The sequence below is a fragment of the Chryseobacterium sp. JV274 genome (assembly GCF_903969135.1).
Taxonomy (GTDB): Bacteria; Bacteroidota; Bacteroidia; order Flavobacteriales; family Weeksellaceae; genus Chryseobacterium.
In genome coordinates this window covers 2017712-2074201 of sequence record NZ_LR824569.1, presented here as the reverse complement: position 1 = coordinate 2074201, position 56490 = coordinate 2017712, and the positions used below count along the sequence as shown (strand labels likewise).

Below are 56490 nucleotides of genomic sequence, written 5' to 3'. Positions count from 1 at the left end.
AATGGGAATAAAAAATATAGAATCCCGTATCAAATCAATGAACGCAACACACAAATGGAAAAAAACTTTTTTAAATAAAGGAAGTCGTTTAATCATAAAAATTCCAAAATATCATGAGTTCCCAAATCAAACTAGCACTGATTGATGATGAACAGCTGATCCTCGAAGGGGTAAAAATGTTGCTGTCTAATGAAAAAAATATATCGGTATGCCTTACCGCAGATAACGGGCCCGATTTTATAGATGACCTCGGAAAACTTTCAAAAGATGAATTTCCTGATATTGCTCTTGTAGATGTTCAGATGAAACCTATGAACGGTTTTGAACTGGTAGAAATCCTGAAGGAAAAATATCCTGACCTCAAAATCATTATCCTTTCATCCCATTATAAAACCTCTATCTTAGGATATATGGTCAAGCTGGGAGTATCGGCATTTCTTCCCAAAAATTCAAATAAAAAAACATTTATTGATGCCATCACGATGGTTGATAAAAATGGAGTTTTCTTTACGGCAGAAGACCATCAGATGCTTTTTACTTATATGAATGGTTCTGCAAAGAAAAATTCTCTTTTTGAAACAGAAGATGAGCTGTCTGAAAGAGAAAAGGATGTAGTAAAACTGATCTGTCAGGAGTTTACCAATAATGAAATAGGAGAAAAGCTCTTTATCAGCCCCAGAACCGTAGAAAGCCACAGGCAGCGTATTTTGGAGAAGATAGGAGCCAAAAATACTGTAGGAATAGTGATTTATGCTATTATTAACAATATTTATTCCCTTGAAAAAATGTAATCTGATTCCGTAGAAATACGGAATTTTTTATTTAGTACTTTTCACTCTACCTAACCTTGTTTTTCTTCTGTTATTTTGAAATGTCTCTTTTAGGGATTTTATTCAAAAAAACACAAACAAGATCTGTAATAAAAAATTAAAGTAAAAACATGAATGGCAGTAGAGTGATTTCCGTCGGGATTTTCTTTGACGGTACAGGAAATAATGGAGTAAATATTCTTTCACCGGATAAACCGCTGAACAACAATGAGAGTTATTATGGTACTTTCACCAATATCTATAAATTATACAGCTTATTTATTGGTGATGAAAAAATATATATCGAAGGAATTGGAACCGTAACGGGCAGTGAAGATAATAATTTTGCTATGGCAACATGTGCAAATCCACCCTATGGCAACGGATATTCTTCTGATGATAAACTTCAGAAAGCAGGAGATTTTGCACAGCAGATGATCCATGATCAGACAATAGAATACCATTTTTATATATATGGATTCGGGAGAGGAGGAATGCTGGCAAGAACTTTTTGTAATCAGCTTTTGACTCATTATTCTCTGGGAAACTGCAGAATAAAATTTTTAGGAGCTTTTGATACGGTAGAATCCAAACCTTTCAATACTTATAATCTGAATATCCCTGCTCAGGTAGAGAATGCTCTGCATATTTGCGCAGTAAATGAGAGCCGCTTTTTCTTTCCACTTACCGGTTTTTTTGAGAACTCAAAAATAATGGAAGATCAGAAATCAGAAAATGTGTCTTCCGTTTGGAAAGAAATCTTTGTGCCGGGTGATCACGCCGATATCGGAGGAGGATATCTTGAAGGTCCGCAGTCTGTTTATATTTCTACAGACTTCATTCATATTGATGATCTGCATCATTATGTTTCAGATATCAGGAATGAAAAAACCAATGCTGAAGGCAATAAAATCTGGGATGCTCTGCTTTCCGGATATGAAATTGAGACTGCCAATGGTCTTTCACAGGCATATATATGCCGGGATAAGGTATACAATGACCTTTCAAAAGTATATGGGAAATTGATGCTGGAAGAAACCAATGCTAAAGTATCCGTTTTCAGTACAGAAAACGATGCCTATTTTGGAACAGATTATAATAAGCATCCCTTTCTCAGTCGTTTTTATATCAAAATAAAAGAATATATAAAAGATCTTTCTGTGGGTAAAAAGCCAATCTATGATTTCGGAAAATTTGCAGACTACACCCATATTTCAGCAAATTTCGGGTTATATAGTAACAGCTTTTTGAAAAGATCCCAGCGGGAAATTACTATTGAATTGATTAATAACGGATTAAATGTTTCCAGCTGTACTTCCGTTGATCAAACCAGCCGGACAAGGCTTTCCGCTGAGCTTCATCTGCCAGAAGACAGTTTTGTTGCAGATTTTCTGTATGGGACCAGTGTTCCCAATAATGATGTCTGGGATCGTTCTATTTTAAAAACACCGGCAGCCATTACATTAAATGAAATTAAGAATTAGTGCCAACGCTTCTCAGTTTTAAATTTAGGTTAGGGGGACATCATGTTAGATGTTCCCTTTTTTATAAGTTAATGATTATCAGTGAGTACAATTACTGAATTTTAAATTTGGTATTTTATACGGTATTTTTTGGATGTTAAATCTCGTTACTTTGAATTGTTCATTTCGCGAAGCTTCAAAATATAATAGGAACAAAGGCGTATTCTGAAAAGCCTAATATCAAAAGAGTAAGAACACCAAAGATTAAAACAATGGAAAAGACACTCATTCAAAGAGCAGGTACTAGAATATTCTCAATTAACTTTGATTTTACCTCAGGGGAACAGAACGAAATTTTACAATATCTGCAGGCAAATGCTTATAGATTAATGGGATACAAAGGGGCAACGGGTACGAACCAGATTACTTCAGGAGTGCCGGCTTGGTTTGCTATTGATTATAGCAATATGTTTGGCATGGTGGATATTGATTATGAACCGGAATATAAAGTATATGTTTTCAATAAATCAATGATTGCTCCCAATACGACAATTCAAATGCAGGCATTATCACAGGAAATACCTTTAGGAACAGCTGTAAGTTTCCATCCAAATGGCTCATTTTCTATTAGGGGGACAGCCCCCGAAGGAGTAATTACGGTAAGAAATGAAAGACCTTTGGGTACTCCAGATCTCACAATAGGACTTGCAGCAAGAGTAGATGGACAATTTTTACCCTTTTGTGCATTTACTTCTAATGCCCAGGGACAGGTGAGTGTGGAGCCTAATGAAAATATAGTTTTATTTGCTGCTCAAACAAATATGAGAGAAGGTACTGTTACAAGTAATGCACTAGCACCAGGATGTGAATTTATGTTCAGTGATAAAAATACAGATTATGATTTACAGATGATTCAGGGAATATATGGTATTACAAATGCACCAGGAGGAGCTTTCGTGGACAAAGTATCTTCAGGACAATCTTTGAGAGAGCTTCTCAATAGATAAAATAATTTTATATCAATCACCAAAAACAAAATAATTATGAAAGTTTCAGAATGGCTTAAAAAAGCAAATAAACTTCTAGATACTTGTGAATATCAAATCAGTATTAAAAATGGGAGTAAACCCATTACAATGTCAGAAGCTAAGACTTTGAATGAATTGCAAGTTGCAATAGGGTCCAACCACGGGATCAAACAGGTAAAATATAAAGAAGCTGAAGCAACCCTTGTAGAAATGATTGCTATGGTAGAAGCAGGGCAGAAAACCCCACCGCTTACTCCGGGATAAGACCTTATAAAATCAATTCATATCCAAAAGAAAGCTGTCCGTTTTGGATAGCTTTTTTTATTTCTGGGCTATTCAGTTCTTTTTCCGTATTTTTGCACCCGAAAATTCATTATTCATTACTAATTATCAATTAAAATGCTTTCGGTTCAAAGTTTAGGATTACATCATTCAGGAAATTATTTATTTCAAAATGTCAATTTTACCATCAAAAAAGATGATAAAGTTGGCCTCGTAGGAAAAAATGGAGCGGGAAAATCCACTTTATTGAAAATGCTGTCCAAAGAAATTAATTTCTACGAAGGAGAAGTGGTCACTGAAGGAAGTGTTACCATTGGTTTCCTGAAACAGGATCTTGATTTTGTAAAAGGAAGAACTGTTTGGAACGAAACAATGCAGGCTTTCGAGCAGATTAATGCCTGGAAAAATGAGCTTGAAGAAGTGAATCACCAAATGGCTGTCAGAACAAATTACGAAAGTGATTCCTATACGGATTTGATTAATAAAATGACCGAGCTGAATGACCTTTTAATGAACCACGATGCCTACAATCTTGAAGGTGATATGGAAAAAGTGTTATTTGGTTTAGGATTTAAAGCAGATGATTTCCAAAAGGTTACTGATGAGTTTTCAGGAGGATGGAGAATGAGAATCGAACTGGCAAAATTACTTCTTCAGAAGAATGATATTATGCTTCTCGATGAGCCTACCAACCACCTGGATATGGAATCTATCATCTGGCTTGAAAACTTCCTGAGAGATTATCCGGGAGCTATTGTTCTTGTAAGTCACGATAAGCAGTTTATGACCGCTGTTTGTAACCGTACTTTTGATATTAATAATAAAAAAGTTGACGACTATAAAGCCAATTATACCAAATATCTTGTCATGAGAGAAGATCGCCGTGAAAAGCTGATTCAGGCTAAAAAGAATCAGGATGCGGAGATCAAACAGATGGAAGACAATATTAATAAGTTCCGTGCAAGTGCTACAAAAGCATCTTTTGCGCAGTCACTTATTAAGAAATTAGATAAAATAGAACGTATCGAAGTTGATAATGAAGACGTTTCAAAATTCAATATCCGTTTCGTACAGTCTATGGTTCCGGGGAAAGTGATCTTCGAAGCAATGAATCTTGGAAAATCTTATGGACAGAAACAGATCTTTGATGATGTAGATTTCATCGTTCAGAGAGGAGACAGAATTGCTCTGTTAGGACAAAACGGACAGGGAAAAACAACTTTGGCTAAAATTCTGGCAGGAGATATCAAAGATTATTCAGGAGCATGGAATCTTGGGCATAACGTTAATATCGGATACTTCGCACAGAATCAGGAAGAGGTTTTAACTCCTAATAAAACGGTTCTTGAAGAAGCAGAGGATGCAGCAACGGAAGAAACAAGACCTAGAGTAAGAGATTTACTAGGATCTTTCCTTTTCCAGGGAGATGCTGTTTCAAAGAAGACAAAAGTACTTTCCGGAGGGGAGAGAAACCGTCTGGCACTTTGTAAACTGTTGCTTCGTCCTTTCAACACGTTGATCATGGATGAACCTACCAACCACCTGGATATTCAGTCTAAGGAAATTATCAAGCTTGCACTGCAGAATTTTGAAGGGACTTTAATTGTGATCTCGCACGACAGGGAATTCCTTCAGGGACTTTGTGATAAGATCTATGAATTCCGTGACGGGAAAATGAAAGAATTCCTTGGAGACATCAATGAATATCTTGAATACAGACAAAAGGAAACAATCAGAGAGATTTCTGCAGAAAAAGCCAAACTTCATCAGGAAGTAAAGGTAGAACCTAAGAAAGTGGAAGAAAAACCGGCTGTTAGCACCCCATCTTCAAATATCGTTAGTAAAGAGCAGAAAAATATTCAGAATAAAATCAAGAAAGTAGAAGAGAGAATTTCCGAACTCGAAACAAAAATAGAGGAAATGGAAGCTTCTTTTGCCAAAGAAAATCCTTCAGATGAAACCTTAGAAAAATACAATAAAACTAAGGAAGACCTGGATACAGCTCTACAGGAGTGGGAATATCTTGGTACACAGCTTGATTAAAAAAATAGAAATGCTTCATAAACTAAAAATTATGAAGCATTTTTTTTGTAACAAAATACTTTTCATTTCTACCTATTATCAATAAGTCATAAGTAATTTAATAAAAGTTTAAGGAAACAATTGAATTATTTTCATAATTTTGAACCATGATTTTTAAAGAAAGCAGAAACCTAAAGAGTTTTATCTCCAAGCTATTGTTTGGAGTATATTTCCTCGCGCTGCTTTCTCAGAGCTTTCACCATCACGATGCTGTAGATTATTTTAAGGTTTTCAATCTTAAAAAAACAGAGAATACGGTGACGAAAGCAGTTACTAAAGAGAAAGCTGGCGACTGTCTGGCCTGCCACTTTTTGGTTACCGGACATACATTAGCTCCTGAAGAATTCAGTTTTACTGTTGAGCATTACAGCCATGAGGTAAAACAAATCATCGCCATTCAGGAGAAAATCTGGTCACAGACCAAATTCAATTTCCAGCTTCGGGGACCTCCCACAATTTCATAATTCATAGATTCTATAGGGTTTAAAGTTTAATACTTTAAGTTCAATGTTTAATGCTTAAAAATTTAAAGTTTTAGGTTTAAAGTTTTAAGTTGTTGGAAAATAACTGATAGTTTGTAATTAATATTAAATAATGTCCAGTTACTAGCTTCTAATTTCTAACCTCTAACTTCTCATCATTAATACATTTTACAATTAAATTAACCCTTCCCACAAATTTTAACGAAAATGTACCCTATTGAAAAGGGTACGCAATCAATCTATTTACAATGAAATTGATATATTGCCTGCTGCTGATCTTTTGCGGATCAGTATTTATAAGTGCACAAAAAACCTATACTGTTGAAGGAACCGTTCAGGATTTTCATGATAAAACCATGTTGGAAAATGCTGTGATTAAAATCGGAAACCTTACAGCTAAAACAAACAAGAAAGGTCAATTTTCTTTTGACAAAATTCCTGCAGGAAAGTATACACTCATTGCACAACATCCTGATTGCAATGATTATACTGAAAATATAGGAGTTGATCAGAATGTTCAGCTGGTTATTACACTGGAACATCACGTCAAAGACATCGAAACTGTTACAGTTCACGGAAGTCACAAGAACAATGGAAGCATGGTTGTGAAAACTATTGATAAATCAATGATTTCAAGAAATGTTACCGAAAACCTAGGGAATTTATTAACCAATATTTCTGGTGTTAACGTTCTGAAAACGGGGAACAATATTGCAAAACCTATTATTCATGGGCTTTATGGAAGTAGAGTTTCCATTCTGAATGATGGAGTAAAACTTGCCGAACAGGAATGGGGAGTAGAACATGCTCCCAATGTAGATGTTAATAATTTTGAACATATTGATGTAATAAAAGGAGCATCTGCTTTGAAATATGGAAGTGGAGCCATAGGTGGAGTTGTTGTTTTACAGCCTCAGATCTTGCCTAAAAAAGATACCATCATGGGAAATGTTTCTCTTTCCGGGATTTCTAACGGAAGAGGGGCTGACCTTAATGTAAAACTTGCAAAAACCTGGGAAAATGGCTGGGCAATAAAAACTAATGGGAGCTATAAAAAACTGGGAGATCTTGAAGCGCCGGATTATGGCTTGATGAATACAGGGCTTGAAAGTTCCGGATTTAATTTTGGAGTTCAGAAGATGACATTTGAAAAAGGGTTCTCTTTTGATTATTATCTGACAAAAAGCACTGTTGGAATTCTTAGAAGCTCTCATGTTGGAAATTCAGAAGATCTGCGTAATGCTCTTACTGAATCAGAGCCAATTTACCAAAGAGATTTTAGTTATGATATTGATAATCCTAAACAGGAAATTGAACATCATATTGCCAAAGTATCAGCTTACAAAAGGTTTGAAAATTTCGGAAAAATAACGGCTACTTATAGTTTTCAGTACAATCATAGAAAAGAATATGATATCAGACGTACGGAACAGCTTAGTAAAAAACCGGCATTGGATCTTGAGCTGATAACCAATGATCTGAACGTGAATCACCTGATAGAAAGAGGAAAATGGAATCTTGAAACAGGAATTAATGCAGGATATCAAAACAACTATTCCAATACTCAGACGGAGGCAAGACGCCTTGTTCCAAACTATGACAGATATTATGCAGGAATTTATTCTGTACTAAAATATAAAATTACTCCTCAATTGGATTTTGAATTGGGAGGCCGATACGATTATGATCATTATGATGTAACAAAATGGTATGATCTGAGCGATTGGAATAAACAATATGCTGCAGATTATTCAGACTTTGTTGTAAGAATTAACCAAAACAGAATTCTTACAAAGCCATCTTTAAGTTATAATAATATTTCAGTGAACGGAGGAATTGTCTATCATCCATCTGAATATTTTGATTTGAAATTCAATTATGCAAGAGTTTCAAGGTCTCCAAATATTGCAGAACTTTTTGCAGACGGACTTCACCATTCAGCAGCCATTATTGAAAGAGGAGATATGAGAATGAAAAGTGAAACAGGACATCAGTTTAATTTAGTGGCAGATGTAAAAGCAAATGTCTTGAAAGGATTAAACATTTCGGTAAACCCTTACTTCTTTTATACTCAGAATTTTATCAATCAAATTCCTACAGGATATCAGAATACACAGTGGGGAGGAGCTTTTGTAGTGTATAACTATCAGCAGATCAATGCAAGAATGTATGGGTTAGATATTGATGCCCAGCTTAAAATTACAGATAATCTGACTTATAAAGGAAGCGGATCTTATGTTTATGGCCAGGATACAACTCACAATGTCCCGCTTATTCTCATGATGCCTCCGAATTTTAATAATTCACTGGAATTCAATAAAAAAGAATGGAAAGGTTTTTATTTTACAGTAAGTAATAATACTTATTTAAAGCAAACAAGATTTCCAACTTATAACGTTCCAATCAGATTATTTGATTCCGACGGAAATGCTTACAACCAGGAAGTAGATATTTCTACACCTCCAAACGGATATTCGCTTTGGAACATTCAGACAGGGGTAAATCTGTCTAAAAATTTCGGAATTGATTTTTCAGTTCGAAATGTATTCGATAAGTCTTACAGAGATTACCTGAACAGACTTCGTTTCTTTTCCAACGAAATGGGAAGAAACTTTATTTTAACTTTTAAATATCAATTTTAATTACTTAAAATCAAAAAAATGAAAAATATTTTTAAAAATACAACACTTGTCTTAGGACTTTTATTCTTAGCTGTTTCTTTAAGCTTAACTTCATGCAACAGAAGTGATGATGAAGCAGATGATCTTCCTCAGGAAGAACTTTCAGATGTTCTCTTAAAAGTTACAGATGTTGCTACAGGAACTCCCGTTGTATATGACTACCAGGTGAATAGTACAACCAATCCTAATGTTAAATTAATAAATGGCCATACTTATAATGTAGAAGTTATTTTTAAGAATGGTGACGAAGATGCTACTCAGGAAATTAAAGATGCAAAAGACGAACATTTCTTGGTATATAACTTTCCCAACTCTGATATCACTTTAACCCGTACAGACGATGCCAGCTCTACAAGAGGTGATGGTAGCCGTGTTGGATTAAAAACAAAATGGGTGGTAAATACTGCCGTAAAAAATACATCTGTACCTAGTCAGCTGGTTCTTACATTATTCCATGAGCCTGTAACCGTTTCTGAAGCTTCTGCTGTAAGTGGAAACGGAGTGATTTACGGAACTCATACAGGAGGTGAAACTGATGCACAAGCCAACTATAATATTATTAATTAATATACCTTTAATCTTGTTTGAACCACCGGAATTCTCCGGTGGTTTTTTATTTAACAATATTTGGCGTTATAAGTTGATTTTAAATGGGTGATTTTCATAAAAAATTCATATTTTTGCAACCTAAAATTTTAATCAATAATGAAGGTTACCGCACAAAACCATGATGACGTAAGTGCATTGCTTACAGTAACATTGGAAAAATCTGACTACAAAGAAAAAGTAGAGAAGCAGTTGATTAATTATGCTAAAAATGCGCAAGTTCCTGGATTCAGAAAAGGGAAAGTGCCTTTGAGTATGGTTAAAAAACAATATGAAGCAGGTATTGCATTCGAAGAAATCAACAGACAAGTTTCTGATGCTTTAAACAACTATGTTAATGAAAACAAATTAAGATTAGTTGGTCAGCCTGTTCCTCAGCCAGTAAACGAATTAGATTACAATGCTGATCAATTAGAAGTTGCTTTCGAAGTTGGATATGAGCCTGAATTCACTATAGATTTAGCTAAGTATGAAGCTCCTCACTACAAAGTAGAAGCTTCTGACAAAGAAATCAGCAAGAGTATTGAAAACATGCAGAAGCGTTTCGCTGAGCAGGTTCCTCAAGATAAAATCACTAAAGATTCTTACATTGCTTTAGAAGTTTCTCAGGTTGTGGAAGAAGATGCTGAAGGAGAGCACCACCACCACCCAAAAAACCTTACCATTACTGCTGAAAACAAAGAAGCTTTCAAATTGGTAAAAGGTTTGAAAATGGAAGGTTCTGTAAAAGTAACGAAAGAAACTCTTGCAGGTGACGAAGAATTAGCTAAAGAATTAGGATTCAGCAAAGAAGAAGTTGAGCACTTACACCACAATGAATTAGAAGTAAAAGTAAAAGACTTCTATACATTAAATTTAGCTGAGCTTAACCAGGACTTATTCGACAAAGTATACGGAGAAGGAAACATCAAGACTGAAGAGGAGCTTAAAGATAAAGTGAAAACTGAATTAGACGAGTACTTCCAGCAAAATGCTGATGTTCACTTTGTGAATAAAGTATTAGAGCAGGTAACTGATAAAGAAGAAGTAAAACTTCCTGAGACGTTCCTTGTGAAGTGGTTATTATTCTCTAACCAGAACATCCAGTCTGAAGCACAGGCTCAGGAAATTCTTGAAGCTGAGAAAAACCAATTGAGATATCAGATCATCGAAGGTAAATTGATGACTGAAAACGAAATCAACCTTGACTATGCTGATGTATTGGCTCAGGCTGAGCAGTTAGTTAAAAATCAATTGGCAATCTATGGAATTCACCACCTTGGTGATGAAGAAATCCAAAAATATGCTGTTGAAATGTTGAAAGACCAGGAGCAGGTAAGACAAATTTCTTCTGAAGTAGCTATGGCTAAATTGAAAGATGTAATTCTTGAAAAAGCGAGCAAAAAAGAAACTAAAATTTCTCACGACGAATTTTTAGAAGAACTTAAGAAATAATTATACTCAGATATAAATATTTGAAAACCGTCAATTTTTTTTGACGGTTTTTTGTTATAAATCTATGTATAGGAATTACACCAAATGTACCATGATTATTGGTGAGATGATCTTTCTTGTTTTTGTTTCATGTGTTCTTATTGATCATTCATCAACGCTCATGTATTATTTATTTCTGCTCCGGTATGTATGTCCGCCAATATTCCTATATTTACCCTTTAAACTTTATTATAAATATGAAAAAGATCATCATTCCATTTTTCTGTGCTGTACTTTTTTCAGTACCGGCAGCGGCTCAGAAGAAAGGGGCTGCATCTGCTAAAACAGAAGCTGTAAAATCCAAACTTACCTCTAAAGAAGTTGTTGACAATTATTTCAAAGCATTAGGAGGAAAAGATAAATTGGAAGCTATAAAATCTACCATTACTGATAACACGGTTTCTGTGCAGGGAATGGAAATTCAAATGACGACTAAAAAATTAGGAAATAAATTCAAGTCTGTACAATCGCTGATGGGGAAAGAAATGATTCAGCTTTTTGACGGTGAGAAAGGGTACTTTGATCAGATGGGAAATAAAACAGATATTCCTGCTGATAAGATTGCTGAGCTGAAAAAAGGAAAGCCAATTGATGCTTTAGCTTTTGATGCTTCTAATTTTCCAAACGTATCCACAGAAAAATTAGACGGAAAAGATTATAATGTATTGTCTTCAGACAAAGGCAAGTTTTATTTTGATGCTGGAACAGGACTTCTGTATAAAACCAATGCAGGAGAAGGAAATGCTACAATCAAAAGCTATATGACAGTAGATGGAATACAGTTCCCTGCCGAAGTAGATGCTGAAGGTGGAGGTCAGAAAATGACAATTAAAACTACCAAAATTGTGATCAACTCCGGAGTTACGGATGCTGATTTTAAATAGAAAATTGCTTTTTAAGATATTAAAACCGGGTATTTCCCGGTTTTTTTAGTATATAAATAAATTTAACTCAAATTTAACTATAAAATAGAATCTGTAATTTCCTCACATTGTGAATAAGTGGTAGTTTTAAGCTGTAAATAAAATCAAATACCATGAAAAAAGTCTTATCTTCATTTGCGGTCATCTTTTTGATGTCGGCAAATGCCTTTGGACAGAATATTCCAGTGGATCCTTCTGTACGAATTGGTACCCTTTCCAACGGAATGAAGTACTACATCAAAAAAAACACCTTACCGGAAAAAAAAGTAGATTTCCGTTTGGCAATCAATGCCGGATCTATTCTTGAAGATGAAAATCAAAGGGGATTGGCTCACTTTATGGAGCACATGAACTTCAACGGAACCAAAAATTTTCCAGATAATAAATTAGTAGACTTTTTACAGTCCATCGGCGTAAAGTTTGGTCAGCATCTTAATGCTTATACCAGCTTTGACGAAACGGTTTATATGCTTCCTGTTCCATTGGATAAACCAGGAAATCTGGATGCCGGACTGAAAGTAATGGAGGACTGGGCTTTTAATGCAACCCTTTCTGATGAACAGATCAATAAAGAAAGAGGAGTGGTATTGGAAGAGCTGAGATTAGGTCTTGGAGCAGATAAAAGAATGATGGATAAATATCTTCCGAAGTTTTTATATAAATCTCAGTATGCAGAAAGACTTCCAATCGGTAAAAAAGAAGTATTGGAAAACTTCAAGCCTGATGTTATCCGAAAATTCCACCAGGATTGGTACAGACCGGATTTGATGGCAATTGTAGTAGTAGGAGATATCAACGTGGATGAAATTGAAAAAAAGATCAAGGATAATTTCAGTAAATATAAAAACCCTTCAAAACCGAGAGAAAGAAAATCTTTTGATCTTCCGAATCATAAAGAAACACTGGTAGCGATTGAAACAGATCCTGATGCTACCAATTCTATGGTACAGTTTATCATGAAAGATGCTGATGCCTACAAGCCGGATGTAACAGTAGAGCAGTACAATCAGAGTCTTGTGGAAAATCTTTCAACAACGATGCTGAACAACAGATTGAGAGAACTGATCAACTCTACAAATCCACCTTTTACTTTCGGATCAGTATATCATGGAGGAACCTATGCAAGAAGCAAGGAAGCTTTCCAGGGATTTGCCATGGTGAAAGAAGGAAACCAGCTGAATGCGTTAAAAGTTTTATTGGAAGAGGTTGAAAGAGCAAAAAGATTCGGATTTACACAGTCTGAACTTGACAGAGCGAAATCTCAGGTGCTTTCCAACCTTGAAAGATCTTATAATAACAAAGATAAAACAGAAAGTGACATGCTTGTAGATGAGTATGTAAGAAACTTCCTGGAGCAGGAACCAATGCCTGGAATTGCATGGGAATATGAAGATACCAAGTCTTTCCTGCCATCTGTTACCCTTGCGCAGACCAACGAAATCATCAAGAAAATGGTGAAAGATGACAGCAGGGTCATTGTAATCACAGGGCCTAAGAAAGATAATGTAGCTATGCCTACAGAAGCCATGGTTATGAATACATTCGAAGCTGTAAAAATGGCTGATCTAAAACCTTATGAAGAAAAGGCTACTATCAAAAATTTAGTAAAACCTTTCAAATCTGAAGGGAAAATTGCTAAAACAGAAACGGATGCCAAGTTGGGAACAACAACGTGGACATTAAGCAACGGTGCTAAAGTGACTTTCAAGAAAACTGACTTTAAAGATGACGAAATTGTATTTACTGCAAGAAGCTTAGGAGGAAGTTCTCTTATTCCGGATGTTGATTACAATAAGACACAGTTTGCATTCTCTGCATTAACAGAAGCAGGAGTGGGTGGATTCTCTAAAGCAGACCTTGCTAATTATCTTGCAGGTAAACAGGTGAATGTAAATCCAATGGTAACCTCTCTTTTTGAAGGTGTTTCCGGAAGAACAAGCCAAAAAGATTTAGGAACGGCCCTGGAGCTTATGTATGCTTATTTTACAAGCTTAAATTACAATCCGGCTTCCTTCAATGCATATAAAGAAAAACAGTCTGCAATGCTGAATAACCTGTTGTCTAATCCTCAGGCTTATTTCTCTAATGAGCATGCAAAATTTATGAATCAGAAGAACCCTAGATTTATTGGGGTATTCCCAATGGAAAAAGACTGGGCGAATACAGACTATAAAAAAGCATACGATATTTATAAAGATAAATTTGCCAATGCCGGAAACTTCCAGTTCTATTTCGTAGGAAATATTGACGAAACGAAGTTTAAAAATGAAGTCCTTCAGTATATTGCAAGCCTGCCATCATCAGGAAAAGCTACAATGTTCAAAGATACCGGATACAGAACAATCACCGGAGATTATACAAAAGTGTATAAAAAAGGAAAAGATCCTAAGAGTATGGTATCTATCTCGTATAGTGGAGAAGCACCTTACAACGAAAAAGAAGCTTTAGCATTATCTGCTCTTGGAGAAGTCGCTACCATAAAAGTTATCGAGAAATTGAGAGAAGACGAAAGCGGTATCTACGGTGGAGGTGCAAGAGGAGGAATGAACAGAATTCCTTATGGTACTTACAGCTTTGGAATTAACTTTCCTTGTGGTCCGGAAAATGCAGATAAACTGACCAAGAGTGCTATTACTGAGCTTCAGAAGCTGATTGATAACGGCCCTGAGCAGAAAGATCTGGATAAGTATAAAGAAGGAGAATACAATGATAATAAAACAGAACTTAAAGACAATATGTTCTGGATGAATGCTATTGCTAAAAACCAATTAGACGGAAGTGATAAATATGACATCCTGAATTACCAGGAAAAAGTAAAGGCACTTACCGTAAAAGATCTTCAGGATGTTGCTAAAAAATACCTTACAAAAGGTAGAATTGTAGCGACTTTGATGCCGGAAGACGGTTGGGAAAAAGCTAAAAAAGATGAAACTAAAAAAGCAGAAGTAACTGCTGTAAAAGTAGGAGCAGCTAACTAGCCGTACTTTTTTACCTACAATAAGAAAACCGCAGAGAAATCTGCGGTTTTTGTTATTTTATTCAAATCCTGATTGATTAAGAACCATATTCTTTTTTCCATTCCTCAGCGGCTTCACTTAGAACGTTGTAGAACTCTTCTCCGTATTTTCTTGTCAATGGCGTCTTTAAAAACTTATAGACAGGAACCTGAAGTTCTTTTCCAAGTGTACACGCATCGCTGCATACATTCCATTCATGATAATTCAAAGCAGTGAATGCAGAATATTCTGTAACACGAATAGGGTACAGGTGGCAGGAAATTGGTTTCTGCCAGTCTACAGCACCATCTTCATAGGCTTTTTCAATACCACATTTGGTAATCCCTTTTTCGTCAAACGTTACATAAGCACATTCGCGGTCCTCCACCATAGGAGTAACATACATTCCGTCGTGCGGATCAGTAGTCCATGTTCCTTGTTCTTCAAGGGCTTTGATGCCTTCCTGAGTAAGATAAGGTTTTATTTTATCAAAAATACTGTCCAATATCTCAAGCTCGTCTTTATCTAACGGAGCCCCTACATCTCCTTCCACACAACATGCACCTTTACATTTCGTAAGGTTGCAAACAAATTCTTCGGAAAAAATTTCCTCAGAAATCAATTTATCGTCTATCTGAATCATAATTTTTTAAAATAAATCAAAAACTGTACCTGCTTTAAAGGTCAGTAAGCTAATAATAATAAGCCATACACTGGCTTCACGCATCCAGTACTTAGGTAAAAACCTCATCATTCTGCTTAAAATAATACTTGAAGGGAACGCCAGAAGCAGCAGATATTCATAGCTCTTATTCATATACAGGATGATGGAAACAAGCTGTGCCATCGAAAAGACCAACAGGAAAGTATATTTGTACCTGCTTATCGGGCTTTTCTTATTATAGTTTTTAAAATGGTCATATACCGCGTAAATAAGCATCAGAACCACAGGAATCAGTGGCAGAAGCTCCGTGTAATCCGTTACGGGTTTCATCTTTCCAAACGGAAAATAATCTATATTCCAGGAAGTGAACTGAAAAAAATACATCACAGAAAAATAACTGAAGGTAATCAGAACAGTTCCCAGCAGGAATCTGAATAGGTTCAAAGTGATTTTGGCAGAGGTAGCAATCACGTGAATGATCACAAAAACAGCCATCGGCCAGGTGGTAGGAAGGAAAATAAAATTCAATGCCACAATAGATCCTACCAATACATACGACTTCTTTCTGATATCTTCATCCGCACTTGTCAGAAGAAGGATAAGAAAGGAGTTTGTAAGCAGCGAAACAGCAATCCCAATATCCAGATTTCCGGGATATAGCCCGAAAATGAAAAAAGTATATAAGAATAATGGAAGATGAGTCTGATAATTAAGGGCAATACTGTGAAAACAAAAATATCCCAAAGCAATTCCCAGAAAAGTTATTCCGGCAACAATAGCTTCATAAGTGTTGAAATTCAGTATGTTAAATATTATGACTACTAAAAGAAGAAAACCAATATAAACAGGAATTGAAAAAATATTGCTTTCTTTTGAAAGTAATTTAAACATTTTTTATAAATTTGTACAAAGTTAATTTAAAAAAGGAAAATAATGACGTCTTTCTTTCTATTCTTAAGTAAAGTTTTCAAATGGACTTTCGGTTTCTTTGATACTTTCGGTAATGTTTTAAACTGGATTTTATTTGCAGTTTGCTGTGTATTATTTACTTATTGGTGCTATGTACTTGTAGTAACACTAGGTGGAGACAAAGACAAAGACTATTATTCTCCAACGGAAGGTAAGAATCCTTACTACGATCCGAATATCTACAAAAAAGAAGGTTAATTAATTGGTTATATAGTAAAAAACCGATCAAACAATAGGGTTTGATCGGTTTTTTTATTACTAACGATTAAAATTTCTTTTTCTTAGTCGTGAATTGGAAGTACCAATACAGGAATATTTGAACTTTTTGTGATTCCTTTGGTTAAACTTCCCACAAATACATCATAAATTCCGCTTCTGCCATGTGATCCCATCACAATATAATCTGCATTTTTTTCCTTTGCATGTTCCAGGATAATATCTTTGGCAAGCCCTTGTTTTAAAAGGTGCTCACAATCAATATCATGAGCGATGATTCTTTGCTCAATTTTATTAAGCTGTACCAGTTCTTCTCTGATTTCATTGGCTTCCACTTCCGGAAAATATTGAAATCCCATATCACCAATGGCAAAGCCGATATCTGATGGCGCTACATGGATAAGGTAAATTCTGCCGTTAAGCTGTTTTGCAAATTTTATGGCACCGTCTACCAATTGGTCTGTCTTGTCCCCAAAATCTACGGGTAATACAATATTTATCATAACCTCTAATTTTGTTACCTAAAGATAGGGAAAATTTGCCAAACTCTGATGTTAAATACTTATAATATTCGGATATCAAGGATTTTTTCCTCTTCGAGATAAGCCTCCAGAATATCATTTTCTTCTACCTTTCCAACTCCTTTTGGAGTTCCGGTGAAGATAAGGTCACCCACTCTTAATGTAAAATACTGAGAAACAAAAGCAATGATATCATCAAAATTGAACATCATATCTTTTGTGTTACCATCCTGTACCTTTTCTTTGTTCTTTAATAATGAAAACTGAAGATTATCAAGAGTAAAACTTTCTTTTTTAAAGAAACTGCTTACCACAGCAGAACCATCAAAACCTTTGGCAAGCTCCCACGGAAGTCCCTTTGATTTTAGCTCACTCTGAAGATCTCTGGCTGTGAAATCTATTCCCAGACCTATTTCTTCATAATGCTTGTTTGCTGTTTCTTTCTGAATATATTTTCCTCCCTTGGAAATTTTTAATACCACTTCAAGCTCGTAGTGAATATCATTTGAGAATTCTGGAATATAAAAATCATTTCCTTTCAGAACCGCTGTATCAGGCTTCATAAAGATAACAGGATTCTCAGGAATTTCGTTCCCTAATTCTTTTGCATGCTCACTATAGTTTCTTCCTATGCAGATAATTTTCATAACTCTTTTTATTTATTTTTTTGACTTCGCCATTGCAAGAAACGAAGTAATCTTTTATCAGATGGGGTAAAGTGTATTAATTCTTATTGATTAATGGGTGAATTCATTCCCGCAATAATAACATTTGAATTTATGACTCGTCAGAAAAGAAATTCCAAAGAAACTGGTTGCGCTGTCATCTCTGTAAATATGATTAGAACCACATTTTGGACATACAAAATCAAACTCAGGATCTTCAATAGTGTGTTCTACTTCCAGCGAATACTGTTCATTATCCTTATAATCCTGTAATGCTTGTTTGGCTTTTTCCAGATCTTCTTCAAATACCTGAAGCTGTATACCGCCTACGGCCTGCGACAGAAGCCAATCCGATTGGATTAGCTGTTCATTCGCAATGAAGCTGTTGATATTATTTTCAGCCAATATCTGCTTGTCCCTGTTAGCTTCAAGGGCAGTTTCATAAAATTTAAAACGAACGAGATCAGACATATTTAAAATCTGCTTGAGAGTTGAATTTTTGTAAAAACCTTCTTCGTATACAACGGAAAGTCAGCATTCTGAAGCCATCCGAAATATCCTAAATCTTTTTGAAATACAGCTTTCACACCCTGACCTTTATATTTTCCAAAGTTGAAGACTTCTTCCATTTTTTCGTTATATCCGATAAATCCGGCAAGATCTGCATTCTTATTATGGAATGTAAACTCGCTTAGCGGTGCTATCTCATTCGGAATATCATCATATTTTCCTACTTGTGCATCCAGAACTTCAAAGGTTGCCATTACATCAGCTTCCGCAGAATGGGCATTTTCCAATGTTTTTCCACAGTAAAACTGGTAAGCAGCGCCTAAGTTTCTAGGTTCTTTTTTATGGAAAATAGTCTGTGCATCTACCAATCTGAATTTACTCAGATCAAAATCCATTCCTACTCGTAAAAGTTCTTCAGCCAAAAGCGGAACATCAAATCTGTTGGAATTAAATCCTCCCAAATCACTTCCGGTAATCATTTCCATAATTTTAGAAGCAATGTCTCTGAAGGTAGGAGCATCCTTAACGTCTTCATCATAAATCCCGTGGATCTCACTGGTTTCTTTAGGAATAAGCATTTCCGGGTTGACGCGCCATGTTTTGCTTTCTCTGGAGGCATCAGGATTTACTTTTAAAATACAGATTTCAACAATTCTGTCTTTTCCGATGTTGGTTCCTGTTGTTTCAAGGTCAAAAATACAAAGTGGTTTATGGAGTTTTAAATTCATGTTGATCATTAATAATTTGAAAATGTGTTTTACTTAAAATAAGGTGATAAAAACCTTATGTAAATTCTTTAATTTTTATTTTAACTGTCCCTGAAAAACAAGGGAGACTACTATATAATAAATAACGAGCATTGGGATTCCTACTACCTGGAATATCGCAAGAATGGCAATTCCTCCTACCAGTAATACTACTTTAGGATAGTTGTCTTTCAATTGTTTGGATTTGAATTTCATGGCCATCATTTTAATCGGGCTGATCAGAAGCCATGACGTAAGAAGAGTCAGTAAAATCAGCAATAGTTCATTATCGAACAAAAAGCTAAAAGTTCCGGTTTCTTTAAACGCATAGTAGAGACCAAACAGTAAAACAGTATTGGTAGGCGTATTCAATCCTTTGAAATAATAACGTTGCTCTTCATCAAGATTGAAGATAGCAAGTCTCAGGCATGAAAATACGGTAACAATCAATCCGAGATACTTGATTTCAAACGGAAAGTGAATGCCAAGAAGCTCAGCACCAAAGGGCTCAAGAGCTTTATACATCGTAAGTCCGGGAATTACTCCAAAGCTTACCATATCCGCAAGAGAATCCAGCTGAAGCCCAAGATTGGAATTTGATTTTAATGCTCTCGCTACAAAGCCGTCGAAAAAATCGAAAATCGAAGAGAGAATAAGGCAGATTGCAGTCGTCTGATAATCTCCTAAAATTAGATGTATTGCTCCTATACAGCCTGCAAATAAGTTAGCCAGGGTTAAGGCATTGGCCAGATTATTCTTTATAAAATTCATAACCACAAAATTACAGTTTTTAGAAATTCTAACTCAAAATAATCTGCACTAAAAAATGCATTAAAGTGATTTTGATGTAAATTTGCTCCATGAAATTTTTAAAAGGATTGAGAAAACAGGAAGTTCTGGCATTGGTTTACAGGATTTTTTTGGCCTATTTTTTTTATCAGATTGCCAGACTTTTATTCTGGTATTTTAATAAAGATCTGATTAAAGTTGACTCTGTTTCAGAATATATAAAGCTGGCCTTCCATGGTACAGCTTTCGATACCACAGCTATTTTATATGTCAATGCCTTGTTTATACTCCTTAGTCTATTGCCTTTGGTGATCAATACAAAAAAGGTTTTTCAAAAAATTCTCTTTTGGCTGTATTTTATCACCAACGGGATTGCTTATGCCATGAATTTCGGGGATTTTATTTACTATAAATTCTCACAGGCAAGACTTACCTCTGCCGTATTTCAGGTGGCTGAACATGAATCCAATGTTTCCCAAACGCTGATGATTTCCGTAGGAGAGCATCCTTTTGTGTTGATTTGGTTTGTTGTTTTAATGGGATTGTGGGTTTTCCTTTACAAAAGAATAAAAGTAGAAGATGTTAAGCCTGTGAAGCTGCTTCCTTATTTTATTACGTCCATTATTACTTTGTGCCTCACTGCAGTTTTGGTTGTGGGAGGAATCAGAGGCGATTTTAAACATAGTACCAGACCTATTAATATGGTAGATGCTACCCGTTTTGTAACAAATCCATTGCAGGGAAATATGGTACTCAACAGTACATTCTCCTTTTTCAGGACTTTAAATACCAATAATTTTAAGGAAGTTCATTTTGTGGATCAAAAATATATTGAAGAAAATGTACAGCCTTATAAAGTATATGACAGAAAAGTTGAAAATCGTCCCAATATTGTTATTTTCATTGTAGAGTCTTTCGGGAGAGAATATTCCGGAGCTTTTAATAAAGATAAAAATATTAAAGATTACGTTTCTTACACTCCGTTTATAGATAGCCTTGCTGGCCAGAGTCTGATTTTTCCCAATACTTTTGCGAATGGAAGACAGTCGATTCACGGGATGAGCAGCGTGTTGGCCGGAATTCCGAGTCTTACTGACGCTTTTACCGGATCGCCTTATTCCAACCAGAAAATTCAGTCTATTGTGTCTGTTTGTAATGATCTGGGGTATGATACTTCTTTTTATCATGGAGCACCAAATGGTTCTATGGGATTCCTTGGATTTGGAAATATTTTAGGATTTAAACACTATTTCGGAAAAACAGAATACAATCATGATGAAGACTTCGACGGAATGTGGGCGATATGGGATGAGCCCTTCCTTCAGTATTTTGCTAAAAATGTCGGGAAGAAACAACCTTTCATGACTACGGTGTTCACTGCTTCATCACATCATCCTTTTAAAATACCTGAAAAATATAACGGTAAATTTAAAAAAGGGAAAATTGAAATACATGAGCCGATGCAGTATACGGATTATGCGATCAAACAATATTTTGAAACCGCAAAAAAACAGCCCTGGTATAACAATACGATCTTTGTTTTCACCGGAGATCATACCAATCAGGTGTATTATCCTGAATACGAAAGAGCGATGAACCGTTATGCAGTTCCATTGATTTTCTATTCTCCGAATCCTGAATATCAGTTAAAAGGAGTGAGCCAGGAAATAGCACAGCAGGCAGACATCTATCCTACATTGGCGGATCTTATAGGATACAACAAACCAATCAGAAGCTGGGGCAGAAGTTTGGTAAGTGATAAAAAATATCCTTTTATAATCGTAAATTCAGATGGAAGTACAGATCAGTTCATGATTGGAAACTATATTTATCGTTTTGACGGAAAAGAAATCATCGGAGTATATGCTCAATCTGATCTGAGCCTTGAAAAAAACCTTCTAAATGAGGTTAAAAACCCTGAAGTTGAAGCTGGAAAGAAAACGGCAAAAGCCTGGTATCAGGATTATATGGATAGGGTGATTAACAGAAAGCTCAATTAAAACAAAAAGTATAAGAGGTGAATCAGCTTTTTATTTTTATACACCTCTTTATGCTTTGTATAACAAAAGTTTTTGTTCGTTGAAAATTAATTTATATTTTTATCAATACGTAGATAAGAATATTGTATAAAAATTAAAACTATAAGAAATATGAAAAAATTATTGTTAACGTTCGCGCTTTCTTTGTTTAGTGTACTCACGTTTGCGCAGATAGAAGGTAAGTGGAGAACAATAGATGATGAAACTGGAAAACCAAAGTCTATTGTTGAGATTTTTAAAAAATCTGATGGGAAATACTATGGGAAAGTTGTTCAGTTGCTGATCACTCCAGAAAACCCTAATTGTGTTGAATGTAAAGATGACAGAAAAAACAAACCTATTTTAGGAATGGAAGTGATTAGAGGACTTTCAAAAGACGGGAATGAGTTCAATGGAGGGACCATTACCAATCCAAAGAATGGTAAAACATATAAGTGTTTTATCATCAGAAAAGGAGATAAACTGACTGTAAAAGGATATATTGGAATATCTCTTATTGGAAAAACCCAAACTTGGGAGAAAGCTAATTAATTTAAGTTTAAATAGAATTTTAGATGACATTTCAGAAATGAGATGTCATTTTTTGTATGCAAAAGAATTACTTGGAATTTCTTCATAGCTTTAGATAAACGGCAAATAACTGTATAATCACGAAGAAAAACCGTTTTAAATAAAATTAATATTAAAGCTTTCCATTCAAATGAGAAGCCTTTTTATGATGTGTATAATAAAAAAACACTATTTTTGTAGTCTAAATTTTTCGAATAAATATGGCAGAATATACTTTTCGTGAGGTAATTGCACAGGCAATGAGCGAGGAAATGCGTAAAGACGAATCCATCTTTTTAATGGGGGAGGAAGTTGCAGAATACAATGGTGCTTATAAAGCTTCAAAAGGAATGCTTGATGAGTTTGGTCCTAAAAGAGTAATTGATACTCCAATTGCAGAACTTGGTTTTACAGGAATTGCTGTGGGGGCTGCGATGAATGGTAACAGACCAATTGTAGAGTATATGACATTCAATTTCTCATTGGTAGGAATTGATCAGATTATCAATAATGCTGCAAAAATCCGTCAGATGAGTGGTGGGCAATGGAACTGTCCGATTGTTTTCCGTGGACCTACGGCTTCTGCAGGACAATTAGGAGCTACCCATTCTCAGGCTTTTGAAAACTGGTTTGCAAACATTCCCGGCCTTAAAGTAGTGGTTCCTTCAAATCCTTACGATGCGAAGGGGTTGTTAAAAACTGCAATTCAGGATAATGACCCGGTTATTTTCATGGAATCTGAGCAGATGTATGGAGATAAAATGGAAATTCCTGAAGAAGAATACTACTTACCATTAGGAAAAGCAGATATCAAGAGAGAAGGTACAGACGTTACTTTGGTTTCTTTCGGTAAAATCATGAAGCTGGCTTTACAGGCTGCTGAAGATATGGCTAAAGAAGGAATCTCTGTAGAGGTTATTGACCTTAGAACAGTTCGTCCTCTTGATTTTGATACTATTCTGGCATCAGTGAAGAAAACAAATAGATTGGTTATTTTAGAAGAAGCTTGGCCATTTGCTTCTATATCTTCTGAAATTACTTATATGGTACAGCAAAAAGCATTTGATTATTTAGATGCTCCTATCAAGAGAATTACTACTCCTGATGCACCTGCACCATACTCTGCAGCATTATTTGCAGAATGGTTCCCTAAGCTTGAAAAAGTAAAAGAGGAAATTAAAAAAGCGATGTACGTAAAATAGTTATAGAGAAAAACTTCCGAAAGGAAGTTTTTTCATTTATTATATTCATGAAGAAAAATTCTTGACGTCATAAAATTAGTATAAATTTGCGCCTTTAAAATAAATTAAGCTGATATGGCAGAAGTTACAGAAGATGGCTACCACTTCGACATAAAGAAACTTTCCTTTATTGGAGTTTTAGTGTCTCTAGGAATTGTTTTTGGAGATATTGGTACCTCTCCGCTTTACGTAATGAAAGCAATTGTGAATGCAAGATTCCAAGGGAGTAATATGCCTTTCAATGAATACATAGAGGGTGCTCTTTCATGTATTATTTGGACGCTTACCCTGCAGACCACAATAAAATATGTAATCATTGCTTTAAGAGCAGATAACAAAGGTGAAGGAGGTATTCTTGCTTTGTTTTCACTAGTAAAAAACCTTAAGAAAGGATGGTTGTATCTCATTGCTATAGTAGGAGCAGCCGCTCTTATTGCAGACGGAGTAATTACACCATCGCTTACCGTAATGTCGGCCATTGAAGGGCTTGAAATTTATAACCCTCACACCCCGGTTGTACCTATCACTATTGGAATTCTGATTGTAATTTTTGTAGTACAACAGTTTGGGACCAGCTTTATCGGGAAGTTTTTTGGCCCTGTAATGGTTGTCTGGTTCCTGGTATTAGGTGGTTTGGGAGTAATGCATTTGAGCGAAAATTTTGAGATCTTAAGATCTTTCAATCCTTACTATGCTTACAAACTTATTGTCAACTCACCAAGTGCAATTGTTATTTTAGGTGCTGTTTTCCTTTGTACAACAGGAGCAGAAGCGCTTTATTCAGACTTGGGACACTGCGGTGCAAAAAATATCAGAGTAAGCTGGGGATTTGTTAAAGTGATGCTTATCCTAAACTATCTTGGGCAGGGAGCATGGCTTTTGACTAATTACAACAAACCTGGATTTTCTGTAGTAAACCCGTTCTTTGGAATTATGGAAGAATGGATGATCATCCCGGGAGTAATTTTAGCAACAGCCGCAGCAATTATTGCCAGCCAGGCATTGATTACAGGTTCTTTCACCATATTCTCAGAAGCAATGTCTCTTAACTTATGGCCGAATCAAAAAATTGATTATCCTTCCGGAGTTAAAGGACAGATGTATATTCCAAGAATCAATTGGGGACTTCTTATTCTGTGTATTATTGTCGTTCTGCATTTCAGGGAATCCGGAAAAATGGAAGCCGCTTATGGACTTTCCATTACAGTTACCATGCTGATGACAACAATCCTGCTGGTATTCTGGCTACTGAAACAAAGAGTAAGCAAAATATTGATTTTATTTTTCGCGTTTGTTTATATGGCTATTGAACTAGGTTTCTTCAGTGCCAATATTATCAAATTCCTGGAAGGAGGTTGGATCACAGTTGTTTTGGCTGGTTCTATCGGACTTTCTATGTATGCATGGTATAACGGACGATTGATTAAAACAAGATTTATCCAGTTTGTGAAAATAGAAAAATATGTGTCTATCCTTAAAGACATGAAACTGGATGAAACCATTCCGAAATATGCTACAAACCTGGCTTATCTGAGCAGAGCAAAAAGAAACGATGAAGTAGAATCAAAAATCATCTATTCCATCATCAAAAAACAACCGAAAAGAGCAGACCATTATTTTATCCTGAGTATTGTAAACCAGGAAGATCCATATACTTTTAAATATACAGTAGACGAAATCCTTCCGGGAACAGTATATAAAATCAACTTCCTTTTAGGGTTTAAAGTAGACCGAAGAATCAATGATTACTTCAATATGGTCCTTAAAGATTTAATGGCTGATGGAACCATTCCTTCAAGAAGCAGCCATCCTTCTTTAAGATCTCATGAGATACCGCCGGATCTTAAATATGTGATCATAGATAACACCTATATCAACGATATCCTTTTAACTGTTAAACAAAAGATTATTCTTAACATTTATAACTTTGTGAAGTATATCGGAAGTGATGACTTTAAGGCTTGGGGAGTATCTTCTCACAACGTTGAAGTTGAATCTGCACCAATCACAGAATTAACAGTCTATGATAATAAGATAGAGCAGTCCGGATATTTCCGCCACAACTCTTAACCCACTAGTATTAACCATAATATCTATTTAAATAAAATTCAATAAATTTGTAGATAATTTTTTTAATGGATACAGTACAAAAAGAAAAAAATATAGCTTTGATCAAGGATGTTTTAAGAAACTACTTATTAGAAAAAGGGTTCAGAAACACACCTGAAAGATATACGATATTGGAAGAAATTTATAATATGGATCATCACTTCAACGTTGATGATCTGTATCTTCTGATGATGCAGAAAAAATATCATGTTTCCAAAGCGACGATTTACAACACTATTGAAATTTTCCTTGATGCAGGCTTGATCCGTAAGCATCAGTTCGGAGAAAAGACATTGACCTCTTCATCTTATGAGAAGTCTTATTTTGACAAGCAACATGACCACCTGGTGATCTACAAAAAAGACTCTGACAAAGAGATTGAAGAAATTATTGAATTCTGTGACCCAAGAATCCAAGGAATCAAAGAAGCCATCGAAGAAGCGTTTGGCGTAAGAATTGATTCTCATTCGCTATATTTTTATGGCACTAAGAATGACTAATTAATGAGAATAATCCTTTTTCTGCTAATCTTTATTTCTACGCTAAACTTTGCGCAGGATAAAACACCCGTGAAGAGAGATCCGTATTTGCAGAATCCTTCAACAGGTCAGCCTAAACAGATGAGACCTGAAGATAAAGTAAAGATCATCCACGCAGACGAAATTAAGAAAGACCCTGAAAAATACGACGGGAATCAATATTTTACCGGTCATGTTCAGATTGAACATCAGGGCTCCATTCTTACTGCTGATGAAGTCGTCCTGTACAATGAAGAGAATTTTGTAAAAGCAATAGGCAATACAAGACTTCAAAATACTGATGGCTCTGTAATCACAGCAGGAGAAATGGAATATGATGCCAATACCCAGAAAGGTGTTGCCAGAAAAAATGTGGTCTTAACTGACCCCAAACAAACAATAAAAACAGATATTCTGTATTATGACAGACTGGCTAATCAGGCTTATTTTAATACAGGAGGAACCATCTCTGATGGGCAGAATGTAACCTACGCCAAAGTAGGAACTTACTTCCTCAATACACGAGTGGTAGACCTTACCGGGAATGTGAAAATAGAAACGCCTCAGTATATCATTGAAGGGCCCAATATCAAGCAGAACCAAAATACAAAAATTGCAGATTTTAACGGTCCTACAACCATTACCAGCAAAACCAATCCCCGAAACAGAATCTATACGGAGAGAGGAACCTATAAAATGGATTCCAAGGAGGCTTATCTAACTAAAAACTCCAGGATCTTTTATAATGAGAAAATCCTTACCGGCGATGATATGTACTACAATCAGATTTCAGGGTTTGGTAAAGCAACCGGAAATGTAACCCTTGATGATCCCAAAGAAAGAAGGTATATAAAAGGAGGCTACGGAGAGATTTTTGAGAAAAAAGACTCTGCGATGATGACGAAAAATCCTTATGCCGTAAAAGTGATGGAAAAAGATTCCATTTATTTTGCAGCAGAAAAAATAATCTCCTATCAAAGACCGGATTCACTGGATATCAAAGTTAAGAAAAGCTACTTAAGAGCCTTTAAAAAAGCTCGTATTTATAAATCCAATGCACAGGGAAGAGCAGATTCTATTGCTTTCAATGAAACAGACGGAGTTATGCATATGTACACCAGCCCGATTCTTTGGAGTGGTGAAAAACAGGTAACCGGTGATAAAGTAGAAGCTTACTTTAATACCAAGACAGAAGATATAGACTCATTAAAAGTAATCGGAAATGCCTTTGCCATCAGTAAAGTAGATTCACTTACTCTCAAAGATGAATTCAATCAGGTGAAAGGAAAATTCATGACGGTTTACTATGAGAAAAATGATATTAAAGAAGCTAGAGTAGTTGGAAATGCTCAATCTATTGTCTATGTAGATGATACCGATCAGGAAACTAAAAAGCCGGAAAGAATAGGTATTACCCTTTCTACCTGCGGAATTATCGGAGCATTATTTGAAGAAAGAGCCCTGCAGATTATTTCATGCAGTATTGGAGCAAATTCAGATACCTATCCGATGAGTAAAATAGAACCGGCACGAAGGAAGTTTCCCGATTTTAACTGGAATACCAAAGACCGGATCCGGAAATGGCAGGATATTCTGGTAGACAGCCCGAATAACGAAGAAATACAGTATACCGCTGACAGCGAACTCTTCGATAAAGCTCAGAAAGCAATTGATGACGAAAAAGCCAAAGAAGAAGCTAAAAAGCCTAAGAGAGTTCGAAAATAATAACGGATATTTTTTACAAAAAATAAAAAATCACCATTCTTTCAATCAGAAATGGTGATTTTTTTTTATATAAATGGCTCTTTTTTTAAAAAAAATAATTATAAATATTGTTTTTTTTGCATCATCCAGTCTCTACCTGATACTTAATTCCTTTTAAAACCGGGATTTTTTACCCCGATTTTTTATTTAACATTTTTTTTTATTTACGTTATCATTTCAATTATAATATTTTATAAATTTAGAATACCAACAATGATAAAAAAAACAGAAAATGAAAATCAATTATTCCCTGTTGGCTCTTATATTTTGTCTTATAAGGGTCAATGCACAAGTTGGGATTTCGAAAGTTCCTAATTTTCAACCAGACAACAGAGCACTTCTGCATGTAAAACAGGACAACAATGCGGCACGGATGCCGAGATCCAACACTGCAGCAGTCCTGCCGGCATCAGCTGTCGGTACCACCGGAAACGGTACCCAAAGTTCCATTATTTTCAACAGAGAAACCGGAAGCATTGTACAGAATGACGGAACCACCTGGAAAATTTCAGATCCTATCGTAACGACCATGAAGAACAATAAAATGGCGCGTTTCATACGATCAGGTACGGTTACAACCAGCTGTGGAACGTGCGGACTCGCATGCGCACTTACGGTCAGAACCTGTACAGCGGCTAACGTCAATTTCACAACAGCTATCCCGAGCTTTAATGAGATTGCTACTGATGTTTCACTGGATGCTGCCACCAGCAATGTAATTAATATTAATACCAGAGGACTGTATAAGGTTTCATTTAAAAGTGGAGCGCTGGATATCAGTACACCGCTGTGTATCGGGGTGATTATTAACCTCAGATCGAAACTGGATCTTGAGATAAGTACGGTGTCAGATCCAACCTGGAGACCTATTAATAACACCACCAGCGGTTCCACAGCAGGAGCTCTTTCTGTTACAACCCTTCTTCCGGGTTCTATTGATGTGGGTCAGTCTCTGGCATTTACTTATGTAGGAGCCTTCAATGCAGGAGATAAATTAAGATTGACGATGGGTGGAACCCAGGATATCGGTACAGGGGTCTGCACAGGAGCATTAGGCGGAAATAATATGTTTTTTGCCATGTCAAAAACAGGAAATGCGGTTTCTGAAATTATTGTTGAAAAAATAAATATGCAATAAGATGAAAAAGATAATATTACTTGTTGTGCTTATTTTCCATTACACTTTAATAGCACAGGTGACCATTGGTAGCGATATTGTTAGCAACCGGAATATAGTGAAAGTTCAGGACGGTGTGAAAGGGGTCATTCTTCCCTATTCAAATACACATACGGCCTTCCCAAGATATAATGCTTCCGCACCGGATTTATTTGATGATTATGCTAACCTTGTAGGGAGTCTTATTTATAACAAGACTGATGAACAGTATTATAAATACGACGGCTATGCCTGGAATCCTGCCAGACAAATCCAGGGGATTTATCAGCTAAGGGCATCCAGACTGGGAATTTCTGCAGGGATTACCATTCCCTGTATCTCATTTGGAATTGGATTCTGCTTTGCCGGAGGCTCACCTGCCTACCTTGCTGCCGATAACAGAAGCCAGGTTCTTGTAGATAATTTACTGCTTAAGAATGCAAGCAACGTTACTGTTAAAACAGCGGGGATCTACGATGTAGGAGTTGCTCTTGTTTTTACGGGTGGAAGTTTTGGAGCCGTTGCAGGAGTTACTGAATTTAAACTCACATTGCAGGTTAAATACACACCTGCTTCAGATTGGGAAACCGTAGTGTCAAAGACCAATTATTCCATTGTGTTCATTGTGGATACCCAGGGTAATAAGACATCCAGTTTTGCACAGACTATTTCTCTTCCGGTGGGAGCAGAGCTCAGAGTGGTTCCGGCCATCAGTTCCACTGCCATTTCAGGAGGTGCATTGGCAGCTTACGGAACAGATACAAATTCGGCCAGCTCATATCTTGCGGCACGTTTAATTAAAGCTTACTAATCATGAAAAAATATATTTTCAGCTGTTTGATACTCATGGGCAGTCTATACAGCGCACAGGTAAATTTCACCAATATTCCCAACCCGGATTCCAATGCGAGCGGAAATGATCAGGTGATGATGTACATTACCAATACAAATGAGGCATCCGGCGTCAAAGGTTTTGGTCTTCCTGCGGTAGATACAGAAGCGTTACTTCCCTATACAGGAGGCAGTGCACCGGTAACGGCCATCGAAGAATTAAAAGGAATGCTTCTCTTCGTTAAAAGTACGGGACAGGTAATGGTTTTTAACGGATTGGTATGGAGTAAGGCTTTTGAAGTGGAGTCTGATAATATTTCTAGATTTCAGCTTAACGCCGTCTCCACCACCACAGGATCTGTATTGCTTCCAATCAATTCTCTGATTGATAAACCTAATTTTCTTGCTGATCCGCTTAAGCTTAAAACCAATGTAGCCACATCCGGAGCCAATCTCAACAGGTTATACATACGCCAGACCGGTTTATACAGAATTAACCTGAACATCACGTTTACAGGACCGGCAGGCTCATTCAGCAGCAGATTAGGAGCAGGACTCTATGTAAATGATGCACAGAGATTCCAGCTGCTTGAAAATACAGTGAATTTTGACGGAACGAACAGAAAGATCAATCTTGATTTCTCGGTTTATGCAGTGCAGGGACAGTATATCACATTGGAAGCCGTTTCCGAAGTGGGAGGAACCACTTCTTATACTGTAACCAATAACAGCTTTGTAACTATAGAAAAAGTACTGTAAGAACAGTCAGAACTTTTTAATATTGATAATCCATTACCCTTGACATGCTCAGGGGTAATTTTTTTATTAAAGTCGGATAATTTCTGCATGTGCCGAATCTTTTATAGCTTTGCTGAAATTTTGGAGACAATGGAAATGCAAAAAGATTTTTTTATATATCAGGCTCAAACCACAAAATTTGCTGCAGGTTTTGAAGTTGAAAAAGCAGAAGGAAGCTATATTTATGGTACAGACGGGAAAAGATATCTTGACTTTGTAGCAGGAGTTTCTGCCAATACGCTGGGGCATTCACATCCTAAGATTGTGAATGCAATCAAAGAACAGGCAGATAAATACCTTCATGTAATGGTGTATGGAGAATATGCGCAGGAAAAACCTATAGCGCTATGCAGACTGCTGGCGGAAGCTACTCCGGATCCATTAGAAGTTACCTATCTTGTAAACAGTGGTGCTGAGGCTATTGATGGAAGCTTGAAGCTGGCAAAACGATATACAGGCAGAGAAGAAATTGTTTCCTTTAAAGACTCGTATCACGGAAATACCCATGGTGCTTTGAGTGTTTCAGGAAATGAAACTCATAAAAGAGAATTCCGTCCCTTATTACCGATGGTTTCTTTCATTGAATTTAATAATGAAAAAGATTTCGATAAGATTACTGAGAAAACAGCATGTGTCATCCTTGAAACCATTCAGGGAGCCGCTGGATTTCTGGTTCCTGCTAACGACTATCTGATCAAACTGAAGAGAAGATGTGAAGACGTAGGTGCTCTTTTGATTTTAGATGAAATTCAACCCGGATTTGGAAGAACAGGGAAACTATTTTCTTTCGAACACTTTGGAATCGTTCCTGATATCCTGGTGATGGGGAAAGGAATGGGAGGAGGAGTTCCTGTAGGAGCTTTTATGAGTTCCAGAGAAATTATGGAAAGCTTATCACATTCACCAAAGCTTGGGCATATTACTACTTTTGGCGGAAATCCATTGATTGCAGCGGCAAGTTACGCTACTTTAAAGGAAGTGCTGGACAGCGGGCTTATGAATGAAGTGGAAAAAAAAGAAAAATTGTTCAGAGAACTTTTAGTTCATCCTAAAATTAAAAATATTAATGGTAAAGGCTTAATGCTTGCCGTGAATCTCGGAACTCCAGAATATACACTGGAAGTGGCCAAAAAATGTATGGAAAACGGACTTGTTGTTTTCTGGCAGCTGTACAGAAATGAATACCTGAGAATCTCACCACCTCTTACATTATCTGAAAATGAAATCAGAGAAGGATGTCAGATTATTCTTGATATACTGAACGAAAATTAAAGATAAAATCTCTCCGGAAAGGAGAGATTTTTTTATGCTTTACATGACAATTTTAGCCAGTAAAAATTAATGGAATAAGGATTTAAATCCTCTGATAAATATCATACCGATTCTTTAAAAAAGTAATTGTTTTTTTGCGTAATAAAAAAATTAATTTATATATTGCGGGACGATAAAACAAAGATTATATGGCGAAACATAAAGTCCATTACGAATTTCCAATGCACTGTTTATCAGAGATTTTATATGAATATCTGGCGACTGCAGAAGGATTGTCTGAATGGTTTGCGGATGAGGTAACAGAGAAAGGCGATGATTTCTTTTTTAGCTGGGGTGGAGGCCCTGCTGAGAAGGCTACTTTGATCAGATATAAGCCTGAAGGTTTCGTGCGTTTCAGATGGGAAGAAGATGAAGGAACAAAAAATTTCTTTGAAATGACTATCACAATTGATGATATTACAGAAGATCTGGCTTTAAATATTACAGATTTCTGTGAAGAAGGTGATGAAGAGGAAAATGCAATGTATTGGGAAAATCTTATTGAGAACCTGAGAATAAAACTGGGTGCGGCATAATACCGGGCTATATTAAATGATAAAACTGATGAACGATTTATCGTTCATTATTTTTTTGTAAATAAATCACATCAAAAATTGGAAAATCAATATTTTACATCAGACGAGTTAAATGTAAAGAACAGAGCCTTCCTTTGGGGCGACTCAGTGAAAGTTTCTTTCTTTGTAAGAAATGGTGGATTGATCATGGACGAAGAATGCTATTTTTTCCTGATGGCTTCCATGAGAAAGATGAGAATGAATATTCCTCTGACTTACACCCTGGAATTTTTCCAGACACTTTTTCAAAAAGAAATTATTGAAAGTAAAGGAGTAAAGAACGGAATTATCAATTTCCAGGTGTTCAGGAATAATGACGGCGTAACATTGGCAAAATCTTCTGTTTCCTATTTTTACGAAATTTCAGAAATGACAGATATACTGGCAGTTCATGAAAGACCTTTAGAATTGGATCTGATTAAAGAAATTAACGTTAATAACAACCTTCTGAGCAATATCAGGGTTCACTGTCCGGAAAATATCTACGGAGCGATCTATGCTCAGGAAAATGACCTTGATGACGTTATTCTTCTGAATCCAAATAAAAGAATAGCACGTACTACTGCCGGAAATCTTCTTTTTTTAGAAGGTGACATTATCAAAGTGCCAAAGCAGACTGAAGGAGCTTACATTTCTCCTTTGATGGAAAATTTTGTTACTTTTTTACATAAAAATAACCTTGCTGATATTCAGGAACACGAGATTATTGCATTCGAGTCTCAGAAAGCTGAAGAGATTTTAATGATTTCTGAAGAGAAAGGTATATTTTCTGTAGCTAAGATAAGAAATAAGACTTTTGAAAACTCCCGTTTCTCAGAATTGGTAGAAAGCTGGAAGAAAAGTTTTAATCAATAAAAATTGACAAACCCGGTAAACAACAAAGTTCCAGAAGTCCTTTACCGGGTTTTATTCTGATTAAATCAGAAATTGTTTTTTTTTATTTAGTATTCGTTGATGATTTCAACAAATTTCTGTGCGATTTCTTTTTGCCCTTTTTCACTCGTTATATAATTTCTGTTTTCAGAATTATTGATGAATCCAAGTTCTACCAATACGGCAGGTGCTTTCGTTTCTCTTAAAATATGAAGATTACTCTCCGATATTTTACGGGCATTGAATTTCTTGTAAATTTTTCCGGCTAATTCCTTTGAAACATCAGAATTCTGAGTATACACTTCAAATCCGTTATCAGATCTCTCTTTTTCAGGAGACGTATTGACATGGAGTGAAATAACCATTTCAGGATTAAGTTTATTGATCTGATCTGTTCTTTCGGAAAGAGTAGGATAACTGTCAGAATCCCTTGTCAGAACGATTTGATATTTATTCTGGCTTTCATTGATCTTCTGGATTTCCTTAGCAACACTTAATGAGATATTTTTTTCACGAATTTCACCATGTGTAGCCCCAAAATCATTTCCACCATGACCGGCATCTATGACAATGTATTTTTTGTTAATTGGGCTAAATGATAAAAATGCGGTAGAAAATATTGATAAAGCAAGTAATGTAATACCTTTCATATCAGTGATTTTAGTTTTTCAAAGAACGGAAAAACTTTCTTTAAAATTGGTTAAAGGAATCTTAAAGTTTGTTAATTGTCTGATTGCCATGAAAATGGTACTTAATTCAGCGAAATATCTTCAGGTGAATTGGCCCAAAGAAGAAATTCTCCCCCAAGGTTCTGCATAATCGATTTCCAAAGACTTTGGTCATTGGGCAGCGTATAGTCAAGGTTATAAACATCCACTACCGTCCACATTTTTCTTTGAACTTCGGTATCAAGCTGGCCTGGCGACCATCCGGAATAGCCTGAGAATATTTTGATGTGTTCAATATCCAGTTCGCTGCTCAAAATAGCATTTATAATACGTTCGATATCTTCTGTAAGATAATATTCATCTGCGATGTCTGTATAGATTTCAGTAACTCTTTTACCTTTTACAATAAAAAACACTTTGTCGTTTTCCACCGGACCTCCATCATACACCTCAATTTTAAAGTCAAAAAAATCTTTGAACTTGCTGCTCATCTGGCTGTTCTTTTTATTCAGTATCAAACCAAATGCACCACTTTCATTATGTTCAACAACCAACACTACCGATCTTGAAAAAATATCGCCGGAAATGTCAGGTGTCGAGATTAATATTTTACCTTTGTATGAGTGATTCATACTCAAATTTAATAAAAAATATTTATGGAAAACCTGCACGACAAAAGAAAAGTGTACGATAAATCCCAACTTATTGAAAGTGAGATAAAACAAAATCCAATCGAGCAGTTTAGAGACTGGTTTTTGGAGGCCAGTGAGAGCCCGATGATCTCAGAATCCAATGCTATGGCTGTTTCCACAGTAGAGGAAGATGGATGTCCGAGAACAAGAATGGTCCTTCTTAAAGCATATACCCATGAAGGTTTTATTTTCTATACCAACTATGACAGCCGAAAAGGAAAAGCAATAGAAAGCAATCATAAAGCATGTCTGCATTTCTTCTGGCCTAATCTTGAAAGACAGATCATCATCAAAGCAGATCTTGAAAAACTGGCAGAAAACTTAAGTGATGGTTATTTCCATTCAAGGCCGAAAGGGAGCCAGCTGGGAGCTGTAGTTTCTCCGCAGAGTCAGGTGATTCCCAACAGAGAGTTTTTGGAAGGAAAATTAAAAGAGCTGGAAAAGGAATATGAAAATACCGAAGTTCCAAGACCTTCCAATTGGGGTGGATATCTGGCAAGACCTTATGAGATTGAATTCTGGCAGGGCAGACCCAACCGTCTTCACGACAGAATTATTTATCAGCTGGAAGATCTGGATTGGAAAATTTCAAGACTGGCACCGTAATGAGAGTTTAGAAGCCAGATGTTAATAATTTTTTTTAATGATACTGACATCCTGAAAATATACACTTAGTAATATCAAATAGAAGCGGGCTAAAGCCCGCTTATTTATTTGTATCAATAATAAGTGGCTTTAGCCAACTTAATAATTCTTAATCGCTTAAAATTGCTTAATGGTTCAATTTCTTTATTGAATACAAAAAAAGGCCGTTTCTAAGAAACAGCCCTTGAATTTTTTTAATCTGAATGATTATTTTTTCTTAGCACCTGAAACTGCATTTGATAAATCAGCTCCAGCTTTAAATTTAGCAACTTTTTTAGCAGCGATCTTGATCGGTTTTTTAGTTGCAGGGTTAATCCCTTGTCTAGCAGCTCTCTCAGCTACTGAGAAAGTACCGAAACCTACTAAAGATACTTTTCCATCTTTTTTCTTTAAAGTAGTAGTTACGTTACCAATGAAAGATTCTAAAGCAGCCTTTGCTGCAACTTTAGTGATACCTGCATCTTTAGCGATTGCGTCGATTAATTCAGACTTGTTCATAATTTTTAATATTAAAGTTAGTTCGTAATTATAGCAAATATAATACTATTTTCTAATTGTGCAATTTTTTTATTAAAACTTGTAAGATTTTTTTGCTTTTTGGTGAAATTGGTTGAAATATGATAATTCAACTTTTCACAGAAAATCTACGTTACGCGTTACTAAAATCATGCCAAATGCTTATGCTTATTGACTTTAGCAAAAAGTTAATATTGTTTCTTGTATTTATTAAATCCTAAATTAAGTATAAACATTTAATTTTTTTAACCATATGATTATTAAATTTATAAGTAATCCTCAGAATCCTTGTGTTTTATAAAATTAAACCCTTGTGTTTGTGGGAGTTTTTAAATGATACTAAAGACCTGTTTTATTAATTTTTATTAATAAATTTGCACCATGCTAATAGAAGTTTTCAAGTCAAAGATTCATAGGGTGAGAGTAACTGCCTCTGACCTTAATTATATAGGAAGTATAACAATAGATGAAGATCTTATTGAAGCTGCCGGTCTGGTAGTAGGAGAAAGGGTCTATATTGTGAATGTGAACAACGGAGAACGTTTTGATACGTACGTTATCAAAGGAAAAAGAAAATCCGGAGAAGTATGTCTGAATGGGCCTGCAGCAAGAAAAGTACAAAAAGATGACATTATCATCGTTATTGCTTATGCGCAGATGACCCCGGAAGAGGCTAAAGACTTTCAGCCGAAGATTGTTTTCCCGGATGAAAAAACAAACCTTCTTACCTAGGACATGGAGAAAACATCAAAAAGTCCGGTAAAATCAATATTAACAATAGTAATATCGCTTGCTTTTGCAGGCTTTTTTTTATGGCTTGCTTTAAGAGGGCTTGATTTTAAAGTCATTCAGAAGTCACTGGCGAAAGCGAATTACCTATGGGTGCTGTTTGCATCTGTATTTGGCCTTCTTGCTTATTGGTTTAGGGCAATTCGTTGGAATCTGATGCTTGAACCCATGGGATACAAAATTTCAAATTCAAATTCTCTTTGGTCAATATCATTTGGATATCTGATGAACCTTACCATTCCGAGAAGTGGCGAAGTGGCAAGAGCTACGGCTCTGTATGGAGTAGAAAAAGTACCTGTGGACAAATCTTTTGGAACGATCATTTTGGAAAGAGTGGTGGATCTTATATGTATGCTAGGTTTTTTAGGATTGACTTTATTGTTTAAATATGATGCAATTCTGTCATTCTACAAAAATTCCGGAATAAATATGAATCCTAACAAGATTTTACTGGTCCTTTCAATTCTGATTGTAGGAACAGTTTTATTTTTTGTATTCAAGAAGAAACTTTCAGGAATTCCGTTTTTAGGAAAAATTGTCAACTTTATTGATGGAATTTTTCAGGGATTAACTTCCATCTTTAAACTAAAAGAAAAAGGAAAATTTATCCTTTATACATTAGGAATCTGGATTTGTTATTATTTAGCTGCCTACCTGGTTTGTTTTGCCCTTCCTGAAACATCCGCATTTACTTTTGCAGACGGTTTCTTTATTATTGTAGTAGGAACATTGGGAATGATTATTCCTGCCAGTGGAGGTATTGGAGCTTATAACCTTGCCATGAAGTATGGTTTTATGGCTCTTTTTATATCAGTAGGAAAAAGTGCTGACTTCGGGGGTGAAATGGGATTGACCTATTCCTTTATTTCTTTACCGCTGCAGATTGTTATTATGCTGGTGATGGGACTGATTTCTATTCCTATGCTGGCCAAAGCAAGAAATGCTGCCGTTTCGGATAAGGGGTTTGAAAATTAATTTAATATTCTTTTTAACAATACAAGGTTCAATTTTTTAATTGAACCTTTTTTTATGGCGATTTGTGACTTAAATAGCTTTAGTTGGGCTTTGTAGATCATTTTTTACTAAATAAATTTGGTCAATTCATAAATCACTTCTATCTTAATGCGGAAAATAATCATAATATAAAACACTATGGCAATTAATCTACAGAAAGGACAAAAAATCGATATAGGATTGACGAAAATGACGATTGGATTAGGTTGGGATCCCAATGAAGGAACCGGCTACGATTTTGACCTGGATGCTTCTGCAATCATGATTGATTCTGACAGAAAATTAGTAAGCGAAGAATATTTTGTTTTTTACAATAACCTGAATTCTCCGGACGGAGCACTTACCCATACAGGTGATGATCCCAATGGTAAAAACAGTGATGGTGACGATGATGAAGCAATCGTAATAGATCTTGATAAAGTAGATTCAAGAGTGGAAGAAATTCTTTTCGTAGTAACCATAGAAGATTTTGAAAGAAGAAGACAGAATTTCGGACAGGTAAGAAATTCTTATATCAGAGTTGTTGATAATCATTCAAACCAGGAAATTGCAAAATATGAGCTGGATGAAGATTTCTCCATTGAAACCGGTGTAGAGTTCGGAAGGCTGTACAAAAGAAACGGAAGCTGGAAGTTTGAAGCCTCTGGGATAGGATACAGAGCAGATCTTGGCTTTTTCCTGGAGAAATACTATAAAGGACAGATCATCAAATAAAAACACCCAAATACACAAAAACGATAACTATGGCAATTAATTTACAGAAAGGACAAACGATAGATTTAAGAAAGAATGACCGCGGAGAAAGCGTTTATGATCTTTCAAAAGTAACCATTGGTTTAGGATGGGATGTGAGAAAACAAGGTGGAGGATTCTTTGGAAAACTGTTCAGTAAAGAAGCCGAATATGACCTTGATGCAGTGGCTTTCCTCTTAGATGGCAACGGCAAAGTAGCAAATCTTGGAAGAACCGTACAGACCAATGACGGAAGACAGATGGGGCTTTATCAGGGAGATGTGATTTTCTTCAATTCTATGCAGCATCCAAGCGGAAATGTATGGCTTACAGGAGATAACAGAACTGGAGCGGGAGATGGCGATGATGAACAGATCATTGTAAAACTGGATCAGCTGGATCAGAGTTATCAGAAAATTGTATTCCTTGTTACCATTTATCAGGGAAAAACGAATAATCAGCACTTTGGAATGATCGAAAATGCATTTATCCGGGCGGTAGATGCTACAGGAAAAGAAATTACAAAATACAGCCTTTCCGGAGATTCTAGTATGAACGGAATGTGTGCAATGGTTTTTGCAGAAGCATACCGTCATAATGGAGACTGGAAATTCCGTGCTGTGGGTGAGCCGCATCATACAGATAACTTTATAGATATTCTGAAACAGCAGTACGCTTATTCCAATTAGATTCTTAATTTTTATCAAACCAAATAAAAGCCGGCTTGGAAGTCTTCGACTTCCTCCGCCGGCTTCAGAATAAATATTTGTCATAATGAGCAGGAGATTATTAGCTTATTTTTTATTAGATACTTCAGGTTCTATGAACGGGGAGCCTATTCAGGCACTGAATAACGGATTCAACGGATTGATCAGTATGCTTCGTGCAGATCCGCAGGCGATGGACAGCCTGCATCTAAGCGTCATTACCTTCGATAGAGAAGTTAAAAATATTATTCCTTTAACAGATCTGGCCAGTTTTTATCCCATGGAAATTACCTGCCCGGACAGTGGCCCAACCCATACGGGAGCTGCTCTGGAAATGGTTTCAGGATTGGTGCAGAAAGAAGTTGTAAAAGAATCTGCCGAAGCAAAAGGAGACTGGCAGCCACTACTTTTTATATTTACGGATGGGAAACCTTCAGATATCCAGAAGTACAGACAGATGATTCCTGTAATCAGAGGACTGGAGTTTGGTGCCATCGTAGGTTGTGCAGCCGGTCCGAAAGCTGATGAACAGTTTTTGAAAGAACTGACAGATCATGTAGTAAAGCTTGATACTACAGATGCTATTACCCTTTCTTCCTTTTTCAAATGGGTGAGTTCTTCCATTACACAGGGAGGACAGTCGCAGAATACGGGAGAAAATATCACATTACCTCCGCCACCATCGGAGCTTACTATTATTATTTAAAAAATTGTCTTTACAACATGAGAAGACTGCCTATTTATTTTTTAGTAGACATCTCCGAATCTATGGTTGGAGAACCTATTGAGCAGGTACAGGAAGGTATCGCTAATATCATCAGGGACTTAAAAAAAGATCCGTATTCACTGGAAACCGTTTATATTTCCGTTGTAGGTTTTGCAGGAGAAGCCGAAGTGATTACTCCATTGCAGGATATTATCAGCTTTTATCCTCCTAAAATTCCAATCGGGAGCGGAACCTCACTTTCCCAGGGTTTGATCAAAGTAATGGATTGTATTGACAGGGATATTGTGAAAACCACCTATGAAAGAAAAGGTGACTGGAAACCTATCGTTTTCCTGTTTACTGATGGTGTTCCCACTGATGATGCCACCAAAGCCATTGAGAGGTGGAATAACAAGTACAGCGGGAAATCCAATACAATTGCCGTATCTATAGGTGAAAATACAAACTATAAACTGCTCGGTTCATTAGCCGATAATGTATTGCTGTTTAATAATTCTGATGAGAATTCTTATAAAGAATTTTTCAAATGGGTAACAGATTCTATTAAAACGACCAGCCAAAGCGTAACAGAAGCCAAAAAAGAAGGAATCAACCTTTCTAAGATTGATTCCCATATTCTTGAGAAAGTAGATCCTGAAATGGAACAGAGATTTCCGGATAACAATTTTGTAGTATTGAACGGAAAATGCCAGGAAACTGAAAAGCTTTATCTGATGAAATTTAAAAAAGCATTTGCAGAATCCAGCATACCGGGAATGGCAACAAGATATTACAGACTGGACGGGGCTTATAAAATTGATGAAAAAGCCTACTACAGACTTTCTTCAAATCAGAAAACCCTTCTTAAAATCAATATTGAAGAGCTGGATGGAGGAACTTCATGTCCTCACTGTGCCAATCCCATTGCGTTGGCAACATGTTCGTGTGGCGGAATTCACTGTCTGAGGGGAGAAGGATACAGCAAATGTCCATGGTGTGGAACTTCGGATTACTATGGGTTTTCCGGTGGAGGATTTGATATTAACAGAACTTTGGGTTAATGATGGGTAAATTTTTCCGGAAATCAGCCGGTGAATCTAAACCGAAGACTGTGGAACAAGCTGTTATTTATAAAGAAATAGAAGAATTCAAAGAGGTTCATTGGGTATTGAAGAATGCCAGTGCAAAACAGTTCTATGAATTTCACCTTGACATGGAAGATTTTCCGAACATAAAAATTCAGAATATCAGTGGCCTCGAAGAAACGGAACTTACCTTTGAAAATGATACAATCTCAGGAACTCCGGTTACCAACAATATGTATCATCTGGATGTTCAGTTTTATCATATTCATGATCAGAAGCAGATTGAAACTAAAAAAGTACAGCTCTTTGTAAACGCAGATCCGAAAGACTTGTGGAAAAATATTCCAAGCGATAGAAATGCCGTTTTTTATAAGTCGGAAGAAGATTCATTCAAAGGTTCATTTTCAGACAAAAAAATTGTTGTGGCTTCCAAAAGAGGACGTTCTCACGCCCATGAAGGGAAATTTCGTGAAGATGATTTTGCAGTGAATAACCTTCCTGGAGACTGGAATATTGTTTCTGTTTCAGATGGAGCAGGTTCGGCAGCGGCTGCAAGAGAAGGTTCAAGATTGTCAACAGCAACGATCAGTCAGTTTTTCAATTCGCAGGAGATTTTAAGTGGAATTGAAAGCAGTATTGATGGGATGTATGGTACTGAGGCTTCCATTGGAGAACGCTCAGAGGCAGAGCAAAATATCAAAAATATTTTATCAGAAAGTGTTGCAGAAGTGTATCAGACATTAGAAAAAGCGGCGATAGAAAATGTTCTGTCCGTAAGTGATCTGCATGCTACGCTGATTTTTACATTACTTAAAAAGTTTAGTTTCGGGTATGTGATTCTTAGTTTTGGAGTGGGAGACTGCCCGATTAATCTTATCGATCCTGATTTTTCTGAAGTAAAACTTTTAAATCAGATGGATGTGGGTGAGTTTAGCGGAGGTACCCGTTTTATCACCATGAAAGAAATTTTCAACGATCAGATGGATTCCCGTTTCAGAATTACCTGTGTGGATGATTTTTCCTATCTCGTGCTGATGACTGACGGTATTTATGATCCGAAATTCATCACCGAAAATAAACTGGAAGATACAGAAAACTGGAAATTGTTTTTTGAAGACCTGGCCGGAAACAATGATGACCGTACAAAAGTTGATTTTATCAACGATGAAAAAATTCATGAAGAACTTTTAATATGGAGCGATTTCTGGAGCAGAGGAAATCACGATGACCGTACATTGGCAATAATCTATTAACACCATGAAAAAGACCATTAAGGTTGTTTCTGTCCTGGACACAGCCAAATCCTATGAATATGTAGATGAAACCCCTATCCGGGGTGGCATGAAAGATGTTTATTTTTCTCCTGATAAAGACTATGTGGTGGCTTTTTACCGGAATCCGCTGGATGAAGGGCAAAAAGAAAGAATCATGAGAATTGTTTCTACCTATCTGCAGAGTATACAGAATGGTAATGCTTCTGAGTACTTTCTGAATGAAATATTCAGGTGGCCTTACGATATTGTTGAAAGAAATAAACTCACAGGAATTGTGGTTCCTGTTTACCATAATAAATTCTATTTTGCGAAAGGATATATCGGGTCAGAAAATATTCAGGGACAGGATAAAGTGGGAAAGTGGTTTACGGCTCCTATGTTCAGGAATCAGCAGTATCCGTTGAGACTGGATCAGTCGGAGCTGGGAGATTGGCTGAGTTATTTCCAGATTGCAGTCAATATCAGCAGAGGAGTGAAAAAACTGCATCAGATGGGGTTGGCACATTCTGATTTATCTTACAATAATATTCTGGTAGATCCTGTTACAAAATCTGCCTGTATTATCGATATTGACGGTCTGGTTGTTCCTAAACTCTTTCCGCCGGAAGTGATAGGAACTGCAGATTTTATTGCTCCTGAAGTTTTAAAAACAAAACATTTAAGCCTTCAGGATCCGGGAAGACATTTGCCCAATCAAAAAACAGATCTGCATGCCCTTGCTGTTCTGATTTATATGTATCTGCTAAGAAGACATCCGCTGCGTGGGGGAAAAATCTGGGATCTGGATTCCGAAAAAGATGAAATTCTGTCGATGGGAGAAAAAGCTATGTTTGTGGAAGATCCGGAAAATCTATCCAATCATGTAAAAGCTGATCATCTCCGGAAATGGGATGCATTCTGGGCTGATCCTCAAAAGATTCCTTATACCATAACCGGGCCCTATATTTCGGATCTTTTCAGAAAAACCTTTATAGACGGATTGCATGATCCCATCAGGCGTCCCACAGCCAATGAATGGGAAGCTGCGCTGTTGAAAACCGTAGATCTGATACAGCCTTGTTATAATTCCGGCTGTACCGAAAAATGGTACGTCTTTGATAATACAAGCAGTCCCAAATGTCCGTTCTGCGGAACACCACATCAGGGAACCTTACCCGTTTTAGACTTATATTTTAAATTTGATGATGAGGTATGGAAACCTGAAAATCACAGACTGATGGTCTATCATAACCAGTATCTGTTCAAATGGCACGTTTCCAGAAAGGTAATACGCAATGAAAACCTGACGATGCAGGATAAAATGCCTGTAGGATATTTTACGTTCCACCAGGGAAGATGGGTATTGGTCAACCAAAGCTTATCAGGAATGAAAGATGTCACAGAACAGAAAGAAATTCCACCTGGTTCTATGGTTGAACTCACTGATGGTAAAAAAATACTGTTATCTGCAGAAGAGGGTGGAAGGCTCATCTACGTGACGATGGCGAATCACTAAAAACTAAACTATAATCAAGACTTGATTCAGGGAGTATCCTTCTGAATGGAATGTAGTGAAGAATCTCATATGCTGTTTATGTATGAGATTCTTCCTTCGTCAGAATGACAAAAATCAAATTATTTCATCAAAGGAAACATTCAACGGCTTTAGCCAAAATTTTAAAAAAAATTATTTACTGCCTTTCCGTTTCCATAAAATAGGAATACTCATCTTCCCCTGTAATCTTAAACCCAAGACTTATATAAAGATGCTGTGCCTTGTTGGTTTTTAAAACACTTAATGATACCGTTTTCCCGGCTAATGAAGCTTCCTCCAGAATATCTGACAAAATCTTTTTTCCAAGACCTTTACCTTGTTGGCTGGGATCAATCTGAAGTTGCAGAACCTCAATGTTGGTAAATGTTCGGTCTACTTTTAACAGTCCGACGGGTTGATTGTCTAAAAGAATAATATCAGCTTTTTCAAACTGGTACAGAACTCTTTGCAGGGTGGTATCTCTGTCGGTAGAAAGTCCTGAAGTTTCATAATGAGGATTCATGGTTTTCATTCTCAGATCAAGAAGATAATCGATGTCGTTGTCAGTAGCTTTTCGGTAAATAAGGGAAGTACTCATATTTTTTGGAATTCCAATTTTAGGCTATATCAGCATTAATAAGACTCTAAGATAAGAATTTTTGGATTTTTTTGCATCAATTCTGGATTTCATTTCTATAGATTTCCGGAAGAAAGAATAAGAATGGAGAACAGAATGACTACCGATCAAGAATTTTCTTTGTGACCCAAATTACATAATCGTTGAAGAGCAGAAAATCTTCTGAGCAGATACTGATACCCGACTGATAATTCTTCAGCATGCTAATGGGGAAGAACTCAGTGTAATTTTCGTATTGATGCATATAGCCATAATATGCTGCAGCATTAGGAAACTCGTAAAGCCAAAAAATTCCTAAATATTGATATAATGTTTCAAAATATTCATTCCTTGCTTCCCAGGAATCATGATAAAAGAGAGGCTCAATCTGACTTCTAAAGAACAACGTGATTTCCAGCATATCGTCAGGAGTAATACTGTTGATATCATTTGATGGTCTCCAGTATTCTATCGAAGCTGATTTTATCATTATTCAGAGCCTTTCTTCTGTCATTAATATAACCTCTGAATGTCTGGGTATGATACATTCTATGCCGTAGATCCTCATAAAGATTCACTGCCGCCTTTTCATTGTCAAACATATAAATTGAAGTATCTTTTCCCATAAGTTGATAAAGGCTATTTAAAACTTATTTTCAGTCCCATCTCTTCTTTCATGTAGAGCAGAACCTCAGCATTTCCTCTGGCATCATCTACCGGATTGTGGGTATGTTCGGTTTTACGCAGATGTTTCCATTGGGCAAAAGTATCTTTTTCCAGTCCGCAATAAAGATCAGAAAGTCTTCTCGAAGAAAAGCCAAAAGGATTCCGTCCGATAAAATGATGGAAATACCAGCAGATAAACATCCAGTCGAAACCATTATTATCACTGATGAATATCGGTCTGCCTTTAGAATGTATTTTAATCCAGTTTTCAAAAGCAAGCATTACCTTTTCCGGATCATCAAAATTCATTGTTTCTTCTCTGCTGAAACCGGAAACCGCTAAAGCATCAGGGTTAAATTTTTCAGAAATAGGCTTCAGTTTTCCATAAAAAGTGGTGTCCAGTTCCTCATTCACAAGTACTGCTCCGAAGCAGACCATGGAAAAATCTCCTGGAATCGGGCCGTCTGACTCTATGTCTACCATGATGTAGCTCATTGGAAAATAGTTTTTAGAAAACGAAGATATTGAAATAAGTTGAAGGATGGAAGATGGGAGAGGGAAGCTGGAAGTTATTTTTGGACTGTAAGGAACTTCTGTATTTTTTAATTTTAACTTCTGTTTAAAAAATATTCCTATCAAAAAACTTTATAAGTTCATCGTCTTTCAAAAACTTCCCTCTTCCAGCTCCCATCTTCTCGCTTTATATCAGCTCAAAAAAGCCCCTTTTCCCGATCTTTATTTTGGTTTGAGGGATCAGTTCCATTTCTTCATTAGAGTCCGTTATTTTACTGTTATTGATTTGAATTCCTCCATTCTCAATCAGTCTCCGGATCGCCGATTTGCTGAGGTCACTTTTAAGCTGATGGCAAAGTTCCACAAGAGATACTTTATTTTGGCTGTTCTTCAAAGAACCTATAGAAACAGGCTCATACACTTTCTCTTCAAAATTTTTATTCTGAAACTGATTGATAAAGAATTGTTCCGCATTTTCTGCTGAAGCAACGTCATGGTATTGACTGATGATATTTTTGGCAATGAGTTTTTTAATATTCATAGGATTTTCGCCTTCTGCCATTTTTGAAACAAGAATCGTTTTTTCTTCCACTGAAAAATCTGTGGCCAGGTTGATAAACTCCTCAATCAAAGCATCGGGAATCGACATCGTTTTTCCGAACATTTCATTCGGCCCATCTGTCAGGCCGATAATATTGTTCAGGGATTTGCTCATTTTTTCCTTTCCGTCCAGACCTCTCAGCAATGGCATACACATGACGATCTGTGCAGGCATTCCGTGCACCTCCTGAAGCTGTCTTCCCATGGTACAGTTGAAAAGCTGATCTGTACCACCCATTTCGATGTCACACTCAATTTTTACAGAATCAAACCCCTGAAGAATTGGATATACAAGTTCATGCATGGCAATAGGAGTGTTTTCTGTAAATCTTTTATTAAAATCATTGCGGTGCATCAATTGAGCAACAGTTACTTTTGATAACAGCTGGATAACCTCTGAAAAGTCAAGCGCATCCAACCAGTCAGAATTAAACACAATCTTTGTCTTCTGAACATCAATGACCTTGGAAAGTTGATTGATATACGTCTGGGCATTATGCTGTACTTCTTCAGCACTTAAAGGTTTTCGGGCTTTATTTTTCCCTGTAGGATCACCAATTCTTGCTGTAAAGCTTCCTACCACTATAATGATCTGATGTCCCAGATCCTGAAATTGTTTCAGCTTTTTTAATACTACTGCATGTCCCAGATGCAGATCCGGAGCAGTAGGATCAAACCCCAGCTTGATAGATAGTTTTCTCTTTTCCTCTTTGGCTTGTGTAAGTTTTTCTTCCAGCCCATTTTCAGGCAGAATGATAGCCACATTTTCTTGTAATAAATGGATCATGTTGAATAGTTTTAAAATGAGAAAACCCGGACAGGTACTGTCCGGGCTCTATATATACGTTAGATTATTTTATTGAATTACAGATATAGAAAGTCTTCCCGAACGATAGCTCGGAGCATAATATTCACTGAAGAATGGAAGACGTAGTATACTGTTTAAATGTTTCATAATGTTGTCATTATACAGGAATTTCCTGAAGATCCAATATTTAAACCATTAAGACGTATTGCAGGGTTATAACAAGATTTGTTTTTAAGAAAAAACTTAACCATCCATCTATCTTAATGGCTTAAAATAATGGTTCAAAACAATTTTACTTGCGGTTTTTGAAGCTAATTTCATGCCATAAATCTCTTAAAAGCAAAATACAGGATAAAGATGTGAAAACTGTTTTTTATTATTTTCTTTGTCAGTTTATAGGTGTTGATTAATAAAGAGTTAATGGCTTGTTTAACAGTGTTTATTTTTATGAATTATTAATAATTAAGGCATATTCAGAATATAAGTTTTTAATTTGCTCTTTCCAGATCTCAAGATTTTCTGAAGTCGCTTTATCTGCTTTATCAAAAAATAAATGTCTGATGATTTCCAGCCCGGAGTAGATAAAAATTCCGTTATCAGAAGTTAAAGCAAGTGCTTTATCCATATCTGTTTTTTCATATTCTTCATGAGATTTTCCATGGGTATTGATAATCACGGTTTTTTTACCAGTCAGAAGCCCTTTCTGTATACCATGATCATAGCGGTAGGCAAAATCATAACTGAAAACACGGTCTATATAGCCTTTCATCATTGCAGGAAGACCTGTCCACCATATAGGATAAATAAAAGTAATCTGTTCTGCCCATGAAATATACTCCTGCTCAATTCTTATATCATCTGATATTTTTCCCATGCGTTGTCCCTGCATATCAGACAAAGAAAGTACAGGATCAAAACCTATGGTATAAAGATCTCTCACAATAAATTCCTCGTTCCGGGACTGAAGGATTTCAACAACCGTATTTAAAAGATTGTGATTTAAACTGTTCTCATTAGGATGTGCATAAATTATTAAATGTCTCATTGTTTTTCTTGTTAAGATTAATGAGACAAAAGTATCAGGATGTACTTTTCAAAAATTGTAAGAAAACGAAACGTGCTATTTAGACTTTGGATTACAGATTTCCTGCTGAAATTTTAAATACTGAGCAGGCGAGATGTTCATAAAATGTTTGAAATCATGAATAAGCTGGCTTTGATCATAATAACCGCATTCATCAATGATAGTAAACCATTTCACTTTATTCTGCTTTCCGGTTTCCTCTTCAATGATTTTTACAGCTTTTAAAAAACGGCTATAGCGGTTAAGTTCTTTCAGAGAATATCCAAATTGCTCTTTCTGTTTGCGCTGAATATTTCTTTCAGTCTGCTGAGTTTGTTCTGCAATCACTTTAACTGGATTTAAGAGGTTATTCTCAAAACAGCTCAAGAGCTTGCTGGTAGTATCCTGATGCTGAAGATAAGGTCTGCAGAATTCAATAATATGATTCACTTGTTCTGTAGTTGAATCTAGCTTTTTCAGCTTATACCAAAGATCGGTAAAGCAATTTTCCTCCAGCAGTTCATCTGGATGCCTTACCGATTGTTCAATAGGTACTTTTCCAAAAAATCTGAAAAAAGCATCATCTTTAAAATTGGCTACAAGAATAGAACATCCTGCCGGAAGCGTATATTCAAAAGATTGCCTCACGGGACCAAATATCATACATTTATCAACACCAATAATTGTCTTTTCCCGGGTAGACATCGTGGCACTTTCTCCAAAGCAGAATAGCAAAATAGTCTGGTATGTTGGTAAAAGAGTTTTTGTAACCGAGATATCAGAAATATTTTCAGCAAAATAAAAATGAGTAAATACGTTTTCGAATTCCTGAGGAACTGAAATCCTAAACTCATTGTATTCCCGTGGTAATTTCATAATTCAGAAATTAAGAGATGAGTTTTTTTTCCATCTTATAATTGATAAGGGCAATTCCTTTTACATGAACAGTCTGCTCTTCAATCACATGAAAACCAATTTTCTCAAAAAATGGCCTGGCGGTTTTGCTTACATCCGCTGTGAGCAGTCTCTCATCTTGTTGCAGAGCTTCTTTTTCAATTTCATGGTAAAGCATCGCTGCTATTCCTTTCTGTTGATAATTTTTGTGTACAAAAAACAGATCAATATAGTTTCCCTTATCGAGTGTACAGAAACCAACAATCTGCTTTCTGTTTTCAGCAATTAAAACATATTGGCTGCTGATCACATTCATCCATCTTTCCTCGTTCTCAGCACCGGATTTCCATGCTTCGAGCTGTAGGGGATTATAGTCTTTTTTGCATACCTCATCTATAGTAGCTGTAAAAAGCTCCAGCATTTCAGGGAGATCTTTCCTGATCCCTTTTCTGATCGTAATGCTTTGACTATTGGATGTACTGCTGTTCATAAAGCTTTTGCTGTTCTTTATTAAGAAGTGGATAAAAAAGATTCATCTGCAGAAGCGTATAATGCTGTATTGCTTCTTTATGACTGAGTTTTAAGATAAGTCTGTTATGAGTAAGCCAGTTATCTGCAATAATGAAAATCTGTTCAATGAGACAATCTAAGATAAAATGAGGCACATCTTTCTGAACAATATTACTCTTTTGAAGATCTGAAAAGATAAGCTGGAATTCTTCTTTTCTACTGAAATTGATCCCTTCATACCTGGATTCTATTTCAGGAATCTGGTTGAGGATATCTATAAAATTGACAAATATAAAACGGTAAGAATAAAAAATTTCACAGATAGAATAGGTAAACTGATAAAGATCTTCAAGGCTTTTATTCTCTATTTTTTTCATTTGGCTCAGCAGTTCATCCATTTTCAGGATAAGCTCTGAGAAAAGAATTTTAATAATGTCTTCTGAGTGCCTGAAATGATAATGCAGATTGCCCGCACTGATATTGAGTTCAGCTGCAATATGCCTTGTGGTAATATTGTTATATCCCTTGTCATTAAATAACTCCAGCGCTTTAGACAGAATTTTATCCTTGGTCTTCATAGCTCAAAGATAAGAATATAAGAATGGATATAAATCATATTTTTAAAATTAGAACAATTGTTCTAATTTAATATATTTGCAGTATAAAAATCATAGGATAATGGAAGGTAAACCAAAATTCAATTATGAATCAGCAGAAAGTACTGAAAAAGAAAACAAAACAGATCCTCAGGAGGTTATATCCAAAATACTGCAGGTACTTCTTGGGATAATAATGGCAGTACTTCACATGTGATGAAAAAAAGAATTTCATATTGGTTTCTGCTGGGACTGGCAGTCTGGGGAACAATTATTTTACTGAGACGAAACGGAATTTATATTCCCTTTATCAATGATTATGTTACAGATGGTATTACTGTTCCGATGTATTGTTATCTGATAGAATTTACGATGAATTCTATCTTAGGCTATCAATGGAAACCAGATCTGAAATTTGTATTGACGTCAGTACTTTATCTGTCTTTTTTGTTTGAAGTGATCTGCCCGAAACTATCTGAACACTTTACCGGAGATATTTTTGATGTATTTGCTTATTTTGCCGGAGGAATGATATATTATTTTGTTACCGTAAAGAATTTGGCTGTAAGTAAATAAGAAAACCAGCAGTTCTACATCGTAAAGGAGGCTGCTGGCTGTGGTATAGTTTTTATCCTGATTTAATAATTCTTCCTAATCGTGGTTACTGTTTTTCTCAACAGTTTTCTTTCGATTATGTATACAAGACAACTATTGAATCCGGAATGTTACATGAGCAGGATAATATTTTTTAAACTAATAAATTTTAAACAAGGATAAAGAAATTCATTCCAATCATAATGAAAGGGTCATCAAAACAGCTAAAAACGAATGAAAGATTTTTATTACTGCTCGAGTTTAATAATAGAACCTTTGTAAAATTTAGTCTGATCATACAGATCAGCAAAATGATGTTGAAGGTCCGGAATGATTTTTCCGTCAAATTCTTTTGAACCACATTGGTTTTCTGCCAGAAGATATAAAGACTGATTGTCTGGTTTCAGGTACTCACAAAGCATATTATTCTGATGCTGGTTTTTATTGATGATTTCTGTGAGAAATATTCCATAGATCAGAAATTGATTGAAATTTTTGGAGTCCACAATATAATTCATGTCCTGTTTCAGCAGTTTTTCATAGTCTGAAAGAATCTGAAGGAAATTTTCGGCATGAATGGTCGTAGGTATTTCATAAAAAAGATCAATACCATTGATGTAAAGCTGCGTTTTAGCTTCCTCATGATCTGAAGAATACATATTACTAAACCATTGAAAAATAAGCAGAAGTTCCTCCTGAGTAAGCTCTTCAACAGAATCCTTTACCTTGTTTTTAATATTCTCAAGCGTGTCTTTTGCATCAGATGGCAGGAATTTTAGAATATTTTCCTCTTCACGGTCGAGCTTATTGTGCAAATTAATTTTGGCAATAGTTGGGTTGGTTTTGATGAAATAAAGTTCTTCCGCCATAGGTATTTACCAAATAATCTTTTAAAAATGGTTATTGAAAGATACAAAATATGCCTCAATCTTATTTAAAAAAATAATATGCAGAGAATGGTATAACTATTTTACCGTTTCATGGAGTGCAATTCTGTTTCCTTCTGTGTCTTCAAATTCTGCTACAGCAAAGCCAAACTTTTCGTCTGTTTTCTTGGGATAAAGAACAGAACCTCCATGTTGTACAGCCTTTTCCAGGGTATGGTCTATACTCTCTGTTTTAAAATAGATAATGACACCGCTTTTGGAAGGTTTGTAGACATCTCCTTTAGCCAAAGCTCCTGTAATACCACTGTTTTTTTCTTCAAAAGGAAACAAAGCCATCTCATAACGGTCAATAATTTCTTTCTCAAAATTAAAGTTAAAGACAGCAGAATAGAACTTTTCAGCACGTTCCAGATCATGCACAGGAATTTCAAAATACACAACAGGATTGGTCGATTTCATATTTTTTTCAGGGTTAGATTTCTGTGATTGACTGCACGATACAGCGATTAACAAAAGTAATAAGAAAAATGAAAACCGTGATTTCATGACAGTGAGAATTTCTTTAATCTAAAATAAAGCTTTTATATGTATCTAAAAATAGATAGACTTATCTATTTTTTGTGTAGATTTGTAAAAATTTTCACGATGAAAAAAGAAAAAGTACGCGATAGGATTATCAGGGTTGCTTCAGATTTATTTTATAAACAAGGGTACAATTCTACAGGAATCAACCAGATTATTGCTGAAGCTGACATTGCTATCGGCTCACTGTATAATCACTTTTCATCTAAAAATGATCTTCTTCAGGCATATCTCATCAAAGAAGAATTAAGCTGGTTTGAAGGATTTGAAAACAGTACATCCAAAATCTCGGAGCCCAAAGAAAAACTTCTGGCACTCATTGACTATAGGAAGAAACTGCAGCAGACCTCTAAGTTTGCAGGATGTCATTTTATAAAAATAGTTTCTGAAATAGGGGAAGGAAACCCTTCTGTCTCGGGTTTTGCCAAACAACATAAAGAAAAACAGAAAGATCTGATAAAAGCACTCGTAACAGAATATGGAGCCCAGGGACAACTTAGTGATATCGATTTAACAGCAGAAAATATTTTCCTGTTAATAGAAGGAGCGGTCGTAACATCTACAATCAGCAAACAAAATGATTCTTTTGATCAGGTGAAAAAAATTGTTCAGGGTTTACTACCCTAATTTTTTTTTAAATATTAAAAAATAGATATATCTATATAAAAATGAAACATAAATATTTGAAATTATTGGTGATACTCTTTGGTCAGTTGTTGACGATCATGGATATTTTTATTATTAATGTGTCTATACCTTCAGTACAGCGTGACCTTCATGCTTCCAACGGAGAAATGCAGTTTATGATTGCGGCTTACCTTATCGGATTTGCTTCTTTTCTGATTACAGGAGGCCGATTGGGTGACCTATACGGAAGAAAAAAGATCTATATCATTGGATTAATAGCTTTTATGGTGAGTTCTATTGCTTGCGGAATTTCTATAGGAGCAGAACAACTGGTCATTTCGAGATTTGTACAAGGGATAAGTGCAGCAATGATGGCTCCTCAGGTCCTTTCGATGATTCAGATTTTATTTCCTGTTCACCATGAACGTACAAAAGCGATGGGATGGTACGGGATTACTATTGGAATAGGAACCATTCTAGGTCAGTTTCTCGGGGGATACTTTTCATCTCTTACAATCATGGAAGAACCCTGGAGACTTATTTTTCTGATGAATATTCCTATATGTCTTCCGGCGGTTTTCATGAGTCTGAAATTATTGAATGAATCTAAAATTTCAGTAAAGCAATTTCTCAATATGGGTGGAGTTGCAATACTTTCTGTAGGATTGTTCTGTGCTGCTTATGCCCTGACAATGTCTGAGCATGAAGGATTTCATTTTAAAAACGCTTTGTTGATGGTTATTTCAGCCGGAATTATTTTTGGTTTTATAAAAAATCAAAAGAAGAGAATACAAAACGAACGCTCTTATCTGATTGATTTTGAATTGTTCCGTTATAAAAATTTCAATCTGGGTATTGTGGCAGTTTCCTTCTTTTTCATTATGTTGGATTCCTATTTTTATATTCTGTCGCTTTTTTTTCAGGATGGATTAAAGATCAGTCCGTTAGAAGCCGGAGAAATTATTGTTTTTCAAGGGCTTGGATTTATACTCGCATCCGCTGTTTCTGTAAAATTGATTTTGAGATATGGAAAAAAAGCCCTGATTGCAGGGCTCAGTTTTATTATTGTTATTCTTATTCTTCAGCTGTTTTTATTCAGAATACAGATCGGTTTTCCTGTTTTATGGCTGCTGTTATTTTTACATGGGCTGGGAGTAGGGTCAATCATTCCTTCGCTGGCCAATATTGCCTTGTCAGGAATGCCTGAAAAACTGATTGGAAATGCATCTGGGGTTTATAACACCTTCCAGCAGATTGCTGCCATCATTGGAATTGTTGCTGTAGGAAGTATTTTCTATTATTTTCTGGGAACAAAACCCGCAGTACAAAATTATCACAATGCATTCACAATTGCCGTACTGATCAATATTCTCTGTCTGATTTTTGTGATTGTTTCTGTTTTTAGAGTTCCCAATCATGTTCTCCCTGAAATGAGGTGTAAAAAATAACCAGGACTCCTTTTATGGCTTTTTTGATGAGGTTTTTATTTTGCTCAATGTTGCCTTCGCAATATTTCTGGTAACCTCAGTCGGGGAGTGGCAGTCGCAGTTGCTGAATCCTATCACATAAATATCTTCACCGGGAATATAAATACCCATGCTTTTAAATCCAAATACACTTCCACCATGTTCCCGGTCAGGAGTTCCATTGATATCTTTCAGATGCCATCCATATCCGTAGGTAAATTCTTCACCATTGTTCAGTTTATATTTCTGAAACGCTTTTTGGGTTTCTGCTGGATTCAGCAGCGTATTCTTAAGTAAAGCCTGCTGCCATTTCAGCATATCATCTACAGTAGACATCAATGAGCCGGAAGAAAAAGGAACACTGAAACTGATGACCGTTTTATTTACAAATCCCTGTTCTTTTTTGTGATACCCATAAGCTCTTTGAGGGATCACTTTTCTGTCCGAAGCATAGTAAGAATGAGACATTCCTGCTTTATCGAAAATATTTTTCTTAATGAAATCTTCATAAGAAGTTCCGGAAACCAGTTCAATAATATGGCCTAAAACTACGTATCCGGAATTGTTGTAATCAAACTTTTCTCCGGGAGCAAAATCTACAGTTTCATTCTTGAAAAAATTGACCATTTCTTCAGGTTTCGTCTCTTTTTGGGCAATAGAAGAAATTGATTTCATTTTGGTGAAATCTTTAATTCCTGATGTGTGGGTCAGAAGATGATGAATGGTAATTTTGTCTCCATTAGGATAATCTTTAAGGTATTTGGAAACAGGATCGTTGATCGTAAGTTTGCCTTGTTGTTCCAGCATCAGAATAACCACAGCGGTAAACTGTTTAGTCATAGATCCGATCTGGAAAACATTCTCCGGAGTCATATTGACGTTGAGTTCAAGGTTGGCTTTTCCAAATGCTTTCCGGTAGAGATTCTTTCCGTTTTGAGTAATCAGGAAAACACCGCCAGGCTCATTTCCATTCCCAAATTCTGTCTGGATAATACTGTCAATTTTCTTTTCATATCCTTTTGTATGGATTTGGGCATCAGCTGCATTACTGACAAACAGAAGCAATATCAAAAAGGAAATTAGTTTTTTAATAATCATATTTTTATACTTTGTTATGCAAAGATATAATTATTTATTATTACTATGTTATACAATATAGCAATTTGTTTTTTCATTTTTAAAATTGATTTCATCTAAAAACAGTTAACGATCTTCAGACTTAAGATTATAAAAAAGTTGATGATTCAGGCGAGATTTTGTTTTTTTGCCGTCTTTGTCTATACATTTTAATCACTTACGAATCTTTCGAAAATCAGGTGATTCCATGCAGGGAAAATTATCCGTCTGCCAGTTTAAAAGCTATTTTTCAACAGAGATTAACAACATCATCGGTCTGCGGAGTTCTTCTTTTATCTCCGGGATTTCTTTCAACATCTCCTGACCTGGTTCCGGTTCAATAACTTCTTTGATTTTGAAGCCGTGTTTTAATAGTGTATTTAAATAAGAAGTTAAAGTACGATGGTATTTGATCACATTTTCTCCTAAAAAAGTAGTGTTTCTTTTTCCTTCTAAAAAATAACGGTCTACAGGCCAACAGGTTTTTTCGCCGTTTTTATCATACACCCAGTCCTGGCCGCCTTCAGCAGTGAAAACAGGGTGCTCCACTGAAAAGACAAAAGATCCCCCGGGACTCAACCAATTGTAAATATGCTGAGCAATAGTATCAAATGATTCTACATAATGTAATGTGAGTGAACTCAATATGATATCAAATTTTTCAGCGGGATAATCAACATCTTCCAGAGCTTTTCTTTCATATTGAATTCCTTCCAGATTATTGATTTCCTGAGCTTTGGCCAGCATTCTTTCCGAAAGATCAATTCCGATCACAGATTCTGCACCATTTTCCATTGCATACCGGCAGTGCCATCCAAAACCGCAGCCAAGGTCAAGAATATTCTTTCCCTGAAAATCAGGCAGCATCTTTTTTAAGGTGTGCCATTCTCCGGCTCCTTCCAATCCTATCTGTGATCGGAGCATTTTTTCGTACTGGTCAAA

61 protein-coding genes (2 of these 61 only partly in view) are annotated in these 56490 nt (G+C 36.0%); 38 read left to right on the top strand and 23 right to left on the bottom strand.

From position 1 onward, the window contains the following. The 12 genes from CHRYMOREF3P_RS09660 to CHRYMOREF3P_RS09605 all read left to right on the top strand — a co-directional run. Positions 1–145, top strand: the 3' end of a protein-coding gene (locus CHRYMOREF3P_RS09660) for a sensor histidine kinase (protein ID WP_228408910.1). The gene continues 437 nt to the left of window position 1, outside the view; the window shows 145 of its 582 coding nt (coding positions 438–582); its start codon lies off the left edge, out of view; it ends in the stop codon at positions 143–145. Continuing rightward, positions 114–791 (top strand): response regulator, encoded by a 678-nt coding sequence (locus tag CHRYMOREF3P_RS09655; protein WP_047386609.1) that lies wholly within the window; start codon positions 114–116, stop codon positions 789–791. The genes CHRYMOREF3P_RS09660 and CHRYMOREF3P_RS09655 overlap by 32 nt, the downstream gene beginning before the upstream one ends. Before the next feature lie 149 nt (positions 792–940). Beyond that, positions 941–2293: a T6SS phospholipase effector Tle1-like catalytic domain-containing protein gene (locus CHRYMOREF3P_RS09650; RefSeq protein ID WP_180564493.1), complete on the top strand. Its 1353-nt coding sequence runs from the start codon at positions 941–943 to the stop codon at positions 2291–2293. Between the two features lie 251 nt (positions 2294–2544). After that, complete coding sequence (locus CHRYMOREF3P_RS09645; protein WP_180564492.1) at positions 2545–3279, top strand: hypothetical protein; 735 nt, start codon at positions 2545–2547, stop codon at positions 3277–3279. Between the two features lie 36 nt (positions 3280–3315). Continuing rightward, positions 3316–3564, top strand: coding sequence for a hypothetical protein (locus CHRYMOREF3P_RS09640; RefSeq protein ID WP_077419135.1), 249 nt, complete (start codon positions 3316–3318; stop codon positions 3562–3564). 135 nt (positions 3565–3699) lie between these two features. Beyond that, positions 3700–5625 carry an ABC-F family ATP-binding cassette domain-containing protein gene (locus CHRYMOREF3P_RS09635; protein ID WP_180564491.1) on the top strand — a complete coding sequence of 642 codons (1926 nt, stop codon included), beginning with the start codon at positions 3700–3702 and terminating at the stop codon, positions 5623–5625. 146 nt (positions 5626–5771) lie between these two features. Then, complete coding sequence (locus tag CHRYMOREF3P_RS09630; protein ID WP_228408911.1) at positions 5772–6128, top strand: hypothetical protein; 357 nt, start codon at positions 5772–5774, stop codon at positions 6126–6128. A 266-nt stretch (positions 6129–6394) separates the two neighbouring features. Next, positions 6395–8788: a TonB-dependent receptor gene (locus CHRYMOREF3P_RS09625; protein ID WP_077419137.1), complete on the top strand. Its 2394-nt coding sequence runs from the start codon at positions 6395–6397 to the stop codon at positions 8786–8788. An 18-nt stretch (positions 8789–8806) separates the two neighbouring features. Next, the gene (locus CHRYMOREF3P_RS09620) at positions 8807–9394 is read left to right on the top strand and encodes a hypothetical protein (RefSeq protein ID WP_077419138.1); all 588 of its coding nucleotides are present in this window, start codon (positions 8807–8809) and stop codon (positions 9392–9394) included. A 138-nt stretch (positions 9395–9532) separates the two neighbouring features. Then, complete coding sequence (locus CHRYMOREF3P_RS09615) at positions 9533–10867, top strand: trigger factor (protein WP_077419139.1); 1335 nt, start codon at positions 9533–9535, stop codon at positions 10865–10867. A 236-nt stretch (positions 10868–11103) separates the two neighbouring features. Then, positions 11104–11790, top strand: coding sequence for a hypothetical protein (locus CHRYMOREF3P_RS09610; RefSeq protein WP_077419140.1), 687 nt, complete (start codon positions 11104–11106; stop codon positions 11788–11790). A gap of 152 nt (positions 11791–11942) precedes the next feature. Beyond that, the gene (locus CHRYMOREF3P_RS09605; protein WP_180564490.1) at positions 11943–14807 is read left to right on the top strand and encodes a M16 family metallopeptidase; all 2865 of its coding nucleotides are present in this window, start codon (positions 11943–11945) and stop codon (positions 14805–14807) included. Between the two features lie 76 nt (positions 14808–14883). On the opposite strand, the gene CHRYMOREF3P_RS09600 is transcribed toward CHRYMOREF3P_RS09605, so the two are convergent. Both CHRYMOREF3P_RS09600 and CHRYMOREF3P_RS09595 read right to left on the bottom strand, forming a co-directional pair. Then, positions 14884–15468: a DUF3109 family protein gene (locus tag CHRYMOREF3P_RS09600; RefSeq protein WP_077419142.1), complete on the bottom strand. Its 585-nt coding sequence runs from the start codon at positions 15466–15468 to the stop codon at positions 14884–14886. A gap of 6 nt (positions 15469–15474) precedes the next feature. After that, entirely contained in the window at positions 15475–16380 is a 906-nt protein-coding gene (locus CHRYMOREF3P_RS09595) for a DUF6427 family protein (RefSeq protein WP_077419143.1), read from the bottom strand. 42 nt (positions 16381–16422) lie between these two features. Here CHRYMOREF3P_RS09595 and CHRYMOREF3P_RS09590 point away from each other — a divergent pair, with 42 nt between their 5' ends. Then, positions 16423–16656 carry a DUF6341 family protein gene (locus CHRYMOREF3P_RS09590; protein ID WP_047386641.1) on the top strand — a complete coding sequence of 78 codons (234 nt, stop codon included), beginning with the start codon at positions 16423–16425 and terminating at the stop codon, positions 16654–16656. Between the two features lie 83 nt (positions 16657–16739). Here CHRYMOREF3P_RS09590 and CHRYMOREF3P_RS09585 read toward each other — a convergent pair whose 3' ends face one another. The 5 genes from CHRYMOREF3P_RS09585 to CHRYMOREF3P_RS09565 all read right to left on the bottom strand — a co-directional run bounded on the left by CHRYMOREF3P_RS09585 (position 16740) and on the right by CHRYMOREF3P_RS09565 (position 19887). Next, entirely contained in the window at positions 16740–17177 is a 438-nt protein-coding gene (locus CHRYMOREF3P_RS09585) for a universal stress protein (RefSeq protein ID WP_047386643.1), read from the bottom strand. Positions 17178–17236: 59 nt separating this feature from the next. Beyond that, positions 17237–17842: a fumarylacetoacetate hydrolase family protein gene (locus CHRYMOREF3P_RS09580; protein WP_180564489.1), complete on the bottom strand. Its 606-nt coding sequence runs from the start codon at positions 17840–17842 to the stop codon at positions 17237–17239. A 90-nt stretch (positions 17843–17932) separates the two neighbouring features. Beyond that, positions 17933–18331 (bottom strand): putative signal transducing protein, encoded by a 399-nt coding sequence (locus CHRYMOREF3P_RS09575; RefSeq protein WP_180564488.1) that lies wholly within the window; start codon positions 18329–18331, stop codon positions 17933–17935. A 2-nt stretch (positions 18332–18333) separates the two neighbouring features. Continuing rightward, positions 18334–19098, bottom strand: coding sequence for a 3'-5' exonuclease (locus CHRYMOREF3P_RS09570; protein ID WP_077419146.1), 765 nt, complete (start codon positions 19096–19098; stop codon positions 18334–18336). Between the two features lie 75 nt (positions 19099–19173). Then, positions 19174–19887: a CDP-alcohol phosphatidyltransferase family protein gene (locus CHRYMOREF3P_RS09565; protein WP_077419147.1), complete on the bottom strand. Its 714-nt coding sequence runs from the start codon at positions 19885–19887 to the stop codon at positions 19174–19176. An 89-nt stretch (positions 19888–19976) separates the two neighbouring features. On the opposite strand from CHRYMOREF3P_RS09565, the gene CHRYMOREF3P_RS09560 reads away from it, so the two are divergent. The 12 genes from CHRYMOREF3P_RS09560 (at position 19977) to CHRYMOREF3P_RS09505 (ending at position 33651) form a co-directional block, all read left to right on the top strand. After that, positions 19977–21905, top strand: coding sequence for an LTA synthase family protein (locus tag CHRYMOREF3P_RS09560; RefSeq protein ID WP_180564487.1), 1929 nt, complete (start codon positions 19977–19979; stop codon positions 21903–21905). Between the two features lie 150 nt (positions 21906–22055). After that, positions 22056–22475: a DUF2147 domain-containing protein gene (locus tag CHRYMOREF3P_RS09555; protein ID WP_077419149.1), complete on the top strand. Its 420-nt coding sequence runs from the start codon at positions 22056–22058 to the stop codon at positions 22473–22475. A gap of 239 nt (positions 22476–22714) precedes the next feature. Further along, positions 22715–23695 carry a pyruvate dehydrogenase complex E1 component subunit beta gene (locus CHRYMOREF3P_RS09550; RefSeq protein ID WP_047378880.1) on the top strand — a complete coding sequence of 327 codons (981 nt, stop codon included), beginning with the start codon at positions 22715–22717 and terminating at the stop codon, positions 23693–23695. A 114-nt stretch (positions 23696–23809) separates the two neighbouring features. Continuing rightward, positions 23810–25804: a KUP/HAK/KT family potassium transporter gene (locus tag CHRYMOREF3P_RS09545; protein ID WP_077419150.1), complete on the top strand. Its 1995-nt coding sequence runs from the start codon at positions 23810–23812 to the stop codon at positions 25802–25804. A 65-nt stretch (positions 25805–25869) separates the two neighbouring features. Next, positions 25870–26343, top strand: a complete 474-nt coding sequence (locus CHRYMOREF3P_RS09540) for a Fur family transcriptional regulator (protein WP_047386665.1) — start codon at positions 25870–25872, stop codon at positions 26341–26343. Positions 26344–26346: 3 nt separating this feature from the next. Further along, the gene (locus CHRYMOREF3P_RS09535) at positions 26347–28086 is read left to right on the top strand and encodes an OstA-like protein (RefSeq protein WP_077419151.1); all 1740 of its coding nucleotides are present in this window, start codon (positions 26347–26349) and stop codon (positions 28084–28086) included. A 271-nt stretch (positions 28087–28357) separates the two neighbouring features. Next, complete coding sequence (locus CHRYMOREF3P_RS09530) at positions 28358–29263, top strand: hypothetical protein (protein ID WP_180564486.1); 906 nt, start codon at positions 28358–28360, stop codon at positions 29261–29263. A gap of 1 nt (position 29264) precedes the next feature. After that, on the top strand, positions 29265–30092 hold the full coding sequence (locus tag CHRYMOREF3P_RS09525; RefSeq protein ID WP_180564485.1) for a hypothetical protein: 828 nt from the start codon (positions 29265–29267) through the stop codon (positions 30090–30092). 2 nt (positions 30093–30094) lie between these two features. Then, on the top strand, positions 30095–30871 hold the full coding sequence (locus CHRYMOREF3P_RS09520; RefSeq protein WP_077419154.1) for a hypothetical protein: 777 nt from the start codon (positions 30095–30097) through the stop codon (positions 30869–30871). 135 nt (positions 30872–31006) lie between these two features. Continuing rightward, positions 31007–32182: an aspartate aminotransferase family protein gene (locus tag CHRYMOREF3P_RS09515; protein WP_180565763.1), complete on the top strand. Its 1176-nt coding sequence runs from the start codon at positions 31007–31009 to the stop codon at positions 32180–32182. Between the two features lie 188 nt (positions 32183–32370). Continuing rightward, the gene (locus CHRYMOREF3P_RS09510; protein WP_034696870.1) at positions 32371–32757 is read left to right on the top strand and encodes an START-like domain-containing protein; all 387 of its coding nucleotides are present in this window, start codon (positions 32371–32373) and stop codon (positions 32755–32757) included. A 78-nt stretch (positions 32758–32835) separates the two neighbouring features. Then, positions 32836–33651 carry an aminotransferase class IV gene (locus CHRYMOREF3P_RS09505; protein ID WP_180564484.1) on the top strand — a complete coding sequence of 272 codons (816 nt, stop codon included), beginning with the start codon at positions 32836–32838 and terminating at the stop codon, positions 33649–33651. Positions 33652–33737: 86 nt separating this feature from the next. On the opposite strand, the gene CHRYMOREF3P_RS09500 is transcribed toward CHRYMOREF3P_RS09505, so the two are convergent. Next, entirely contained in the window at positions 33738–34319 is a 582-nt protein-coding gene (locus CHRYMOREF3P_RS09500) for an N-acetylmuramoyl-L-alanine amidase (protein WP_180564483.1), read from the bottom strand. Positions 34320–34420: 101 nt separating this feature from the next. Beyond that, positions 34421–34969, bottom strand: a complete 549-nt coding sequence (locus CHRYMOREF3P_RS09495; RefSeq protein WP_077419157.1) for a YqgE/AlgH family protein — start codon at positions 34967–34969, stop codon at positions 34421–34423. A gap of 24 nt (positions 34970–34993) precedes the next feature. On the opposite strand from CHRYMOREF3P_RS09495, the gene pdxH reads away from it, so the two are divergent. Then, on the top strand, positions 34994–35635 hold the full coding sequence (pdxH, locus tag CHRYMOREF3P_RS09490) for a pyridoxamine 5'-phosphate oxidase (RefSeq protein ID WP_077419158.1): 642 nt from the start codon (positions 34994–34996) through the stop codon (positions 35633–35635). A gap of 246 nt (positions 35636–35881) precedes the next feature. Here the strand turns inward: pdxH and CHRYMOREF3P_RS09485 are convergent, their stop codons facing one another. Continuing rightward, complete coding sequence (locus CHRYMOREF3P_RS09485; protein ID WP_002976900.1) at positions 35882–36172, bottom strand: HU family DNA-binding protein; 291 nt, start codon at positions 36170–36172, stop codon at positions 35882–35884. Between the two features lie 399 nt (positions 36173–36571). Here CHRYMOREF3P_RS09485 and panD point away from each other — a divergent pair, with 399 nt between their 5' ends. The 8 genes from panD to CHRYMOREF3P_RS09445 all read left to right on the top strand — a co-directional run bounded on the left by panD (position 36572) and on the right by CHRYMOREF3P_RS09445 (position 43992). After that, positions 36572–36922 (top strand): aspartate 1-decarboxylase, encoded by a 351-nt coding sequence (panD, locus tag CHRYMOREF3P_RS09480; protein WP_047386679.1) that lies wholly within the window; start codon positions 36572–36574, stop codon positions 36920–36922. 3 nt (positions 36923–36925) lie between these two features. Then, entirely contained in the window at positions 36926–37954 is a 1029-nt protein-coding gene (locus tag CHRYMOREF3P_RS09475; RefSeq protein WP_077419159.1) for a lysylphosphatidylglycerol synthase transmembrane domain-containing protein, read from the top strand. A 177-nt stretch (positions 37955–38131) separates the two neighbouring features. Continuing rightward, positions 38132–38707, top strand: coding sequence for a TerD family protein (locus tag CHRYMOREF3P_RS09470; RefSeq protein WP_047378867.1), 576 nt, complete (start codon positions 38132–38134; stop codon positions 38705–38707). Positions 38708–38736: 29 nt separating this feature from the next. Then, positions 38737–39414 carry a TerD family protein gene (locus tag CHRYMOREF3P_RS09465; protein ID WP_077419160.1) on the top strand — a complete coding sequence of 226 codons (678 nt, stop codon included), beginning with the start codon at positions 38737–38739 and terminating at the stop codon, positions 39412–39414. 85 nt (positions 39415–39499) lie between these two features. Next, a complete protein-coding gene (locus tag CHRYMOREF3P_RS09460) occupies positions 39500–40138 on the top strand; it encodes a vWA domain-containing protein (RefSeq protein ID WP_180564482.1) in 639 nt (212 codons plus the stop codon). Positions 40139–40155: 17 nt separating this feature from the next. Then, positions 40156–41199, top strand: a complete 1044-nt coding sequence (locus tag CHRYMOREF3P_RS09455; RefSeq protein WP_180564481.1) for a TerY-C metal binding domain-containing protein — start codon at positions 40156–40158, stop codon at positions 41197–41199. Then, positions 41199–42476: a protein phosphatase 2C domain-containing protein gene (locus CHRYMOREF3P_RS09450; protein ID WP_180564480.1), complete on the top strand. Its 1278-nt coding sequence runs from the start codon at positions 41199–41201 to the stop codon at positions 42474–42476. Before CHRYMOREF3P_RS09455 ends, CHRYMOREF3P_RS09450 begins: the two co-directional genes overlap by 1 nt. 4 nt (positions 42477–42480) lie before the next feature. Next, a complete protein-coding gene (locus CHRYMOREF3P_RS09445) occupies positions 42481–43992 on the top strand; it encodes a helix-hairpin-helix domain-containing protein (RefSeq protein ID WP_180564479.1) in 1512 nt (503 codons plus the stop codon). Positions 43993–44167: 175 nt separating this feature from the next. Here CHRYMOREF3P_RS09445 and CHRYMOREF3P_RS09440 read toward each other — a convergent pair whose 3' ends face one another. The 9 genes from CHRYMOREF3P_RS09440 to CHRYMOREF3P_RS09400 all read right to left on the bottom strand — a co-directional run bounded on the left by CHRYMOREF3P_RS09440 (position 44168) and on the right by CHRYMOREF3P_RS09400 (position 50258). Further along, entirely contained in the window at positions 44168–44608 is a 441-nt protein-coding gene (locus CHRYMOREF3P_RS09440) for a GNAT family N-acetyltransferase (RefSeq protein WP_077419165.1), read from the bottom strand. A 139-nt stretch (positions 44609–44747) separates the two neighbouring features. Further along, positions 44748–45116 (bottom strand): hypothetical protein, encoded by a 369-nt coding sequence (locus CHRYMOREF3P_RS09435; protein WP_180564478.1) that lies wholly within the window; start codon positions 45114–45116, stop codon positions 44748–44750. Next, positions 45073–45252, bottom strand: a complete 180-nt coding sequence (locus CHRYMOREF3P_RS09430) for a hypothetical protein (protein WP_180564477.1) — start codon at positions 45250–45252, stop codon at positions 45073–45075. Before CHRYMOREF3P_RS09430 ends, CHRYMOREF3P_RS09435 begins: the two co-directional genes overlap by 44 nt. Positions 45253–45265: 13 nt before the next feature. Further along, entirely contained in the window at positions 45266–45787 is a 522-nt protein-coding gene (locus CHRYMOREF3P_RS09425) for a 3'-5' exoribonuclease domain-containing protein (protein WP_180564476.1), read from the bottom strand. 205 nt (positions 45788–45992) lie between these two features. Further along, positions 45993–47192 carry a tyrosine--tRNA ligase gene (tyrS, locus tag CHRYMOREF3P_RS09420; protein WP_180564475.1) on the bottom strand — a complete coding sequence of 400 codons (1200 nt, stop codon included), beginning with the start codon at positions 47190–47192 and terminating at the stop codon, positions 45993–45995. Positions 47193–47658: 466 nt separating this feature from the next. Further along, positions 47659–48258 (bottom strand): NAD(P)H-dependent oxidoreductase, encoded by a 600-nt coding sequence (locus CHRYMOREF3P_RS09415; RefSeq protein WP_180564474.1) that lies wholly within the window; start codon positions 48256–48258, stop codon positions 47659–47661. 75 nt (positions 48259–48333) lie between these two features. Then, positions 48334–49152, bottom strand: coding sequence for a helix-turn-helix domain-containing protein (locus tag CHRYMOREF3P_RS09410; RefSeq protein WP_180564473.1), 819 nt, complete (start codon positions 49150–49152; stop codon positions 48334–48336). Positions 49153–49162: 10 nt separating this feature from the next. Beyond that, positions 49163–49660: a GNAT family N-acetyltransferase gene (locus CHRYMOREF3P_RS09405; RefSeq protein ID WP_180564472.1), complete on the bottom strand. Its 498-nt coding sequence runs from the start codon at positions 49658–49660 to the stop codon at positions 49163–49165. Then, complete coding sequence (locus tag CHRYMOREF3P_RS09400) at positions 49638–50258, bottom strand: TetR/AcrR family transcriptional regulator (protein WP_180564471.1); 621 nt, start codon at positions 50256–50258, stop codon at positions 49638–49640. Before CHRYMOREF3P_RS09400 ends, CHRYMOREF3P_RS09405 begins: the two co-directional genes overlap by 23 nt. 100 nt (positions 50259–50358) lie before the next feature. On the opposite strand from CHRYMOREF3P_RS09400, the gene CHRYMOREF3P_RS24260 reads away from it, so the two are divergent. Both CHRYMOREF3P_RS24260 and CHRYMOREF3P_RS09395 read left to right on the top strand, forming a co-directional pair. Then, entirely contained in the window at positions 50359–50493 is a 135-nt protein-coding gene (locus CHRYMOREF3P_RS24260; protein WP_257468984.1) for a hypothetical protein, read from the top strand. Beyond that, positions 50493–50852 carry a hypothetical protein gene (locus CHRYMOREF3P_RS09395; RefSeq protein ID WP_077419172.1) on the top strand — a complete coding sequence of 120 codons (360 nt, stop codon included), beginning with the start codon at positions 50493–50495 and terminating at the stop codon, positions 50850–50852. Before CHRYMOREF3P_RS24260 ends, CHRYMOREF3P_RS09395 begins: the two co-directional genes overlap by 1 nt. 266 nt (positions 50853–51118) lie before the next feature. On the opposite strand, the gene CHRYMOREF3P_RS09390 is transcribed toward CHRYMOREF3P_RS09395, so the two are convergent. After that, positions 51119–51739, bottom strand: coding sequence for a hypothetical protein (locus CHRYMOREF3P_RS09390; RefSeq protein WP_180564470.1), 621 nt, complete (start codon positions 51737–51739; stop codon positions 51119–51121). A gap of 96 nt (positions 51740–51835) precedes the next feature. After that, entirely contained in the window at positions 51836–52216 is a 381-nt protein-coding gene (locus tag CHRYMOREF3P_RS09385; RefSeq protein WP_077419375.1) for a VOC family protein, read from the bottom strand. Between the two features lie 186 nt (positions 52217–52402). Between CHRYMOREF3P_RS09385 and CHRYMOREF3P_RS09380 the strand changes: the two genes are divergently transcribed. After that, the gene (locus CHRYMOREF3P_RS09380) at positions 52403–52966 is read left to right on the top strand and encodes a TetR/AcrR family transcriptional regulator (protein WP_077419174.1); all 564 of its coding nucleotides are present in this window, start codon (positions 52403–52405) and stop codon (positions 52964–52966) included. Positions 52967–53007: 41 nt separating this feature from the next. Beyond that, positions 53008–54414, top strand: coding sequence for an MFS transporter (locus CHRYMOREF3P_RS09375; protein ID WP_077419175.1), 1407 nt, complete (start codon positions 53008–53010; stop codon positions 54412–54414). A gap of 12 nt (positions 54415–54426) precedes the next feature. Here the strand turns inward: CHRYMOREF3P_RS09375 and CHRYMOREF3P_RS09370 are convergent, their stop codons facing one another. Continuing rightward, positions 54427–55530 carry a serine hydrolase domain-containing protein gene (locus tag CHRYMOREF3P_RS09370; protein ID WP_180564469.1) on the bottom strand — a complete coding sequence of 368 codons (1104 nt, stop codon included), beginning with the start codon at positions 55528–55530 and terminating at the stop codon, positions 54427–54429. A 261-nt stretch (positions 55531–55791) separates the two neighbouring features. Continuing rightward, positions 55792–56490, bottom strand: partial view of a class I SAM-dependent methyltransferase gene (locus CHRYMOREF3P_RS09365; protein ID WP_180564468.1) — the 3' portion only. The gene runs 33 nt beyond the window's last position; only the last 699 of its 732 coding nucleotides appear in the window; its start codon lies off the right edge, out of view; the stop codon is at positions 55792–55794.

Coding starts and splice junctions, on each gene's coding strand:
- CHRYMOREF3P_RS09610 (WP_077419140.1), top strand. CDS start 11,104: ATGAAAAAGATCATCATTCCATTTTTCTGTGCTGTACTTTTTTCAGTA.
- CHRYMOREF3P_RS09540 (WP_047386665.1), top strand. CDS start 25,870: ATGGATACAGTACAAAAAGAAAAAAATATAGCTTTGATCAAGGATGTT.
- CHRYMOREF3P_RS09425 (WP_180564476.1), bottom strand. CDS start 45,787: ATGAGCTACATCATGGTAGACATAGAGTCAGACGGCCCGATTCCAGGA.
- CHRYMOREF3P_RS09430 (WP_180564477.1), bottom strand. CDS start 45,252: ATGGGAAAAGATACTTCAATTTATATGTTTGACAATGAAAAGGCGGCA.
- CHRYMOREF3P_RS09560 (WP_180564487.1), top strand. CDS start 19,977: ATGAAATTTTTAAAAGGATTGAGAAAACAGGAAGTTCTGGCATTGGTT.
- CHRYMOREF3P_RS09550 (WP_047378880.1), top strand. CDS start 22,715: ATGGCAGAATATACTTTTCGTGAGGTAATTGCACAGGCAATGAGCGAG.
- CHRYMOREF3P_RS09545 (WP_077419150.1), top strand. CDS start 23,810: ATGGCAGAAGTTACAGAAGATGGCTACCACTTCGACATAAAGAAACTT.
- CHRYMOREF3P_RS09525 (WP_180564485.1), top strand. CDS start 29,265: ATGAAAAAGATAATATTACTTGTTGTGCTTATTTTCCATTACACTTTA.
- CHRYMOREF3P_RS09385 (WP_077419375.1), bottom strand. CDS start 52,216: ATGAAATCGACCAATCCTGTTGTGTATTTTGAAATTCCTGTGCATGAT.
- tyrS (WP_180564475.1), bottom strand. CDS start 47,192: ATGATCCATTTATTACAAGAAAATGTGGCTATCATTCTGCCTGAAAAT.
- CHRYMOREF3P_RS09510 (WP_034696870.1), top strand. CDS start 32,371: ATGGCGAAACATAAAGTCCATTACGAATTTCCAATGCACTGTTTATCA.
- CHRYMOREF3P_RS09405 (WP_180564472.1), bottom strand. CDS start 49,660: ATGAACAGCAGTACATCCAATAGTCAAAGCATTACGATCAGAAAAGGG.
- CHRYMOREF3P_RS09535 (WP_077419151.1), top strand. CDS start 26,347: ATGAGAATAATCCTTTTTCTGCTAATCTTTATTTCTACGCTAAACTTT.
- CHRYMOREF3P_RS09410 (WP_180564473.1), bottom strand. CDS start 49,152: ATGAAATTACCACGGGAATACAATGAGTTTAGGATTTCAGTTCCTCAG.
- CHRYMOREF3P_RS09625 (WP_077419137.1), top strand. CDS start 6,395: ATGAAATTGATATATTGCCTGCTGCTGATCTTTTGCGGATCAGTATTT.
- CHRYMOREF3P_RS09595 (WP_077419143.1), bottom strand. CDS start 16,380: ATGTTTAAATTACTTTCAAAAGAAAGCAATATTTTTTCAATTCCTGTT.
- CHRYMOREF3P_RS09495 (WP_077419157.1), bottom strand. CDS start 34,969: ATGAATCACTCATACAAAGGTAAAATATTAATCTCGACACCTGACATT.
- CHRYMOREF3P_RS09470 (WP_047378867.1), top strand. CDS start 38,132: ATGGCAATTAATCTACAGAAAGGACAAAAAATCGATATAGGATTGACG.
- panD (WP_047386679.1), top strand. CDS start 36,572: ATGCTAATAGAAGTTTTCAAGTCAAAGATTCATAGGGTGAGAGTAACT.
- CHRYMOREF3P_RS09435 (WP_180564478.1), bottom strand. CDS start 45,116: ATGATAAAATCAGCTTCGATAGAATACTGGAGACCATCAAATGATATC.
- CHRYMOREF3P_RS09605 (WP_180564490.1), top strand. CDS start 11,943: ATGAAAAAAGTCTTATCTTCATTTGCGGTCATCTTTTTGATGTCGGCA.
- CHRYMOREF3P_RS09515 (WP_180565763.1), top strand. CDS start 31,007: ATGCAAAAAGATTTTTTTATATATCAGGCTCAAACCACAAAATTTGCT.
- CHRYMOREF3P_RS09375 (WP_077419175.1), top strand. CDS start 53,008: ATGAAACATAAATATTTGAAATTATTGGTGATACTCTTTGGTCAGTTG.
- CHRYMOREF3P_RS09475 (WP_077419159.1), top strand. CDS start 36,926: ATGGAGAAAACATCAAAAAGTCCGGTAAAATCAATATTAACAATAGTA.
- CHRYMOREF3P_RS09615 (WP_077419139.1), top strand. CDS start 9,533: ATGAAGGTTACCGCACAAAACCATGATGACGTAAGTGCATTGCTTACA.
- CHRYMOREF3P_RS09590 (WP_047386641.1), top strand. CDS start 16,423: ATGACGTCTTTCTTTCTATTCTTAAGTAAAGTTTTCAAATGGACTTTC.
- CHRYMOREF3P_RS09500 (WP_180564483.1), bottom strand. CDS start 34,319: ATGAAAGGTATTACATTACTTGCTTTATCAATATTTTCTACCGCATTT.
- CHRYMOREF3P_RS24260 (WP_257468984.1), top strand. CDS start 50,359: ATGGAAGGTAAACCAAAATTCAATTATGAATCAGCAGAAAGTACTGAA.
- CHRYMOREF3P_RS09395 (WP_077419172.1), top strand. CDS start 50,493: ATGAAAAAAAGAATTTCATATTGGTTTCTGCTGGGACTGGCAGTCTGG.
- CHRYMOREF3P_RS09485 (WP_002976900.1), bottom strand. CDS start 36,172: ATGAACAAGTCTGAATTAATCGACGCAATCGCTAAAGATGCAGGTATC.
- CHRYMOREF3P_RS09645 (WP_180564492.1), top strand. CDS start 2,545: ATGGAAAAGACACTCATTCAAAGAGCAGGTACTAGAATATTCTCAATT.
- CHRYMOREF3P_RS09400 (WP_180564471.1), bottom strand. CDS start 50,258: ATGAAGACCAAGGATAAAATTCTGTCTAAAGCGCTGGAGTTATTTAAT.
- CHRYMOREF3P_RS09415 (WP_180564474.1), bottom strand. CDS start 48,258: ATGAGACATTTAATAATTTATGCACATCCTAATGAGAACAGTTTAAAT.
- CHRYMOREF3P_RS09455 (WP_180564481.1), top strand. CDS start 40,156: ATGAGAAGACTGCCTATTTATTTTTTAGTAGACATCTCCGAATCTATG.
- CHRYMOREF3P_RS09450 (WP_180564480.1), top strand. CDS start 41,199: ATGATGGGTAAATTTTTCCGGAAATCAGCCGGTGAATCTAAACCGAAG.
- CHRYMOREF3P_RS09440 (WP_077419165.1), bottom strand. CDS start 44,608: ATGAGTACTTCCCTTATTTACCGAAAAGCTACTGACAACGACATCGAT.
- CHRYMOREF3P_RS09570 (WP_077419146.1), bottom strand. CDS start 19,098: ATGAATTTAAAACTCCATAAACCACTTTGTATTTTTGACCTTGAAACA.
- CHRYMOREF3P_RS09580 (WP_180564489.1), bottom strand. CDS start 17,842: ATGAAAATTATCTGCATAGGAAGAAACTATAGTGAGCATGCAAAAGAA.
- CHRYMOREF3P_RS09445 (WP_180564479.1), top strand. CDS start 42,481: ATGAAAAAGACCATTAAGGTTGTTTCTGTCCTGGACACAGCCAAATCC.
- CHRYMOREF3P_RS09555 (WP_077419149.1), top strand. CDS start 22,056: ATGAAAAAATTATTGTTAACGTTCGCGCTTTCTTTGTTTAGTGTACTC.
- CHRYMOREF3P_RS09565 (WP_077419147.1), bottom strand. CDS start 19,887: ATGAATTTTATAAAGAATAATCTGGCCAATGCCTTAACCCTGGCTAAC.
- CHRYMOREF3P_RS09640 (WP_077419135.1), top strand. CDS start 3,316: ATGAAAGTTTCAGAATGGCTTAAAAAAGCAAATAAACTTCTAGATACT.
- pdxH (WP_077419158.1), top strand. CDS start 34,994: ATGGAAAACCTGCACGACAAAAGAAAAGTGTACGATAAATCCCAACTT.
- CHRYMOREF3P_RS09655 (WP_047386609.1), top strand. CDS start 114: ATGAGTTCCCAAATCAAACTAGCACTGATTGATGATGAACAGCTGATC.
- CHRYMOREF3P_RS09390 (WP_180564470.1), bottom strand. CDS start 51,739: ATGGCGGAAGAACTTTATTTCATCAAAACCAACCCAACTATTGCCAAA.
- CHRYMOREF3P_RS09530 (WP_180564486.1), top strand. CDS start 28,358: ATGAAAATCAATTATTCCCTGTTGGCTCTTATATTTTGTCTTATAAGG.
- CHRYMOREF3P_RS09630 (WP_228408911.1), top strand. CDS start 5,772: ATGATTTTTAAAGAAAGCAGAAACCTAAAGAGTTTTATCTCCAAGCTA.
- CHRYMOREF3P_RS09575 (WP_180564488.1), bottom strand. CDS start 18,331: ATGTCTGATCTCGTTCGTTTTAAATTTTATGAAACTGCCCTTGAAGCT.
- CHRYMOREF3P_RS09460 (WP_180564482.1), top strand. CDS start 39,500: ATGAGCAGGAGATTATTAGCTTATTTTTTATTAGATACTTCAGGTTCT.
- CHRYMOREF3P_RS09585 (WP_047386643.1), bottom strand. CDS start 17,177: ATGATAAATATTGTATTACCCGTAGATTTTGGGGACAAGACAGACCAA.
- CHRYMOREF3P_RS09370 (WP_180564469.1), bottom strand. CDS start 55,530: ATGATTATTAAAAAACTAATTTCCTTTTTGATATTGCTTCTGTTTGTC.
- CHRYMOREF3P_RS09380 (WP_077419174.1), top strand. CDS start 52,403: ATGAAAAAAGAAAAAGTACGCGATAGGATTATCAGGGTTGCTTCAGAT.
- CHRYMOREF3P_RS09600 (WP_077419142.1), bottom strand. CDS start 15,468: ATGATTCAGATAGACGATAAATTGATTTCTGAGGAAATTTTTTCCGAA.
- CHRYMOREF3P_RS09635 (WP_180564491.1), top strand. CDS start 3,700: ATGCTTTCGGTTCAAAGTTTAGGATTACATCATTCAGGAAATTATTTA.
- CHRYMOREF3P_RS09650 (WP_180564493.1), top strand. CDS start 941: ATGAATGGCAGTAGAGTGATTTCCGTCGGGATTTTCTTTGACGGTACA.
- CHRYMOREF3P_RS09465 (WP_077419160.1), top strand. CDS start 38,737: ATGGCAATTAATTTACAGAAAGGACAAACGATAGATTTAAGAAAGAAT.
- CHRYMOREF3P_RS09520 (WP_077419154.1), top strand. CDS start 30,095: ATGAAAAAATATATTTTCAGCTGTTTGATACTCATGGGCAGTCTATAC.
- CHRYMOREF3P_RS09620 (WP_077419138.1), top strand. CDS start 8,807: ATGAAAAATATTTTTAAAAATACAACACTTGTCTTAGGACTTTTATTC.